Annotated in this window: 51 protein-coding genes (1 of these 51 only partly in view); 25 read left to right on the plus strand and 26 right to left on the minus strand. The window is 68.6% G+C overall.

Translation table 11 applies throughout. The features are described from left to right. Nucleotides 1-153: 153 nt before the first annotated feature. Together C693_RS0112210 and C693_RS0112215 are read right to left on the minus strand one after the other, a co-directional pair. Nucleotides 154-351, minus strand: coding sequence for a hypothetical protein (locus C693_RS0112210; protein ID WP_017462562.1), 198 nt, complete (start codon nt 349-351; stop codon nt 154-156). A 110-nt stretch (nt 352-461) separates the two neighbouring features. After that, entirely contained in the window at nt 462-653 is a 192-nt protein-coding gene (locus C693_RS0112215; protein ID WP_017462563.1) for a rubredoxin, read from the minus strand. Nucleotides 654-751: 98 nt separating this feature from the next. Between C693_RS0112215 and thiE the strand changes: the two genes are divergently transcribed. From thiE to C693_RS21740, 3 genes are read left to right on the plus strand one after another with little or no spacing between them, the layout of a single operon-like run. Next, complete coding sequence (thiE, locus tag C693_RS0112220; RefSeq protein ID WP_017462564.1) at nt 752-1372, plus strand: thiamine phosphate synthase; 621 nt, start codon at nt 752-754, stop codon at nt 1370-1372. 12 nt (nt 1373-1384) lie between these two features. Next, the gene (gene hemL, locus C693_RS0112225) at nt 1385-2668 is read left to right on the plus strand and encodes a glutamate-1-semialdehyde 2,1-aminomutase (protein WP_017462565.1); all 1284 of its coding nucleotides are present in this window, start codon (nt 1385-1387) and stop codon (nt 2666-2668) included. Between the two features lie 16 nt (nt 2669-2684). Beyond that, nucleotides 2685-3590 carry an ion transporter gene (locus C693_RS21740; RefSeq protein ID WP_017462566.1) on the plus strand — a complete coding sequence of 302 codons (906 nt, stop codon included), beginning with the start codon at nt 2685-2687 and terminating at the stop codon, nt 3588-3590. Here C693_RS21740 and C693_RS0112235 read toward each other — a convergent pair. From C693_RS0112235 to C693_RS0112255, 5 genes are all read right to left on the minus strand, one after another. Continuing rightward, entirely contained in the window at nt 3561-3983 is a 423-nt protein-coding gene (locus tag C693_RS0112235; protein ID WP_017462567.1) for a VOC family protein, read from the minus strand. The two genes, C693_RS21740 and C693_RS0112235, sit on opposite strands and share 30 nt — an antisense overlap. Beyond that, complete coding sequence (locus C693_RS0112240) at nt 3980-5221, minus strand: acetylornithine transaminase (RefSeq protein ID WP_017462568.1); 1242 nt, start codon at nt 5219-5221, stop codon at nt 3980-3982. Before C693_RS0112240 ends, C693_RS0112235 begins: the two co-directional genes overlap by 4 nt. Before the next feature lie 329 nt (nt 5222-5550). Further along, nucleotides 5551-6891, minus strand: a complete 1341-nt coding sequence (locus C693_RS0112245; protein ID WP_017462569.1) for a sigma-54 dependent transcriptional regulator — start codon at nt 6889-6891, stop codon at nt 5551-5553. A 223-nt stretch (nt 6892-7114) separates the two neighbouring features. After that, nucleotides 7115-7930, minus strand: a complete 816-nt coding sequence (locus tag C693_RS0112250) for an SDR family oxidoreductase (protein WP_017462570.1) — start codon at nt 7928-7930, stop codon at nt 7115-7117. 48 nt (nt 7931-7978) lie between these two features. Then, the gene (locus tag C693_RS0112255) at nt 7979-8581 is read right to left on the minus strand and encodes an LON peptidase substrate-binding domain-containing protein (RefSeq protein ID WP_017462571.1); all 603 of its coding nucleotides are present in this window, start codon (nt 8579-8581) and stop codon (nt 7979-7981) included. A gap of 101 nt (nt 8582-8682) precedes the next feature. Here C693_RS0112255 and C693_RS0112260 point away from each other — a divergent pair, with 101 nt between their 5' ends. Continuing rightward, on the plus strand, nt 8683-9612 hold the full coding sequence (locus C693_RS0112260; protein ID WP_017462572.1) for an ABC transporter ATP-binding protein: 930 nt from the start codon (nt 8683-8685) through the stop codon (nt 9610-9612). Continuing rightward, nucleotides 9609-11021, plus strand: coding sequence for a hypothetical protein (locus C693_RS0112265; RefSeq protein ID WP_100243708.1), 1413 nt, complete (start codon nt 9609-9611; stop codon nt 11019-11021). The genes C693_RS0112260 and C693_RS0112265 overlap by 4 nt, the downstream gene beginning before the upstream one ends. A 1-nt stretch (nt 11022) precedes the next feature. On the opposite strand, the gene mpl is transcribed toward C693_RS0112265, so the two are convergent. After that, entirely contained in the window at nt 11023-12387 is a 1365-nt protein-coding gene (mpl, locus tag C693_RS0112270) for a UDP-N-acetylmuramate:L-alanyl-gamma-D-glutamyl-meso-diaminopimelate ligase (RefSeq protein WP_017462574.1), read from the minus strand. 121 nt (nt 12388-12508) lie between these two features. Further along, nucleotides 12509-13090 (minus strand): adenylate kinase, encoded by a 582-nt coding sequence (locus C693_RS0112275; RefSeq protein ID WP_017462575.1) that lies wholly within the window; start codon nt 13088-13090, stop codon nt 12509-12511. 186 nt (nt 13091-13276) lie between these two features. Between C693_RS0112275 and C693_RS0112280 the strand changes: the two genes are divergently transcribed. The 6 genes from C693_RS0112280 to ppa all read left to right on the plus strand — a co-directional run bounded on the left by C693_RS0112280 (nt 13277) and on the right by ppa (nt 21237). Beyond that, the gene (locus C693_RS0112280; protein ID WP_017462576.1) at nt 13277-14548 is read left to right on the plus strand and encodes a 6-phosphofructokinase; all 1272 of its coding nucleotides are present in this window, start codon (nt 13277-13279) and stop codon (nt 14546-14548) included. Nucleotides 14549-14684: 136 nt separating this feature from the next. Next, the gene (locus C693_RS0112285) at nt 14685-15131 is read left to right on the plus strand and encodes an RcnB family protein (protein WP_017462577.1); all 447 of its coding nucleotides are present in this window, start codon (nt 14685-14687) and stop codon (nt 15129-15131) included. A gap of 207 nt (nt 15132-15338) precedes the next feature. Beyond that, nucleotides 15339-17408, plus strand: coding sequence for a sodium-translocating pyrophosphatase (locus C693_RS0112290; protein WP_026107383.1), 2070 nt, complete (start codon nt 15339-15341; stop codon nt 17406-17408). 194 nt (nt 17409-17602) lie between these two features. Continuing rightward, the gene (locus C693_RS0112295; RefSeq protein ID WP_017462579.1) at nt 17603-19714 is read left to right on the plus strand and encodes a prolyl oligopeptidase family serine peptidase; all 2112 of its coding nucleotides are present in this window, start codon (nt 17603-17605) and stop codon (nt 19712-19714) included. A 75-nt stretch (nt 19715-19789) separates the two neighbouring features. After that, entirely contained in the window at nt 19790-20623 is an 834-nt protein-coding gene (locus C693_RS0112300) for a 2OG-Fe(II) oxygenase (RefSeq protein ID WP_017462580.1), read from the plus strand. A 77-nt stretch (nt 20624-20700) separates the two neighbouring features. Then, nucleotides 20701-21237: an inorganic diphosphatase gene (gene ppa / locus C693_RS0112305; RefSeq protein WP_017462581.1), complete on the plus strand. Its 537-nt coding sequence runs from the start codon at nt 20701-20703 to the stop codon at nt 21235-21237. Nucleotides 21238-21307: 70 nt separating this feature from the next. Here the strand turns inward: ppa and C693_RS0112310 are convergent, their stop codons facing one another. From C693_RS0112310 to C693_RS0112320, 3 genes are all read right to left on the minus strand, one after another. Further along, a complete protein-coding gene (locus C693_RS0112310; protein WP_017462582.1) occupies nt 21308-21688 on the minus strand; it encodes a hypothetical protein in 381 nt (126 codons plus the stop codon). A 36-nt stretch (nt 21689-21724) separates the two neighbouring features. Beyond that, nucleotides 21725-22300 (minus strand): ferritin-like domain-containing protein, encoded by a 576-nt coding sequence (locus C693_RS0112315; RefSeq protein ID WP_017462583.1) that lies wholly within the window; start codon nt 22298-22300, stop codon nt 21725-21727. A 131-nt stretch (nt 22301-22431) separates the two neighbouring features. Beyond that, on the minus strand, nt 22432-23082 hold the full coding sequence (locus tag C693_RS0112320; protein ID WP_026107384.1) for a TetR/AcrR family transcriptional regulator: 651 nt from the start codon (nt 23080-23082) through the stop codon (nt 22432-22434). An 80-nt stretch (nt 23083-23162) separates the two neighbouring features. Between C693_RS0112320 and C693_RS0112325 the strand changes: the two genes are divergently transcribed. The 3 genes from C693_RS0112325 to C693_RS0112335 all read left to right on the plus strand — a co-directional run bounded on the left by C693_RS0112325 (nt 23163) and on the right by C693_RS0112335 (nt 25767). Continuing rightward, complete coding sequence (locus tag C693_RS0112325) at nt 23163-23546, plus strand: hypothetical protein (protein WP_017462585.1); 384 nt, start codon at nt 23163-23165, stop codon at nt 23544-23546. 111 nt (nt 23547-23657) lie between these two features. Further along, nucleotides 23658-24317 (plus strand): protein-L-isoaspartate O-methyltransferase family protein, encoded by a 660-nt coding sequence (locus C693_RS0112330; protein WP_026107385.1) that lies wholly within the window; start codon nt 23658-23660, stop codon nt 24315-24317. 28 nt (nt 24318-24345) lie between these two features. Then, on the plus strand, nt 24346-25767 hold the full coding sequence (locus tag C693_RS0112335; protein ID WP_017462587.1) for a TolC family outer membrane protein: 1422 nt from the start codon (nt 24346-24348) through the stop codon (nt 25765-25767). Between the two features lie 79 nt (nt 25768-25846). On the opposite strand, the gene waaA is transcribed toward C693_RS0112335, so the two are convergent. Next, on the minus strand, nt 25847-27121 hold the full coding sequence (waaA, locus tag C693_RS0112340; protein WP_017462588.1) for a lipid IV(A) 3-deoxy-D-manno-octulosonic acid transferase: 1275 nt from the start codon (nt 27119-27121) through the stop codon (nt 25847-25849). 71 nt (nt 27122-27192) lie between these two features. Between waaA and lpxL the strand changes: the two genes are divergently transcribed. After that, nucleotides 27193-28125 (plus strand): LpxL/LpxP family Kdo(2)-lipid IV(A) lauroyl/palmitoleoyl acyltransferase, encoded by a 933-nt coding sequence (gene lpxL / locus C693_RS0112345; protein ID WP_026107387.1) that lies wholly within the window; start codon nt 27193-27195, stop codon nt 28123-28125. Here the strand turns inward: lpxL and C693_RS0112350 are convergent. The 6 genes from C693_RS0112350 to C693_RS0112375 form a co-directional block, all read right to left on the minus strand. Next, complete coding sequence (locus C693_RS0112350; protein WP_017462590.1) at nt 28122-28892, minus strand: glycosyltransferase family 2 protein; 771 nt, start codon at nt 28890-28892, stop codon at nt 28122-28124. The two genes, lpxL and C693_RS0112350, sit on opposite strands and share 4 nt — an antisense overlap. Then, nucleotides 28882-30150, minus strand: a complete 1269-nt coding sequence (locus C693_RS0112355; RefSeq protein WP_043598714.1) for an O-antigen ligase family protein — start codon at nt 30148-30150, stop codon at nt 28882-28884. The genes C693_RS0112350 and C693_RS0112355 overlap by 11 nt, the downstream gene beginning before the upstream one ends. A gap of 78 nt (nt 30151-30228) precedes the next feature. After that, nucleotides 30229-31380 carry a glycosyltransferase gene (locus C693_RS0112360; protein WP_241762668.1) on the minus strand — a complete coding sequence of 384 codons (1152 nt, stop codon included), beginning with the start codon at nt 31378-31380 and terminating at the stop codon, nt 30229-30231. Nucleotides 31381-31455: 75 nt separating this feature from the next. After that, nucleotides 31456-31662 carry a zinc-finger domain-containing protein gene (locus tag C693_RS0112365; protein WP_017462593.1) on the minus strand — a complete coding sequence of 69 codons (207 nt, stop codon included), beginning with the start codon at nt 31660-31662 and terminating at the stop codon, nt 31456-31458. A 168-nt stretch (nt 31663-31830) separates the two neighbouring features. After that, complete coding sequence (locus C693_RS0112370; RefSeq protein ID WP_017462594.1) at nt 31831-32415, minus strand: YceI family protein; 585 nt, start codon at nt 32413-32415, stop codon at nt 31831-31833. Between the two features lie 61 nt (nt 32416-32476). Next, the gene (locus C693_RS0112375) at nt 32477-33070 is read right to left on the minus strand and encodes a malonic semialdehyde reductase (protein WP_017462595.1); all 594 of its coding nucleotides are present in this window, start codon (nt 33068-33070) and stop codon (nt 32477-32479) included. A 138-nt stretch (nt 33071-33208) separates the two neighbouring features. Between C693_RS0112375 and C693_RS0112380 the strand changes: the two genes are divergently transcribed. After that, nucleotides 33209-34183, plus strand: a complete 975-nt coding sequence (locus tag C693_RS0112380) for a mitochondrial fission ELM1 family protein (RefSeq protein WP_017462596.1) — start codon at nt 33209-33211, stop codon at nt 34181-34183. On the opposite strand, the gene glnE is transcribed toward C693_RS0112380, so the two are convergent. Beyond that, nucleotides 34180-37035 (minus strand): bifunctional [glutamate--ammonia ligase]-adenylyl-L-tyrosine phosphorylase/[glutamate--ammonia-ligase] adenylyltransferase, encoded by a 2856-nt coding sequence (gene glnE / locus C693_RS0112385; protein ID WP_017462597.1) that lies wholly within the window; start codon nt 37033-37035, stop codon nt 34180-34182. The two genes, C693_RS0112380 and glnE, sit on opposite strands and share 4 nt — an antisense overlap. Before the next feature lie 125 nt (nt 37036-37160). Here glnE and C693_RS21745 point away from each other — a divergent pair, with 125 nt between their 5' ends. Next, a complete protein-coding gene (locus C693_RS21745; RefSeq protein ID WP_017462598.1) occupies nt 37161-39050 on the plus strand; it encodes an LTA synthase family protein in 1890 nt (629 codons plus the stop codon). A gap of 45 nt (nt 39051-39095) precedes the next feature. Here the strand turns inward: C693_RS21745 and C693_RS0112395 are convergent, their stop codons facing one another. The 6 genes from C693_RS0112395 to groES all read right to left on the minus strand — a co-directional run bounded on the left by C693_RS0112395 (nt 39096) and on the right by groES (nt 48707). Then, nucleotides 39096-42380, minus strand: a complete 3285-nt coding sequence (locus tag C693_RS0112395) for an autotransporter domain-containing protein (RefSeq protein ID WP_017462599.1) — start codon at nt 42378-42380, stop codon at nt 39096-39098. A gap of 134 nt (nt 42381-42514) precedes the next feature. Further along, nucleotides 42515-44875 (minus strand): TonB-dependent siderophore receptor, encoded by a 2361-nt coding sequence (locus C693_RS0112400; protein WP_017462600.1) that lies wholly within the window; start codon nt 44873-44875, stop codon nt 42515-42517. A gap of 65 nt (nt 44876-44940) precedes the next feature. Beyond that, nucleotides 44941-45912, minus strand: coding sequence for a FecR family protein (locus C693_RS0112405; RefSeq protein WP_017462601.1), 972 nt, complete (start codon nt 45910-45912; stop codon nt 44941-44943). After that, the gene (locus C693_RS0112410; RefSeq protein WP_026107388.1) at nt 45912-46466 is read right to left on the minus strand and encodes an RNA polymerase sigma factor; all 555 of its coding nucleotides are present in this window, start codon (nt 46464-46466) and stop codon (nt 45912-45914) included. The genes C693_RS0112405 and C693_RS0112410 overlap by 1 nt, the downstream gene beginning before the upstream one ends. Before the next feature lie 250 nt (nt 46467-46716). Beyond that, complete coding sequence (groL, locus tag C693_RS0112415; protein WP_017462603.1) at nt 46717-48360, minus strand: chaperonin GroEL; 1644 nt, start codon at nt 48358-48360, stop codon at nt 46717-46719. A 53-nt stretch (nt 48361-48413) separates the two neighbouring features. After that, nucleotides 48414-48707 (minus strand): co-chaperone GroES, encoded by a 294-nt coding sequence (groES, locus tag C693_RS0112420; protein WP_017462604.1) that lies wholly within the window; start codon nt 48705-48707, stop codon nt 48414-48416. Between the two features lie 218 nt (nt 48708-48925). Here groES and cutA point away from each other — a divergent pair, with 218 nt between their 5' ends. The 8 genes from cutA to C693_RS0112460 all read left to right on the plus strand — a co-directional run. Further along, entirely contained in the window at nt 48926-49282 is a 357-nt protein-coding gene (gene cutA / locus C693_RS21750) for a divalent-cation tolerance protein CutA (RefSeq protein ID WP_017462605.1), read from the plus strand. Between the two features lie 42 nt (nt 49283-49324). Further along, nucleotides 49325-51496, plus strand: coding sequence for a protein-disulfide reductase DsbD family protein (locus C693_RS0112430; RefSeq protein ID WP_017462606.1), 2172 nt, complete (start codon nt 49325-49327; stop codon nt 51494-51496). Then, nucleotides 51496-52038 carry a TlpA family protein disulfide reductase gene (locus tag C693_RS0112435; protein WP_017462607.1) on the plus strand — a complete coding sequence of 181 codons (543 nt, stop codon included), beginning with the start codon at nt 51496-51498 and terminating at the stop codon, nt 52036-52038. Before C693_RS0112430 ends, C693_RS0112435 begins: the two co-directional genes overlap by 1 nt. A gap of 147 nt (nt 52039-52185) precedes the next feature. Next, on the plus strand, nt 52186-52647 hold the full coding sequence (gene aroQ, locus C693_RS0112440; RefSeq protein ID WP_017462608.1) for a type II 3-dehydroquinate dehydratase: 462 nt from the start codon (nt 52186-52188) through the stop codon (nt 52645-52647). Nucleotides 52648-52719: 72 nt separating this feature from the next. Continuing rightward, the gene (accB, locus tag C693_RS0112445; protein WP_017462609.1) at nt 52720-53184 is read left to right on the plus strand and encodes an acetyl-CoA carboxylase biotin carboxyl carrier protein; all 465 of its coding nucleotides are present in this window, start codon (nt 52720-52722) and stop codon (nt 53182-53184) included. A gap of 19 nt (nt 53185-53203) precedes the next feature. Further along, nucleotides 53204-54571: an acetyl-CoA carboxylase biotin carboxylase subunit gene (gene accC, locus C693_RS0112450; protein WP_017462610.1), complete on the plus strand. Its 1368-nt coding sequence runs from the start codon at nt 53204-53206 to the stop codon at nt 54569-54571. Nucleotides 54572-54686: 115 nt separating this feature from the next. Then, nucleotides 54687-55583, plus strand: coding sequence for a 50S ribosomal protein L11 methyltransferase (gene prmA / locus C693_RS0112455; RefSeq protein WP_017462611.1), 897 nt, complete (start codon nt 54687-54689; stop codon nt 55581-55583). Between the two features lie 80 nt (nt 55584-55663). Continuing rightward, nucleotides 55664-56358 carry the 5' portion of a zinc-ribbon and DUF3426 domain-containing protein gene (locus C693_RS0112460; RefSeq protein ID WP_026107389.1) on the plus strand. The gene runs 109 nt beyond the window's last position, so 695 of the gene's 804 nt are visible here — the first part of the coding sequence; its start codon is at nt 55664-55666; its stop codon lies beyond the right edge, outside the window.

A 56358-nucleotide genomic window follows, 5' to 3' on the forward strand; every position in this document is an offset into this window, starting at 1 on the left:
GTTTCTCGAATCGCCCCGAAGCGTTTCGCCTCAGGTGAGCCGCTCATTCTACATCGATTTCACTGCCCGTCAACACCTCGCGAAGAACTTTTTTCGCGTCGCCGGAGGGCGTAAAACCCCTCGACAGAGCGGCTGCTCGTCGAGGGGCGAGAATCATAGCGCCGCATCGGAGAGCTGTGAAGGGGGCGCGGTGATTTTTTTCTCCCCGAGGCCCATGGCGCGATCGCGGCCAGACCGCCGCACGCCATCCTCATGTACACAGGGCATGCCGACCTGGTAGGGCACGAGGCGTTGGCCGAGGAAGGCCTCGATCAGCGTCCAGTCGTCCTCGAGCGGGATGAACTGTTTCATGGCGATGCTCCTTGGGTCGCGCGCTTGGATCAGCGCAGGAACATCACATCATCGGTAGATGCCCGCCCCAGGGCGGCAAAGGACAAAATGCGGGCAAGGAGAGGCCCGGATCAGTCCACCTCGATCATCTCGAAGTCGTCCTTGGTCGCACCGCAGTCAGGGCACGTCCAGGTGTCGGGCACGTCTTCCCAACGCGTACCGGGTGCGATGTCCTCTTCCGGCAGGCCGATCGCCTCGTCATAGATGAAGCCGCAAACCACGCACATCCACTTGCGCGCGGCGGGAGCGGTGCTGTCTGTCATTGCATGTTCCGTCGTATGGGTGGAGCGGCCATTCTCGCAACTCGCCAGCGCCCGCGAAAGGCGGGCGGGCGCCGCGGATTGCGGCATCATGGGAACTTATGAAGACTCCACTCCCTGCCCGCGGCATCTATGTCATTACGGATGACCGCCCCACCGGCCTGGTGGAACGCGTCGCCGAGGCGCTCTCCGGCGGCGCCGCGATGGTCCAGTACCGCGACCTCACCCAGGACGACGCTCGCCGTGCGAACGAAGCGCGGGCCTTGGCCCAGCTGTGCCGGCGTCACCACGTACCGCTGGTCATCGACCACGATGTCGCACTAGCCACGGCCGTCGACGCCGACGGCGTACACCTGAGCCAGGCTGACGGATCACCGGCCCGCGTCCGCGCGGCGCTCGGGCCGGACGCTATTGTCGGCGTCTCCTGCTACGCCTCGGCCGCGCTCGCGTCGACGGCGGCGGCCGCTGGAGCAAGCTACGTGTCGTTTGGCGCTTTCTATGCATCCCCGACCAAGCCCGGGGCCGGGCGCGCACCGATCGAGCTCCTGCATGAAACGCGGCACGTCGGCATTCCCCGGGTGGCGATCGGTGGAATCAGCCTCGACAATGGCGGGCTGCTGGTGGCGGCCGGGGCGGAGTTTCTCGCCACGGTATCCGCGGTGTTCGGCACCGACGATCCGCGTGCCGCGACCGCGCAGCTGGCCTCCCTCTTCCACGCCTGACCCGGAATACGCATGACGAACCACGAACTCTTCCAGCGCGCGCGCCAGTTGATGCCCGGCGGCGTGAATTCTCCCGTGCGCGCCTTCAAGTCGGTCGGCGGCGAGCCGTTCTTCACTGCGCGCGCCGACGGCGCCTACCTGTGGGACGTCGAGGGCAAACGGTATATCGACTATGTCGGCTCTTGGGGACCGATGATCGCCGGCCACAACCATCCGGCAGTGCGCGACGCCGTGGAGCGGGCGGTTCGCGACGGCCTGTCGTTCGGCACGCCCTGCCCGGCGGAAGTGACCATGGCCGAGACGATCGCGCGGCTGGTGCCCTCGATGGAGATGGTGCGGATGGTCAATTCCGGCACCGAGGCCACGATGTCGGCGATCCGCCTGGCTCGCGGGGCCACCGGCCGCAGCCGCATCGTGAAGTTCGAGGGCTGTTACCACGGCCATGGCGACAGCTTCCTGGTGAAGGCCGGCTCGGGCGCGCTTACGTTCGGTGTACCCACGTCGCCGGGCGTGCCCAAGCAGAACGCCGACCTCACACTCACCCTGCCCTACAACGACCTCGACGCGGCGCGAGCGCTGTTCGCCGAGCATGGTCAGGACATCGCCGCGCTGATCATCGAGCCGGTCGCCGGCAACATGAACTGCATCCTCCCACGCGAGGGCTACCTCGGGGGCCTGCGCACGCTGTGCGACGAGCATGGCGCCCTGCTGATCTTCGACGAGGTGATGACCGGCTTCCGCGTGGCGCTCGGCGGTGCCCAGGCGCACTACGGCGTGAAACCCGACCTGACCACCTTCGGCAAGGTGATCGGCGGGGGCATGCCGGTCGGCGCCTACGGCGGCCGCCGCGACCTGATGGAGCAGGTGGCACCGGCCGGGCCGATCTACCAGGCGGGCACGCTGAGCGGCAATCCGGTGGCGATGGCCGCCGGCCTGGCCATGCTCGGGCTGGTCCAGGCCCCGGGCTTCCACGATGCGCTGGCGGTCCGGACACGCCTGCTGTGCGATGGCCTGCAGGCGGTGGCGGACGGCGCAGGCGTGGCGTTCAGCACGAACTGCGTCGGCGGCATGTTCGGCCTGTTCTTCAGCGGCGAGAAGGTCGAGACCTTCGCCCAGGCCACCGCCGCCGACACCGCGCGGTTCAACCGCTTCTTCCACGGCATGCTCGAGCGGGGTATCTACCTGGCACCGAGCGCGTTCGAGGCGGGCTTCATGTCCTCGGCGCACAGCGATGAAGACATCGCCGCCACGCTGGAGGCGGCGCGCCAGGTCATGACCGCCCTGACCCAGGACTGATCCGGGGGTGCCGGGGATGAGCGGGGAACCGACACCACCACGCCCCGGCGAACCGCGCCCGGCCGCGGGTGCGGCCTGGCGCGAGCGCTGGTTCCACGTGATCTTCGGCCACCACGATCGTGCCGGCCGCCTGTTCGATGTGGCACTCATCGTGGCGATCGTCGCCAGCATCCTGGTGACCATGCTGGACTCGGTGCAGTCCCTGCATCAGCGCTTCGGCGAGCTGCTTTATCTCCTCGAATGGCTGTTCACCGTGGTCTTCACCGCCGAGTATCTGGTCCGGCTCTATGTGGTGCGGCGTCCCTGGCGCTATGCGCGCAGCTTCTTCGGCGTCGTCGACCTGCTGTCGGTGCTGCCGACCTACCTGAGCCTTGTGCTGACCGGCAGCCAGTATCTGCTGGTGATCCGGGCGCTGCGCATCCTGCGCATTTTCCGCGTGCTCAAGCTCACGCGTTACGTGGGCGAGGCGACCCTGCTCTGGTCGGCGCTGATCCGCAGCCGGAGGAAGATCCTGGTCTTCGTCAGCACCTTCCTGACGCTGGTGCTCATCTTCGGCGCGGCGATGTACCTGATCGAGGGCCCCGAGCACGGCTTCACCTCGATCCCGCAGTCGATGTACTGGGCGGTGGTGACGATGACGACGGTGGGATTCGGCGACATCACGCCGAAAACGCCGCTGGGCCAGATGTTCACTTCGCTGATCATCCTGGTCGGCTACAGCATCATCGTGGTGCCGACCGGCATCTTCACCGCCGAGCTGGCCAACGGCATGCGCCAGGCGCGCGAAGCGCGGCGCTGCGAAGGATGCGGGCTGGCCGGCCACGAGGCGGATGCACGGTTCTGCCGCCACTGCGGCGAGAAGCTGCCCCGGCCCGGAACGCCGGGGGCGGATTCACCAGCTGCCGGTGTTCGGCATCGATGACCACGGCTCGGCCGGCGGCAGCGCGTCGCCGGCCTGCAGCAGCTCCACCGAAATCAGGTCCGGCGAGCGGACGAAGGCCATGTGCCCGTCGCGCGGCGGACGATGGATGGTGTAGCCCATCGCCTGCAGGTGGGCGCAGGTGGCGTAGATGTCGTCCACGCGGAACGCCAGGTGGCCGAAGTTGCGGGCCGACCCGTAATCCTCGCTGGAGTCCCAGTTCCAGGTGAGCTCGATCTCCGCGTCCGGGCTCTCCGGTGCGGCCAGGAACACCAGGGTGAACTTGCCGGCCGGCACCTCGCGCCGGCGCACCTCGCGCAGGCCAAGACCCTCGCAGTAGAAGCGCAGCGAGGCGTCGAGGTCGTGCACGCGGACCATGGTGTGGAGGTACTTCACGCCGTCGCTCCCGTCGCCGCGACGAAATCCGCCAGAGCCGCGCGCAGGCGCTGCAGGCCCTCGGCGACGTCCGCGTCGGTGAGCACCAGGGGCGGCACGAAGCGCAGCACGTCCGGGCCGGCCTGCAGCAGCAGCAGGCCGTGGGCCGCGGCGTGGTCGAGCGCCTCGCCGGCCCGCCCCTTCCACGGCCCGGCCAGCACCGCGCCCAGCATCAGGCCGCGGCCGCGCACCTGCTCGAACAGCCCCAGTTCCGCGTTGATGTGCGCCAGCCCCTCGCGCAGGTCGTGCGCCTGACGCTCCACGTTCAACAACACCTCCGGTGAGCCGAGCCTGGCCAGCGCCACCCGCGCCACCGCCGCACCCATCGGATTGCCGCCGAAGGTGGTGCCGTGCGCGCCGTACTGCATCACCTGGGCCACCTTCGGTCCGGCCAGCATCGCGCCGATCGGGAAGCCGCAACCGAGCGCCTTGGCCAGGGTGACGATGTCCGGCGTGACGTGGTCCTGGACGTGGGCGAACAGGGTGCCGGTGCGGCCCATGCCGCACTGGATCTCGTCGAGCACCAGCAGCGCGCCGTGCTGGTCGCACAGCGCGCGCACGCGCTGGAGGAAGCCCGGCGCCGCCGGCAGCACGCCACCTTCGCCCTGCACTGGCTCGAGCATCACGGCGGCGACGTCGCCCGGGGCGAACGCGGCCTCCAGCGCGGCCACGTCGTTGAAATCGATGTAGCGGAAGCCGGCCGGCAGCGGCTCGTAGCCTTCCTGGTACTTCGGTTGTGCGGTCGCGGTGACGGTGGCCAGCGTGCGGCCGTGGAACGAGCCGCGGAAGGTGACGATGGTGCGACGCTCCGGCGGCCGGCCCTGTGCGGTGGCCCACTTGCGCACCAGCTTGATCGCCGCCTCGTTCGCCTCCGCGCCCGAGTTGCAGAAGAACACGCGCTCGGCGAAGCCGGACGCCTCGACCAGCTCCTCGGCCAGCCGCAGCGGCGGCTCCGTGTAGAACACGTTCGAGCTGTGCCACAGCTTGCCGGCCTGCGCGGTGAGGGCGGCGAGCAGCTCCGGATCGGCATGGCCCAGCGCGTTCACCGCGATACCCGCGCCGAAATCGATGTACTCGCGCCCCTCGGTATCCCACACCCTCGCGCCCTTGCCGTGGTCGAGCACCAGCTCGCGGGGCTTGTACACCGGCAGCCAGTAGCGTTTGCCAAGCTCTATGAGACGGCCATTCTTCGATTGCATCGCCGATCCAACGGGCGCCGGGCAACGGACGCCGCCAAGGGTGAAGGGGGCGCCATCGTAGAACCTCGCCAAAGTCTTTGCACGGAGCGCAAACGGCAGAATCAAGAGCCCCCGCGATTCGGACATCCCCTCCGCAACACCCTTCCGCTCGCTGCTCCGGAAGCGGACCGGTGGCCGCCAAATACCGTCCGAAGTGACTGCTGTCGCGCCGGGCGAGGCGAGGGTGACGTCACCGCCTGCGGTTCGCACGGGCTCAGGCGCCACGTGATGGGACGTCCGATGCCGGCGCCCACGACAGGCGCCGCCCATGCTTCCCGCGACCATCCGGCTTAGCGCAGCTGGTCGAGCGCCAGGTGGTGCTTCTTGCACAGCCGGTACACGGTGACCCGCGAGATGCTGAGGCGACGCGCGCACTCGCTGATGTTGAAGCGACTCTCGCGCAGGCAGGCGAGGATGGCTTCCCGCTCCGCCCGGACCCGGGTGGCGTCCAAAGAGGCAACACCGTCGCCCTGCCCCACGGCAGTGGACAGGTCCAGATCCGCGGCTCCGATCACCGCATCTTCCGCCACCACCGCCGCGCGCTGCACACGGTTGATCAGCTCGCGCACGTTGCCGGGCCACGCATACCTTCGCATCGCCGCACGCGCCGCCGTGCCGAAAGTCCGGGCACGGCAGGAATGGTGCTCGCGGAAGCGATCGAGCACGTGCTGGGCGATCAGCTCGACATCGCCGCCCCGCTCGCGCAGCGGCGGTACGGCCAGGCGCAGTACGTTGAGCCGGTAGAAAAGGTCCTCGCGAAACCGACCGGCCTCGACCGCGCGCTCCAGGTCCACGTGGGTCGCCGCCACCACGCGTGCATCGGCGCGGATTGGCTGGCTGCTGCCGAGCCGCTCGATCGTGCCCTCCTGCAGGAAGCGCAGCAGGCTGGTCTGCGCATCAAGCGGAAGGTCGCCGATCTCGTCGAGGAATATCGTGCCTCCCGCCGCACTCTCGATGTGACCGATCCGCCTCGCCGTGGCACCGGTGAATGCGCCTCGCTCATGCCCGAACAGTTCGGACTGCACCAGATGTACCGGCAAGGCGCCGCAGTTGATTGGAACGAAGGGGCGGTCTCGCCGCCGCGACAACCGATGCAGGGCCTGTGCGGCCCCCTCCTTGCCAGTGCCGGTCTCGCCGGTGATCAGCACCGGTAGGTCCACCGGGGCGAACTTGCGCAGGTGCGAGCACATGCTGAGGACGATATCGCTCTGCCCGACGATATCCGGGAAGTCCTCCCCCTCCGCTGCCGGCGTGCCCTGTGCGATCGAGGACAACACCCTGGCCAGCCGCGCGACATCCAACGGCACGGTGAAGTACTCGGCGCTGTCCCTGAGAATACGCTGCACCGCCTGGGATCCTGTCGTGGTGCCGGCCCCCAGCAAGGCCAGCCAGGTCAGGTTGGGGGATCCCTCTAGCTGGCGGGCAATCGCCGACTGCATCTGCGCATCGCAGCCGCGCAGGTCAGCCAGTGCGACCATCGGGTCGCCCTCGCGCTGCTGCAGCCTGCCGACATCGACTGCATCGACCACCCTGATCGACCAGCCCTCGCTCGCCAGCGCCCGAACCTCCTCGCCGGTGGGCCTGCCGAGCCAAATCACGCAGCGTTGCGCTGCGACCACATCCAACTGCATGGCCATCTCCCCAGCCGATGGTCCCCCTGTGGCCCCTCACGTGGTGCTGTCTCGCGGTCGAACGCCCTTACCGCGACACAACAGCGCAACATGCTACGCCTCGTCCATGACAGAAGCACGTAAACAGGGCAGGATCCAGCTGCGGAATTTCGTAAATATTTATCTAATATTCATGGACTTAGCATTCATGAATCGCCAGTCCCGTCCGCCAGCGCCCAGCTGCCTAGAGGAACAGGTCCGGCAGTAGCGATGCACCGGGATGTACGGCATATCGATCGAAATCGGTCACGCCGGTCCCGGCCAGCACTTCGTCATCGATGGCGAATCGCCCGGTCATTTCCCGCGACGATCGCACCAGCATCGCGTGTGCGGCGTCGGCAACGATTGCCGGGGTGCGGCAGTTTTCCGGCCTCACGCCATCGATCATCGCGATCGCCGCCGTGGCAATCACCGTGCGCGGCCACAGCGCATTGACGGCGATGCCGAGCGGTCGGAACTCTTCGGCCATGCCGAGCACGCACAGGCTCATGCCCATCTTGGCGATCGTGTAGGCGGTATGCGGCGCGAACCACTTCGGGTCGAGCGTGGGCGGCGGCGACAGCATCAGTACGTGCGGATTGGCGGCGCGCTTGAGGTAGGGAAGACAGGCCTGGGTGGTCACGAATGTACCGCGGGTGTTGACCTGGCTCATCAGGTCGAAACGCTTCATCGGCGTGCCTTCGACACCCGCCAGCCAGATCGCGCTCGCGTTGTTGACCAGGATGTCGATGCCTCCGAAGTGCTCGGCCGCCTGTGCGGCGGCGTCGACCACCTGAGTCTCGTCACGGATGTCGACCTTGAGCGCCAGCGCGCGGCCACCGGCCTCCTCGACTGCAGCTGCCGCGGTATGGATCGTTCCGGGCAGCTTGGGATTGGCCACGCCACTCTTCGCCGCGATCACCACGTTGGCTCCATCACGCGCCGCGCGCAGCGCGATCGCCAGGCCGATGCCGCGCGATGCGCCAGTGATGAACAAGGTCTTGCCGGCCAGGGTGGTCATGCTCGTGCTCCACGCGTCGTCTCGGAAGCGGGAGTGTAGCGCCCGTCGTCAGGGCTTCTGGAAGCGAGGCAGGATGTCGCGCAGCTCGGCCAGGCGTTCCACCGGATCGGTCAGCTCGAGCAGTTGCTGGCGCTCCGGATTGGCCAGCGGCAGCAACTCGGCCAAACGGAAACCGAGCCAGCTGGCATCGTCGTAGTCGGTCTGGGGAGCGTCGCGCCAATGTGGGCCGAGCGTCTCCACCAGCCGCTCCAGAATGACCTGCAGCAACGCGAATTCCACCGGGACCTGCACCCGGGGCTCGTCCGGCCACAACGCCACGTCGCCGCGCAGCAGGCCATCGCCGCCGGCCCGCGTTCGCTCGACGCGGAAACGCGCACCGCCGCGCGCCACGATGCCCAGCAGGCCCTCGGCGGTGGTATGGAAATCGGTGATGGTCGCTACCGTGCCGACCGCCGCGGGCAGGGCCGGCTCACCGACCTCGTAGCCGTCCATGATCAGGCAGACGCCGAATCCTCCACCGGTCCGCGCGCACTCGCGCACCATGTCCAGGTAACGCGGCTCGAGGATGCGCAGCTGCAACGGTGCCCCGGGGTAAAGCACCGTCGCGAGCGGAAACAGCGGCAGATCGACCAGAGGTGTCGGGGCGTCCATGTCCCGAAGTGTACCGGCCGATGGTTGCCGCAGCCCGCCGCTCCGATGGACGATGCTCGGATCGTCGTCCTCGACGGATGCACCAGCCCCCAGGAGCACGGATGTCCCTCTTCGACCTCTCGCCAACGGCCAACCCCCCGCCAAATCCGCCGGCCCCGTCGCCTGCGGTGGTGACGGTGCAGCGACTGGAGAAATCCTTCGCCAAGCGCGAGGTGCTGCGCGCACTGGACTGGAGTGTGCCGGCCGGTCGGGTGATCGGCCTGCTTGGACGCAACGGTGCCGGCAAGACCACCCTGCTGCGCTGCCTGCTCGGGCTGTCGCCGATCGACAGCGGCGAGATCTCGCTGTTCGGCGCACCGATGACCGAGCCGGGCGGCGAGCGCATGCACCGCATTGGCTTCGTTCCGCAGACCTTCGACCTTTTCCCCTGGATGAAGGTACGTGCCTACCTCGACTTCACCGCCGCGTTCTACGCACGCTGGAACACCTCGCTGGCCGACCGCCTGCTCGGCGACTGGCAACTGGATCCGAAGCAGAAGATCGGCCAGCTATCGCAGGGTCAGCGGCAGAAGCTGGCGATCGTCCGTGCCATTGCACCGGAACCGGATTTGCTGGTGCTCGACGAGCCGGTCGCCAGCCTCGATCCGCAGGCCCGCCGCGCCTTCATGGCCGAGCTGCTGGAGCTGATGCGGGGGCCGGACAAGACGGTGATCTTCTCCACCCACATCACCGCTGACCTGGAGCGCGCCGAGGCGGATATCGCGCTGCTGCGCGACGGCAGGATCCAGTTCACCCGGCCGTTGGCCGAACTACGCGCCCGTTTGCGCCGCGTGGTGTTCACGCGGGAAAGCGGCTGGCCGCAGGCGCCGGTGGTGGCTGGCCTGCTCAAGGCCACCGTCAAGGACGCGCGCGCCGAGTTGCTGGTGGAAGATCCGGTGCAACCGAGCCTGGAGGCGCTGGCCGTGCGCGAAGGCGCGACCGTGCAGGTCGAGACACCGACGCTGGAAGACCTGTTCGTGGAGCTCGCGTGAGGGCGGTGTGGCAACTGTCGCTGCTGCTGTGGCGGCAGATGGCGGTCCTGGTGGTGCTGGCCGGGGCAATCTGGCTGGTAGGGGTGGCCTTGCTGGTGGCGTCCCTGCGCGAGGGCGCCCACCTGGCGGGCATGGGATTGAACGCCATGGCGTTCGGCAGCTGGTTCTGGCACCTCGGCCAGGGGCAGATGTTGCGCGGCCTGTGCCGGCCGGAGAGTCTCCTGCTGCCGCGGTTCCGCGCGCGGCTGGCCGGCGCCGGCGCGCTGGACCTGGTGCTGTGGATTGCGCTCCCGGCCACCATGGCCGCGTTGGCGGGCATGCCCCACGTCCTGCTCGCGGCCAGTGGACTGATGCTGGCCACCGCCCTGGGCCTGGCCAGCGGCACGGGCAAACGGGTCAGCCTGGTCATCTGGATCGGCTTCATCGCGATCGGCTGGAAGCCGCGGCTGGCCGCGCGCGTCGGCGAGATCGCCCTGCAATCGCCGTGGACGCCGGTGCTGCTGACCCTCGCCGCCGTACTCGTGTTCCGCCTGGCCCTGCAACCGCTGCTGCGCATCGAGGACGTCGAGCCGGGCACTTCGCCATTGGAGAGCACCGGGATGGGCCGGGTGCAATCCCGGGCGATGGAGGGGCGCCCGGCGCGTGGCGCGATCGGCAAACGTATTCAGGGCTGGTTCGACGGCATGGCGCAGCGGGCGATGGAGCGGGCGCTGATGGCGTATCGCCGGCACCCCGGGGCACGCCAGCGCATGACCCTGATCCGCAGCCTGCTGCTGCCGCACGACAACCCGGAAGCGATTGCGCTTCGGCTGGTGCTGGTCGCCGCCATCGTCGGGATCTACTTCTTCGCCATCCTGCACCGGCCGCACTACAACGCGGCAGTGATCGGCGCCTACGCAGTGTTGTTGTCACTGACCCGGTTTCCGCAACTGGGGCGCGGCATGCTTCGGATGCGGCCGAATCTGGCCGACCTCTACCTCACGCTGGCGCCGGAGACCCGCGCCGATTACCAGCGCACCCTCGTGCACGCGCTGCTGCTGCTGGTGCCGGTGACGGTACTGAGCGCACTGGCCTACACCGCACTGGGCATCGTGCTGGCACACGCCACCGAGCCCGGCCGGATGCTGGTGACCGCGGCAATCGTCGGCGCGGCCGCCAGCCTGGTGGCGCTGGCGGTTCACCTGATCGGGCCGGAGGGCAGCTTCGGCCGCGGCCTGGTCAATATCGTGGTGGTGCTGGGTGCGATGGGCAGCTATTGGGGCGGCTACGTGCTGCTCGGCCTGCTCGGCGTGGCGCTGGGCGGCGCGCTGCTGGCGCTGGTGGCGATCAGCTTCGGCCTGGGCGTGTGGTTCGCCGCGCAGCGCGAGTACCAGCGCCGCGCGCCCTGCTTCGACCCGCCGCCGGCCTGAATCAGCCGCCGCGCTGCCGCAGCGCCTCGGCGAAGCGCCGCGGCGCCGCCTCGAAGCCGCCGTTGGACATGAACACCACGTGGTCGCCGGGCCGGGCCGCCGCCTGCAGCGCATCGATCAGCGCATCGACGGTGGGCGCGGTGCGACCTCGGCCGCCGAGCGCGCCGGTGACGTTCTGCGCATCCCACGGCAGCTCCGGACGATGCAGGAACACGACCGTATCGGCATCGGCCAGCGAAGGGGCCAGGCCTTCGGCATGCGCGCCCAGCCGCATCGAGTTCGAACGCGGCTCCAGCGCCACGAGGATGCGCGCCTTGCCGACCTTCGCGCGCAGCCCGGCCAGCGTGGTGGCGATCGCCGTGGGGTGATGGGCGAAATCGTCGTAGACGGTGATGCCGTCGACCTCCGCCACCTGCTCCATGCGCCGCGCCGCGCTGCGGAAGTCGGCGAACGCCGGCAGCAGGGCCACCGGATCGGCGCCGGCGGCCGCCGCGGCCGCCAGTGCGGCCAGCGCGTTCATCACATTGTGCCGCCCCAGCAGCGGCCAGGCGACCTCACCCAGCCGTTCGCCGAGGTGGCTCACCGTGAAGCGCGTGCCGTCCGCCTCGACCAGCTCGGCCTGCCAGTCGCCCTCGCCGATGCCGAAGGTCTCCACCGGCGTCCAGCAGCCCATGGCCAGCACCTCGGCCAGGTAGGCGTCATGCGCGTTGACGATCAGCCGTCCGTTGCCCGGCACGGTGCGCACCAGATGGTGGAACTGGCGCTGGATTGCCGCCACGTCGGGGAAGATGTCCGCATGGTCGTACTCGAGGTTGTTGAGGATGGCGATGCGCGGCCGGTAGTGCACGAACTTCGAGCGCTTGTCGAAGAACGCGGTGTCGTACTCGTCCGCCTCGATCACGAACGGCTTGCCGCTACCCAGCCGCGCCGACACACCGAAGTTGCCCGGCACGCCGCCGACCAGGAAGCCCGGTGCCAGCCCCGCGCTCTCAAGCAGATGGGCAAGCAGGCTGCTGGTGGTGGTCTTGCCGTGGGTGCCGGCCACGGCCAGCACCTCGCGACCGGGCAGCAGCGTCTCGCCCAGCCACTGCGGGCCGGAGATGTAGCTCAGCTGCACGTCCAGCATGTACTCGATGGCCGGGTTGCCGCGGGTCATCGCATTGCCGACCACCACCCGATCCGGCGCCGGCTGCAGGTGCCCGGCGGCATAGCCTTCCATCAGGCGGATGCCGAGCGCCTCGAGCTGGGTGCTCATCGGGGGGTAGACGTTGGCATCGCTGCCTTCCACGGTATGGCCGAGCTCGCGCGCGAGCGCCGCCACGCCGCCCATGAAGGTGCCGCAGATACCGAGGATATGCAGACGCATGGAGAGTCCTTCTGGAGATCATCGCGCCGGGCGCGCCGGGGGAAGTATCCCGCCGAAAACGACAACGGCAGCGCACCGGGCGCTGCCGCTGGGATGCCACGCGGGCGGAACGCGCGCCGGATCAGTTCACCGTGGCCGAGTCGCCGGCCAGCGCCCGCTTCACCCGGGCGGTGACCTCGTCCAGGTCACCCACGCCGTCGACCACCTGCAGCTTGCCGCGACGGGAATAGAAATCGGCCACCGGAGCCGTCTGTTCGGCATACACGCCGAGACGGCGACGCACGGTGTCGGGGTTGTCGTCGGCCCGGCCCTCGGCCGCGAAGCGCAGCTCACAGCGCTCGATGATCGCCTGGTTGGGCACCTCCAGCTTGACCACCGCATCCAGCGGCTGGCCGATCTTGGCCAGCAGCTCGTCCAGCGCAGCAGCCTGGGCGAGATTGCGCGGGTAACCATCGAGGATGAAGCCTGCGCGGGCGTCGTCCTGGGCGAGGCGCTCTTCCAGCATGCCGAGCAGGATGTCGTCGGACACCAGGTGCCCGGCATCCATGACCGCCTTGGCCTTCATGCCCAGGGCTGTACCGGCCGCGACGGCGGCGCGCAGCATGTCGCCAGTGGAGATGTGCGGAACGCCGAGTTCGGCCTTGAGCCGGCCAGCCTGGGTTCCCTTGCCCGAACCGGGCGCGCCGAGTAGCACGAGTCGCATAATGCTCCACACCATCCGCGTCGGGCCGCACGCTGCGGCGCTTCGCCGGATTCATCAAAATGACGCTCAAAGTACCGTCTGGCCCCGGGGTCGTCAAACCAATCTGGCGCCCGCGATGCGGCAAGTGTCTGTCTGTCCTGCCAAAGTCGAATTGACGCGGCGCAACGAGTGAATCGAGGAGTCCGCATGACCCGTGCCAACCGTAGTTCCCAAGGCCGTCTGCTGTATGCGCAATCCGGCGGCGTCACTTCGGTGATCAACGCCACCGCGGCGGGTGTGATCGAGGCAGCGCGCGCGAAGGGCGTGCCGGTCTACGCCGCGCGCAACGGCATCCTAGGCGCCCTTCGCGAGGATCTGATCGATACCACCAGGGAGACCAGAGCGGCCATCACCGCCCTGCGTCACACGCCGGGCGGCGCGTTCGGCAGTTGCCGCTACAAGCTCAAGTCGCTGGAGGCGAACCGGGCCGAGTACGAGCGGCTGATCGAGGTGTTCCGTGCCCATGACATCCGCTGGTTTCTCTACAACGGCGGCAACGACTCGGCCGACACCGCGCTGAAGGTCTCGCAGCTGGGCAAGGCGATGGGCTATGACATCCATTGCATCGGCGTGCCGAAGACGGTGGACAACGACCTGGCGATCACCGACTGCTGCCCTGGCTTCGGCTCGGTGGCCAAGTACACGGCGGTCTCCACACTGGAGGCGAGCCTGGACGTCGCCTCGATGGCCGAGACCTCGACCAAGGTGTTCATCCTCGAGGTGATGGGACGCCACGCGGGCTGGATCGCCGCGGCGGCCGGCCTGGCTGGCGATGGGGTGGACGGCGCGCCACACGTCATCCTGTTTCCGGAAGTGCCCTTCGACGAGGCCGCCTTCCTGGCGAAAGTGAAGGCTACGGTGGAGCGCGTCGGCTGGTGCACCGTGGTCGCCTCCGAGGGCGTGCGCAATGCGCAGGGCCAGTTCCTTGCCGAGGCCGGCACGCGCGACGCGTTCGGCCACACCCAGCTCGGCGGCGTCGCGCCGGTGCTGGCGCGGCTGGTCAAGGAGAAGCTCGGCTACAAGTACCACTGGGCGCTGCCGGACTACCTGCAGCGCTCGGCGCGCCATGCCGCGTCGAAGGTGGATGCCGAGCAGGCCTACGCGGTCGGCAAGGCCGCGGTCGACTACGCGCTGGCCGGCATGAACGCGGTGATGCCAGTGATCGTGCGCACGTCCGACGCGCCCTACCGCTGGAAGGTGGAGCCGGCGCCGCTGGCGAAGATCGCCAACAAGGAAAAGAAGATGCCGAAGGGGTTCATCCGTCGCGACGGCTTCGGCATCACGGCGGCCGCCCGCCGCTACCTGTCGCCATTGATCGCCGGCGAGGCGCCGCTGCCATGGAGGCGTGACGGACTTCCTGCTTACGGCCATCTGCGCCTCGCATCTGTAACCAGGCGGCTTCCCCCGAAGCAAGAATGAACGACTCGCTCAGCTTGATGACCCCTGTCTGAAAGCTGCCGGACACGACAGGTATTCGATTCAGGCTCGACTCCCTAGCCTCACAGCCGCAACACCGCAAAGGCCAATTCCGGCCGACGTCCAGAAGGAGGACGCCATGAAACTGCTCACTTCCATGCTGCTTGCGACTGCGCTGGTGACCTGCAGCGGGCTGGCCATGGCACAGCCAGACCACGGTGATCGCGGTGACCACGGCTGGCACGGTCAGGGTCAGGATCACGACCGTGGTCATGGCCACGGTCATGACCGTGGCGACGATCGCGACCACGACCGCTATGACGACAGGCGCCGGTACGAGGGCCGCCGGGGCGATGACTACCGGGACCACGGCCGCGGCCACGGTCATGACCGGGACTGGGTGCCCCCGGGTCACCGCTGGGAGCGCGGTCATCGCTATGAAGGACCGGTCTACGTGGTCCACGACTATCGCGAGTACCGGCTGCGCAGGCCGCCGCGCGGCTACCACTGGGTGCGCGCCGACGGCGGCGACTACCTGCTGGTCGGCATTGCCACCGGCATCATCCTGGACATGGCGCTGCACTGATTCTGCGGCGAAGGAATTAAGTGTCCGGCAAGGCGGCGCTTCAGCGCCGCCTTTCTTTTGCGGCACGCCCCCATGCATTGCAGCGCACAACGGCGAGCGTCACACGCTCTGCCTATACTCGCCGGGACCGCCTGATCTCTAGACGGCCATCTCGGGCGCGTTCCCGAACCGCCCGGCACCACGGTGACTACTCATGGGGAGGTTCCGATGCTGCAGCAGTATGGCGTGTGGTTGGTATTGGCTTGTGCGGTGATAGCGATTCTTTACGGGGGATTGTCGGTGCGCTGGGTCCTGGCGCAGTCGGCCGGCAACGAGCGGATGCGGGAAATCGCTGCAGCCGTGCAGGAAGGCGCCCGCGCCTACCTGAACCGCCAGTACTCCACGATCGCGATTGCCGGCGTGGTGCTGTTCGTGGTCATCGGTTTCGGTCTCAACTGGCTTACCGCGGTGGGCTTTCTCGTGGGCGCGGTGCTATCCGGCGCCGCCGGCTACATCGGCATGAATGTCTCGGTGCGCGCCAACGTGCGTACTGCCGAGGCGGCACGCCATGGCATGCGGCAGGCGATGGACGTGGCGTTCCGCGGCGGCGCGATCACCGGCATGCTGGTGGTCGGCCTGGGCCTGTTGGGCGTGGCCGGATATTACCTGGTGCTCGGCCACCTGGGGGCCAGCGGGGAGTCCGCGCTGCACGCGCTGGTCGGGCTGGCCTTCGGTTCGTCGCTGATCTCGATCTTCGCCCGCCTGGGCGGCGGCATCTTCACCAAGGGCGCCGACGTCGGCGCCGACCTGGTCGGCAAGGTGGAGGCCGGCATTCCCGAGGACGATCCGCGCAATCCGGCGGTGATCGCCGACAACGTGGGCGACAACGTGGGCGACTGCGCCGGCATGGCGGCCGACCTGTTCGAGACCTACGCGGTGACCATCATCGCCACGATGTTGCTGGCCGGCCTGAGCTTCGCCGGCAACGTGGATGCGGTGATGTATCCGCTGCTGCTGGGCGGCGTGTCGATCATCGCGTCCATCATCGCCACGTTCTTCGTGCGGGTGAAGGACGGCGGCTCGATCATGGGAGCGCTTTACAAGGGCGTGATCGTCTCGGCGGTGCTCTCGGCGATCGCCTTCTGGTTCGTCACCGCGGGCCTGCTGCCGCAGGGACTGACCGATGCCGAGGGCATGGTCATCTCCAGCCACGCGATCTTCTACTGCTCGTTGATCGGCCTGGTGCTGACCGGCCTGATCGTGTGGATCACCGAGTACTACACCGGCACCCAGTTCAAGCCGGTGCAGCACATCGCGCAGGCCTCGACCACCGGTCACGGCACCAACATCATCGCCGGCCTGGGCATCTCGATGAAGGCCACCGCGCTGCCGGTGATCGTGATCTGCGCGGCGATCTGGAGCGCCTATGCGTTCGCCGGGCTGTATGGCATCGCCATCGCCGCCACGGCCATGCTGTCGATGGCCGGCATGATCGTGGCGCTCGACGCCTACGGCCCGATCACCGACAACGCCGGCGGCATTGCCGAAATGGCCGAGCTGCCGCCGGAGGTCCGCGCGATCACCGACCCGCTCGACGCGGTGGGCAACACCACCAAGGCGGTCACCAAGGGCTATGCGATCGGTTCGGCGGCACTGGCCGCGCTGGTGCTGTTCGCAGACTACACGCACAACCTCGCCGCCCATTTCGGGGGTCACGCGCCGTCGTTCGACCTGTCCAACCGCTACGTGATCATCGGCCTGCTGATTGGCGGCCTGATCCCGTACCTGTTCGGCGCGATGGCGATGGAAGCGGTCGGCCGCGCGGCCGGTGCGGTGGTCGAGGAGGTGCGCCGGCAGTTCCGCAGCATTCCCGGGATCATGGAAGGCACTGCCAAACCGCAGTACGACAAGGCGGTGGACATGCTGACCCGCGCGGCGATCAAGGAGATGATCGTGCCGTCGCTGCTGCCGGTGCTGGTGCCGGTCGTCGTGGTGCTGGGCTTCAAGTGGCTGGGTGGCTCGGAAGCCGGCGCGCAGGCGCTGGGCGGCGTGCTGATCGGCACCATCGTCACCGGTCTGTTCGTGGCGATCTCGATGACCACCGGCGGCGGCGCCTGGGACAACGCCAAGAAGTACATCGAGGATGGGCACCACGGCGGCAAGGGTTCGGAGGCGCACAAGGCCGCCGTCACCGGCGACACCGTGGGCGACCCCTACAAGGACACCGCCGGCCCGGCGGTGAACCCGCTGATCAAGATCATCAACATTGTGGCGCTGCTGCTGATCCCGCTGCTGTAGAGGCACTGCGCCCGGCCGCATCATCGCTAGCCGGGCGCATCACCCCCATCGCCCACCTGCCACGGTGGTGCTCGCAGCCCATGGGTCCGGCGCGCCATCCCGGGCGACGCATCTTCGGTCACCGGCCGGGGGACACAAGGCACTACCGCCCCCCCTCATCCCTGCACGACACGCCTTTGGCAAGGATCTCCCACATGACTTCGAGGCCCTCGATCTGGCTCGCACTGGCCGCCAGTGTCACTCTTGCCGGCATGAGCCACGCACAAGCACCCGCCGTACCGACAGGCGACGGCAATGACCCCTATCTCTGGCTGGAGAACATCCACGGACAGAAGCCGCTGGCCTGGGTAAAGCAGCAGAACGAGGCCACCGCCAAGCGGTTCGCCGACGACGCCGCGTTCGAGAAGACGCGCAAGCAGATTCTCGAGGTGCTCGACTCGGACGAACACATCCCCTACGTCAGCCGGATGGGGGACTACCTGTACAACTTCTGGCGCGACAAGGCGCACCCGCGCGGCTTGTGGCGTCGCACGACGCTGGCGGAGTTCCGCAAGGAGAAGCCGCACTGGGACGTGCTGCTGGACGTCGACGCACTGAACAAGGCCGAGAACAAGCGCTGGGTATTCAAAGGCGTTCAGTGCCTGAAGCCCGATTACACCCGCTGCCTGGTTTCGCTGTCACCGGACGGCGGCGACGCGGTGGCGGTGCGAGAGTTCGACGTGCCATCGCGCTCCTTCGTCGAGGGCGGCTTCGCGCTGCCCGTCGCCAAGAGCGAGGTGGACTGGATCGATCGCGACACCATCTTCGTCGGCACCGATTTCGGCCCGGGCTCGATGACCGAGTCCAGCTATCCCCGCATCGTCAAGGAGTGGCGCCGCGGCACGCCGCTGGACCAGGCGAAGGTCGTGTACGAAGGCACGCCCAAGGATCTGGCGGTGGGCGCCAGCCACGACGATACGCCCGGATTCGAGCGGGACTTCGTCTCGGTGGCCAAGGATTTCTTCCACAGCCAGCTGTTCCTGCGCAAGGACGGCAAGCTCCAGCGGGTCGAGGTGCCCGAGGACGCCACCGCCGACGCCCATCGCGAGTGGCTGCTGGTCGAAACCCGATCGCCGTGGACCGTGGGAGACACCACCTATCCCTCCGGCGCGCTGCTGGTCACCCGCTTCGACGATTTCATGGCAGGCAAGCGGCAATTCGAGGTCCTGTTCAAGCCTGATGCGCACACCTCGCTGGCGTCCTACAGCTGGACGCGCCACCACCTGATTCTCGACGTGCTGGACGACGTGAAGAGCCGGTTGGAAGTGCTCTCCCCGGAAGCCGGCGGCTGGAAGCAGGCCCCGATGGAGGGCGCGCCCGCGCTCAGCACGGTCAGCGTGGTGGACACCGACCCGGACCACAGTGACGAATACTGGCTGGGCGTCACCGGCTTCCTCACCCCGTCCTCGCTGCAATACGGCGTCATTGGCGGCGCGGCCCCGGAAACGCTCAAGCGCGAACCGGCGTTCTTCGACGCGTCGAAGTTCGTCGTCAGCCAGCACTTCGTCGCCTCGAAGGACGGCACCCGCGTGCCTTATTTCGAGATCGCACCGAAGACGATGAAGCTCGACGGCAGCAACCGGACGCTGCTCTACGGCTACGGTGGCTTCGAGGTTTCGCTGTTGCCCACCTACAGCGGCAGCATCGGGCGCGCATGGCTCGACCGCGGCGGCGTCTACGTCATCGCCAACATCCGTGGCGGCGGCGAGTACGGCCCGGCCTGGCACCAGGCGGCGCTCAAGGCCAAGCGGCTGCGCGCCTACGAGGACTTCGCCGCGGTGGCGCAAGACCTGGTGCACCGCGGGATCACTTCGCCGGAACACCTCGGCGCCGAGGGCGGCAGCAACGGCGGCCTGCTGATGGGCAACATGCTCACGCTGTACCCGCAACTGTTCGGGGCGATCGCCTGCGAGGTGCCGCTGCTGGACATGAAGCGGTACAGCCACCTGTCCGCCGGTGCTTCGTGGATGGCCGAATACGGCAACCCGGATACCTCGGACTGGAACTTCATCCGGACTTTTTCGCCATACCAGAACGTTAAGGCGGGCATGCACTATCCGCCGGTGCTCTTCTACACCGCCACCAGCGACGACCGCGTCGGCCCGGTGCAGGCACGCAAGATGGCCGCGAAGATGCAAGGTATGGGCTACCGCAACGTCTGGTTCTACGAGAACACCGAGGGCGGTCACGGCGCGGGGGCGGACAACCGCCAGTCGGCTTACATGCACGCCCTCGCCTACTCGTTCCTCTGGAATGAGTTGCGGTGATCGCGATGCCCCGCTGCCGACACAGGCCGCGGGGCTGGCTTATGATCGTGCTCTCCCCCCCCGTTACCTGCCGGTATGAAGCGAACAGCCAGCATCCGTCCCGAACTGCGCCAGTGGATCCTCGACTCCACCCGCAACGGCCTGAGCGTCGACCAGATCCTGCTTCAACTGAAAGAAGCCGGCTACGACCCCAGGGAGAGCCGCAGCGTCGTGGCCACGGTGCTGAAGATGCCGCTCGCGGCGCTGACCGGTGTGGCGCGTCCCCATACCCTGCGCCCGCGTCACCCGGAAGCACCGACAGTCCATGCCGGTGACCGCGACGTGCGCGTGCTGGCTTCGCTCGACGAGCCGGTGGTGCGCGTGCTCGACCAGCTGCTCGATGCCGGCGAATGCGACGAGCTGATCGAGCTCGCTCGCCCCCGCCTCGACCGGGCACGAACCGTCGACGCGCAGGGAGGACAGCAGGTCGACCAGCGCCGCACCAGCGAGGGCATGTTTTTCCGACTCGGCGAATCGCCACTGATCGAGCGTATCGAGTCACGCATTGCCGCCTTGCTGGAGATCCCGGTCAGCCATGGCGAGGGCCTGCAGGTGCTGCACTACGGAACGGGCCAGGAATATGAGCCGCACTACGACTGGTTCGACCCGACGCAGCCGGGATTCGAGGCAGTCACGGCGCACGGCGGTCAGCGCATCGCGAGCGTGGTGATATACCTCAATACGCCCGAAGCCGGCGGCGGCACCGGCTTCCCCAACGCGGGGTTCACCGTGACAGCGCTGAAAGGATCGGCCGTCTACTTCGCGTACGAGACGAACGACACGTCCTCGCTGCACGCCGGACTGCCGGTCGAGCGCGGCGAGAAATGGATCGCCACCAAATGGTTGCGTGAACGCCCATTCGTCCGCTGATGGCGGGAGTGCTGCGTCGCAGCAGCAGTTGCCTTATCCTATCCGGCCCTACTTTCTCCTAGTGCAGGATCACCTTCATGGGTCTGGATCTGGTCAGTGCCGGCCGCAACGTGCCGGACGAAATCAACGTCATCATCGAAATCCCCAAGGACGCCGAGCCGGTCAAGTACGAGGTGGACAAGGCCTCGGGCGCGATCTTCGTCGACCGCATCCTGTCCACCCCGATGCGCTATCCGTGCAACTACGGCTACGTGCCTGGCACGCTGGGCGACGACGGCGACCCGCTGGACGCGCTGGTGATCCTGCCGCTGCCGCTGATCCCGGGCTCGGTGATCCGTTGCCATCCGGTCGGCATGCTGCGCATGACCGACGAGGCCGGTGGTGACGAAAAGCTGGTGGTCGTGCCGGTGGAGAAGATCTTCGCCGGCTACGCGCACATCCACGACATCGACGGCGTGTCCGGCCACTGGCTCGAGCGCATCGGCCACTTCTTCGAGCACTACAAGGACCTGGAGAAGGGCAAGTGGGTCAAGCTCGATGGCTGGGCCAAGGCGGCCGAGGCCAAGGCGGAAGTGCTCAAGGGTATCGAGCGCTACGTGCAGGACAAGGGCTGATCCATCCCTCCGCAGGAATAAAAAGGCGCGCCCCGGGGCGCGCCTTTTTTGCTTCCGGTCGTCGATACGACTATCCGGCAGGGGCCGGCGCGACGCTGATCAGCGGAACCCGTGGCGGAGGCCGCACGTGCGAGCGTGAGCCGATCGCCCCCTCGTCATCCAGCAGGCTCGCATCCAGATCCACGAGGCTTCCGCCGGGCGTCCATGTGGCCAGCGTGCTGCCGCAGACACCGCAGACCGCACGCACGCCCCTGCCCTCGTCCTCGTAGAGCACCGGCGCCTGACCGTGCCAGCTCAGACCGCCACGCGGCACGACCATCACGCCCACCACTACACGGTGGTCGAGCAATCCGAGACACAACGGGCATTCGCAAAAGCGGCGATCGAGGTAATCCACTCGCGCCTCGTAGCCGATCGTTCCGCAGGCACAACGTCCATGCAGGATGCTCATGGGGTGGTTCCTCGGTGTTGCCCGGCGCGCGCCGGATCAGTGCGTCTTCCGGGCAGCCTTGGCGGGCTCGCCTTTCTTGCCGAGCTCTTCCAGCAGGGTGGACATGTCCTCGGCGTGCTCTTCCTCCATGGCGAGGATCTCTTCCATCATCCGGCGGGTGGTCGGATCGTCATTGCCCAGGAAGCGGATGATGGCCCGATAGCTGTCGATCGCGATGCGCTCGGCAACCAGGTCCTCCTTGATCATGTCGACGAGGTCGTCGCCTTCCACGTAGTCGGCATGGGCGCGGGTGAGCAGTCCGTCCGGATTGAAATTGGGCGCGCCGTCGAGCTGGGTGATGCGTTCGGCGATGCGATCGGCATGCGACTGCTCCTCGTTGGCATGTTCGAGGAACTCGGCCGCGACACTCTTGGCATGGATGCCGGAGGCCATGAAGTAGTGCCGCTTGTAGCGCAGCACGCAGACGATCTCGGTCGCGAGGGCCTCGTTGAGCAGATTGACCACAGTATCGCGGTCGGCGCCGTAGCCGGCGGTCACGGCGCCGCGCTCGATATGCTCGCGGGCGCGCTTGCGGATCGTCTCGATATCGCTGACGAAAGGTTTGCTGGACATACCGCAACTCCTTGGCTTGATCAGGGGCTTGCCTGCCTTTGGCGGCAGGCACCCGTACCATCCTAGGAATTCGGTGCGAAGCGCCGGTGAAGCCGACGCGAGGATTTCGCGAGTGGAGGCCTGGGGCCAGCTCAGTGCTGCTGGTAAGCCCGCAGGAATGTCGACACGCCTGCCCTGGCGGTCGCCTCGATCTCCTCCGCGTAGGCCTGCTGGCAATCGTCACAGCCGAACATGCGGCGCAACACCAGATCACCCTTGATCAGCGAAAGGAACTGCACGGCGGCGCGCGGGATGTCTTCTATGCAGAGCAGGCCTGCGTCAACGGCACGCTGCAGCAGGCGTTCCATCAGGCCGTGAGTGCGCATCGGCCCCTCCTCCCACAGCAGGCGTCCATAGCGCGGGTTGCCCTGGCGGCAGTCGCTGAGGATGGCGCGGAAAGTGCCGACTGTCTCGCGATCGCAATCCAGCCGCGCGTGGGTCAGCGCGATCCTGAGCAGGGTCTGGCCAATGTCGACGGAGGGATCGAAGTCGTAAGTGTTGTCCGGAATGAGATCCTGCACGCGGGCACGGATGACCTCGCGAAACAGGTTGTCCTTGTCGCCGAAATGGCTGTACACGGTCAGCTTGGAGACGCCAGCCTCGGAGGCCACCGCATCCATGCTGGTGCCGGCGAAGGCATTTCGGACAAACAGCGCCTTGGCCGCTTCCAGGATAGCGGCGCGTTTTTCCATGTCTTTCGGGCGGCCCGGGCCTTGGCATTTCACGGGCGAGGCAGAACTCATCGACATACCTTCACAATGCTCGGCAGCAAAATTATTATACGGGTCGGTCCAATTATTTCCAGCTCAGGGAAATCCCGCCAGTGCAGACGACGTTCATGGAACTGACCCTCTCGCCAGTGTATCGCCACGCGCAGCGCGTACTTTCGCAGTGGATCGATGCCCGGCATGCGGCCGCCCGACGCGAGGCGTTCAGGACGCGGACCGCCGTCGCCCAGCTGGGCCTGGTCGATCGCCACCGGCTCGCCCGCTGGCTGGCCTGGATCGTCAGCGCCGAGCGCTGCCGGGGCAGCCGGCGCCTGGATGAACGCCTGCGACAACTGGACGCATCCCTGCACGCATTGATGCGGACCACTCTGGCGACATTGCCATCCATGTACACCGTGGAGGCCGTGCGCCTGACCGCCGAACGGCCGGTGTCCGCGGACACCGCGCCACACATGACTTCCGTCAGCGCCACGCGGTGACTTCCGGCACTTCGGCCGCGCGTGCGCAGCCCGCACGCTAGCGATTGTCGGAAATGGCCTAAGCGCTTATCCTTTTTGACCTTTTTCGATCCGTACGGGACGTGGCAGAACATGGCGATGAACTTCGAACAGGCGCGGCAGAACATGGTGGAAAACCAGGTGCGCCCCTGGGAGGTGCTTGACGCGCGGGTGCTGGACGTCCTTGGACGGGTGCGGCGCGAAGATTTCGTGGCCCCCGAACATCGCCAGCTGGCCTTCGCCGACGTGTGCCTGCCGCTGGGCCACGGCGAAGTGATGATGAAGCCGGTGCTCGAGGGTCGCCTGCTGCAGGCGCTGGAGCTCAATCCGGATGACCGGGTGCTGGAGGTCGGCACCGGTTCGGGCTTTTTCACGGCCTGCCTGGCGGGCCTTGCCGGACAGGTGGTCAGCGTGGATATCCATGCCGACTTCACCCACACCGCCGCGCAGCGGCTGACTGCCGCCGGCGTGGGCAACGTCACGCTGGATACCGGCGACGCCGTGATCGGCTGGTCGCCCACCGGCCAGTTCGACGTGGTCGTGCTGACCGGCGCCGTGGCCCACCTGCCCGAACGCATGCTCGCCTGGCTCAAGCCCGGCGGTCGTCTGCTGGCGATCCGTGGCATGTCTCCGGCGCAGCAGGTCGTGCTGATGACCCAGGAAGGCCCCGGACGCTATCGCGAAGAGGTACTGCTGGAAACCGACCTCCCCTACCTGGTGCACGCCGAACCACCGCGCCAGTTCGTTTTCTGACCCCCTTTCGAGACCTGCGAGGCACCTCATGCGTTTGAAGCTTCTGACTCTTGCCCTGGCTCTGTCGGCAATTTCGCTGCCCAGCCACGGCGAGGATTTGCTGGATGCTTATCGGGAAGCGCGCGCCAATGACCCGGTGCTTTCCCAGGCGGATGCCCAGCGCCTTTCGGTCGGCGAGGGAGTAACCCAGGCGCGTGCGCTGCTGCTGCCGCAGATCTCGGCCGGGCTGACGCTGAGCCAGACCAATGGCAACAGCAGCAGCAACACCGGCACTAGCTCGCAAAATTACGGCGCTGACAGCTACCTCTGCAGCGGCATCGCGGCAGGGAGCGGCAACTACAACTGCACGGGCCCGTTGCAGTCGGGTGCGGCCAGCGGCAATGTCGGCCACTCCCGCTCACGGGATATTTCGGCCACTCTCAACCAGAGTGTCCTCGACCTGAGCAAGATTGCCGATCTCAAGGCCGCGCATTCCCAGGCGAGCGCACAGGATGCGCTGTACCAGGCGGCTCTGCAGGATCTGTTCGTACGCGTGGCCACCGCCTACTTCAACGTGCTCACCAGCCAGGACTCGCTGACCTTCGCCAAGGCCAATGAAGAAGCCTACCGGCAGCAGTACGAGCAGTCGGACCAGCGCTACAAGGTCGGCCTGTCGGCGATCACCGACGTCTACCAGGCCAAGTCGTTCTACGAATCGGCCAAGGCGCAGACCATCGCCGCGCAGAATGCGTTGGACGACGCGCGCGAGGCGCTCGCGCAGATCACCGGCAAGCCCACCGGCGAGCTGAAGCAACTCCGCGACGACCTGCCGATGGATCCGCCGCAGCCGAACGACCAGAAGGCCTGGGTGCAGCAGGCGCTGCAGAACAACCCCAACCTGCTGTCCGACAAGTACAGCGTGGACGCGGCCGAGCACAGCATTTCCGCAGCGCGCGCCGGTCACCTGCCGACGATCAGCGCAACGGTGAACTACGGCAAGGGCGCAACCTGGTACCAGAACTCGACGGACCATTTCCGCCGCCCCAGCTCCACCACGGTCGGCCTGACGCTGTCGGTGCCGCTGTTCTCCGGTGGCGCCACCCAGTCGCGGGTACGCCAGTCGATCTATCAGCGTGATGCCGCCCAGGACTCGCTGGAAGCCGACCGCCGCCAGGTCCAGCGCAACACGCTGAACTACTATCGCTCGGTGATTGCCGGGATCAGCCAGGTGGAGGCGGCCAAGTCCGCGGTCGAGGCCGGACAGAAGGCACTGGACGCCACGCGTGCCGGCTTCAGCGTCGGTACCAAGACCATCCTCGACGTGCTGACCGCCATCCAGACCCTGACGTCCTCCGAAAGCCAGTACTCGCAGGCGCGCCACCAGTTCATCCTCGACAAGCTGCTGCTGAAGCAGGCCGCCGGCGCGGCGGACTTCAAGGACATGGAATCGATCAACACCCTGCTCGAGTGACGTTGTTGCCGGACCATCCCCGGCAAGCCCATCAAGGAAGGCCGCCTCCGGGCGGCCTTTCTGTTTCCGTTGCCGCGCGTCACTCCTGCAGCATGCGGTCGATCAGGGTCATCACACGCTGGACCGCGCCCTGCTCGCTGGCGAAGACATCGTGCGCGCACCGCCCCATCTGCCCCAGTGTCGGAGCATCCCGCAGCAACTGCTGAACGGCGGCACCGAGCCGGTCGCCGCTCTCGATCCGGGCCGCCCCTCCCTCGCGGACGAGCGTCTGCGTGATGTCGTCGAAATTGAAAGTGTGCGGCCCCACCAGCACCGGCCGCGACAGCGACGCCGGCTCGAGCACGTTGTGGCCGCCGATCGGCACCAGGCTGCCACCGACAAACGCAAGATCCGACGCGGCGAAAAACGGCATCAGCTCGCCCATCGCGTCGATCACGAACACTTGGTGCACCGCTGCGGGAACCCGATCGGCGCTGCGTGTCCCCGCGGTGAAGCCGAGATTCCGCACCAGATGTTCGACCAGCCGGAAACGATCGGGATGGCGCGGCGCCAGCAGCAGCAGGGCGTCGGGCAGGCGTTGCAGCACTTCCAGGTGAGCCTCCAGCACGGCCAGCTCTTCACCCTCATGGGTGCTTGCCGCCATCCAGACGGGGCGCAGGCGTCCCCAGCGATCGCGCATCGCCTCGCCGTCCACCTTCGCCTGCCCGGGCACCGGCATGTCGAACTTGAGGTTGCCGCTGACTACCACCCGCTCGGCCGGCGCGCCAAGCACCCGGTAGCGCGCGGCATCGGTGCGCGACTGCGCCGCCACGAGACTCACGCAACGCAGCGCGGCCCGCACCAGTCCGCGTGCGGGTCGGTAGCCGCGCATCGAGCGCTCCGAGAGCCGCGCGTTGACGATCATCAGCGGAATCCCGCGCCGGCGGCACGCGAAGTAGAGGTTCGGCCAGATCTCCGTCTCGACGATCACCGCCAGCCGCGGACGCACCCGCAGCAGAAAGCGCCGCACCGCGAACGGCAGGTCGTAGGGGAGATACACATGGAACACGCTGTCGCCGAACAGCTGGCGCACGCGCTCGGAACCGGTCGGCGTCACCGTGGTGACCACCAGTGGCGCGTGGGGGTACGCCAGCCGGAGCGCCTTGATCAACGGCTCGGCCGCATTGACCTCGCCGACGGATACCGCGTGCACCCACAACGAACCGTTCAGCCCGGGCGCGGGGAACAGTCCGAACCGCTCCGGCCAGCGCTGGTGGTAACTGCCATAGCGGATCCCGCGCGTGAGCAGGCGCAACACGATCACCGGTGTCGCCAGGTACATCAGCAAGGTGTAGAGATAACGCAACGGCAGCATCCCCTGTGCGGTTCGCAAGTATAAAGCGCGCACCCCGCGGCTCGGCGCGGCGCCTTGGCTACAATGTCCGGATGCCCGGCATGCCCCGCCCCCCTTTTCGTGCGTCCCTGCTGTCTCCCCGCCACTGGCCTGCCTGGCTGGGCGTGGGATGCATCTGGTTGATCGCCCGCCTGCCGTATCCCGCGCTGATGCGCGTGGGGCGCTGGCTGGGTGCGCTCGCCATGCGCATCGACTCGGCCCGCCGCCCGGTCGCCGAGGCGAACATCGCGCTTTGCTTTCCCGAGCTCGACGCAGGCCAGCAGGCTGCGCTGGTCGACGCCCACCTGCGCGACATCGGCCTGATGCTGGTCGAATTCGCCCTCGGCTGGATGGGGCGGGACCAGGCGATCGCCCGCCTGCCGCTGAGCATCGAGGGACTGGAGCATCTGGAGCAAGCGCGCGCTGCGGGCAAGGGGGTGCTGCTGGTCGGCGGTCATTTTTCTCACCTGGAACTGTGCGCCCGGCTGGTCTCCCAGCGCATCCGCATTGCCGGCATGTACCGCCGCATGGACTCGACCGTGTTCGAGTGGGTGGTACTGCGCTCGCGCCTGCACTATGCCGACGCGATGTTCGAGAAGGACGATATCCGTGGCACCGTCAAATACCTGCGCGGCGGCGGCACGCTGTGGTACGCCCCGGACCAGGACATGCGCAGCAAGGACAGCGTGTTCGTGCCGTTTTTCGGCGTACCTGCGGCCACCATCACCGCCACCCATCACCTGGCGCGCATGGGCAACGCCGTGGTGATTCCGTTCTTCCACCGTCGCCTGCCGGACAACGGTGGTTATGCGCTGCGCCTGGGGGCGCCGCTTCAGGGCATTCCAAGCGACGACGTGCTGGAGGACACCGCCCGGGTCAACGCCTGCATCGAGCAGATGGCGCGCGAGGCGCCCGAGCAGTACCTGTGGGTACACAAGCGCTTCAAGACCCGCCCGGAGGGCATGCTCCCGGTGTATCGGCGCTAGGGTTGGCGGTCACGGCGCCGCTGCTCACGGGCTTCGTGCAGCTTGGCGTATTTGAGAAACGCGTAGAACGCCCCGGTGACGCTGGCGATGAAGCCGGCCCAGCCGTTGAGGAAATAGCGCTTGCCGATGTACTGGCGCAGGAAGAACAGCGGCGGGTAAAGCACCATGCGCAGGCCGGTGAAGCGCTGACGCCTGCGCAGCTTGTACGCCACCATGCCGGTCGTGTAACGGTTGATCTTGTCCACACGGGTGGCAATGTCGCGGTCACCGTCGTTGACGAAATCCGCGCCACGCAATGTCTTCACCGGCCCGTCCACTTCCACCGCCGCGTGCACCTCGACGTCGTTCATGCGGCCGCGCCGGCGGTCGAACAGGCGCAGGTGGCCGTTGCGCCAGGTTCGCCGGTGCTGCACGGTCCAGAACATGCGCTCGCGGCGGGGCAGGCGGAAGCCGGCGTAGCGCGGGTGTTCCAACGCCCGCTCGATCGCTTCGCGCGTGCCCGGCGAAAGGATCTCGTCGGCGTCGAGGTTGAGCACCCAGTCGTGGCGCGCCATGTCGATCGCACGCTGCTTCTGCGGGCCGTAGTCATCGAACGGATGCACCGCCACGCGCGCGCGATGGCGCTCCGCGATGGCGACGGTGTCGTCGGTGGAGCCGGAATCGAGCACCACGATTTCGTCGGCCCAGTCCACCTCGCGCAGGCAGGCGTCGAGGGTGTCGGCGTTGTTGTAGGTGATCACCACCACCGACAGCGGTTCACGCGGCATCGGCACGCTCCTCCGGCAGGGCGCCGAGCGACGCGCACCACAGGCCGAGCAGCCAGGCGAACAGCAACCCCCACCAGGCCGAGTAGAACGCCAGGTGCGTGTTCAGCGGAAACAGCATCGCGCCCAGCGCCACCGTGGCCGGAAAGGCCAGCGCGCGCGCCTCGCCCCCGACCCGCCGCCAGTAGCGCAGCGCCCAGGCCAGCGCGGCGAGCCATAGCAGCAGCCCGATCGCGCCGGTCTCGGTGAGCACCTCCAGCACGACCTGGTGGGCGTGGCAGGCGCCCTCGCCCACACCGCAGGCCTCCGCCGTGACGAAATGGTCGTTGGCCGGTGCGAACTCCGGGTAGGCATAGCGGTAGCCGCGCACGCCGACGCCGTTGATCGGATGCGCCGCAATCATGCGCAGGCTGGTACCCCAGATGTCGAGCCGCCCGGTCAGCGCCTGGTCCACCGCGTGCTCGCTGCCGCTGAAGACCTCCAGCGTGCGCTCCATGCGTGCATGGAAGCGGGTCGAGGTCTTCCACGCCAGCGCGCCGGCCAGCGCTAGCACCACGGCAGCAACCAGCCCGAACGCCAGGAACCGGCGCAACGAGCCCAGTTCCCGCCAGGCGAACGCCAGCACCACCACCGCATAGCAGACCCACGCCGCGCGCGAACCGGCCAGCAATACCGGCCCGAGCAGTACCAGCGCGGCCAGCCACAAAGCCCAGCGCCCCCACCGTGCGTGCGCAGCCCACAGCACGAACGGCGAGAGTACGGCGAGGGTCGGCCCCAGCTTGAGATTGTCGGCGCCGAAGATGCCGGACAGCCGTACGGCGTCGGCATGTCCGCCCAGGCTCCAACCGGTCAGTGCCTGTACCCAGGCGTCGAGTACCCAGAGCACGACTACCGCGGCTACCGCGACGTAGAGCGTACGCACGCGGTCGGCCCGCCGCAGGGCGAAGCAGGCGTAGATACCCAGCGGCGCGAAACGCAGCAGGCCCGCGACCGTCTCCCAGCTCTTGCCCGGCGCCACCGAATCCAGCGAGGAGACCAGCGCCGCACCCACGTAGCCGGCCAGGATCACCAGCAGGCAGCGCGCGCCCTCGTGCTGTGACAGCGCATGCGGGAAGCGCAGGAACAGCATGACCGTGCCGAACAGGCACAGCGCGGTTCCCAGCTCGGCGCTGCGTCCGAACGGCAGCAGCGCCACCACCAGCCAGAACGGCAGCAGCGGCGAGCGCAGTGCGGCGACAAGGGACGAGGCAAACGGAGGCATGCTGCGACCGGCGTGGAGGAAGCCGGCATTGTAGGGGGAGCGCTCGAATGCGGAGCGATGGCTCACGCAGGGAGTGGGTCAGCGCTTGTCTGCGCCCGCCACTTCCTCATAAAGCTCCAGCGTGGCCTGCTGCATGTCGGCCAGCCGGTAGCTCTGCAGCATCGGGATCGGGGGCGCGACACGCAGCAGTTCCGCCGCCCGCTCGACCAGCTTTTCACGGTCACCCAGCGGCACCCGGCCAGCCGGGTAGAGCTCGGCCAGCAACTCGCCAACCCCGCCGTGCGCATAACCGAGCACCGGACGACACAGCGAGAGCGCCTCCACCACGGTGCGCCCGAAGGCCTCCGGCTTGTTAGACAGCTGCAGCACCAGCGCGGATATCGCGTAGATGTCGCGAATATCGTCGCGCGGCGGCGTCATCACCACCTCTGCCTGCAGTCCGCGCGCGCGGACCAGTTCGCGCAATTCGTCGGCATAGGCCTCGCGCCCGGGTTCGAGCACGCCCAGCAGAAGCAGCCGCGCCGCCACGCCGCGGTCGCGCAGGTCGGCGAGCAGTTCGATGGCGTCGTGGTGACCCTTCAAGCGGGTGCCGCGCCCGGGCAGGGTAAGCAGGGGGGCACCGTCGAGCTGCGGGAATTCGGCGAAGAACGCCTTCTGCCAGGCATCGTCGGGGCGGTGGCCGTAAGGGAAGGCCTCGGGATCGATGCCGCGGGGTATCACCCGCACCCGCGCCGGCTCCAGCCAGCGGTAGTGACCCAATACGTAGGCGCGCACGGTCTGCGACACGGCAATCACGCGCTCGCCGCGGAGCATCACCGCGCTGTATCGACCCGGCGAGTTGAGGCCGTGCACGGTGGTGATGAAGTGCGGCTTGCGCTCCATGCCACGGATCGCCAGACGACCGATCCAGGCCGGCATCCGCGAGCGGGCGTGAACGATGTCGGCATCCAGCGACTTCAGCACCCGGCGCACCGCACCCACCCGGGTGAGCGTGCCAAGCGACTTGCGACCGATATCCAGCGTGACGTGCTCGCTGCCCTCGGCCAGCAGACGCTCGACCAACCGTCCCCCGGCCGACACCACCACCGAACGGTGCCCGGCCGCCACCAGCGCGCGGGCGATCTCCAGCGCGGACCGTTCGGCCCCGCCGGAATGGAGCGCCGGGATCAGCTGGACCACGGTCAGGACCCTGGCGGGATGACTGGCGGCTGCAGGCATGGTGTCTTGCATCAAGGCCTTCATCCCTTCAGGCAAGCAGCGATCGTGCCTAAAGCCGCGATCCGGCCGAAGTTTCCGGCCTCATGATCAGTCGCGCAGGACGTAATGCGCGCCGCAGTAGGGACAGGTGGACTCGCCGCCGTCGTCGACGATCGGCAGGTAGACCTTCGGATGGGAGTTCCACAGGGCCATGCCGGGCATCGGACAGGACAACGGAAGGTCGCTGAGCGTCACTTCGTAACGATTTTGGGCATTCGCCGGGATCGGCGTCACCGCGCCGGAAGGGGTCGACATGGGGAACTCCGGAGGGATCGGACTCAACCCCGAATCATAGCAGCCCGTCGGCGCCGATCAGGCCATCGCGGCGCCACGGCGGCGGCCTGGTTCAGGCAGCCGTAAAGACAGCAAAAAGGGCCGCGTCCGGAAGGACGCGACCCTGCGGGTGGCGGAACGGATCGGGAGTTACTTGGCCTTGGCGGCCTCGGCCTCGGTGGTGATGCGGATCTGGATCTCGTCGCTGACCGCCGGCACATAGGCGCCGACGCCGAAATCCGAACGCTTGATCGTCGCGGTGGCGTCGAAGCCGATCGCCGGCACCTTCAGCATCGGGTGCATGCCGGCCTTGTTGAGCGTGGCATCCAGCACCACCGGCCTGGTCACGCCATGCACGGTGAGGTCGCCGGTAACCTTGAACTTGTCGCCGCCCATCGGCTCGACCCTGGTGCTCTTGAAAGTCACCACCGGGTACTTGTCGGCGTTGAAGAAGTCCGGCTTCTTCAGGTGCTCGTCAAGCGCAGCCACGTGGGTGTCCAGCTTGGACAGCGGCATCGTCACGTCCACGCTCGACCTGGCCGGATCGGCGGCATCGAACACCAGCGTGCCCCGGGCGATGCCGAGGTCGGCGGTCGGGTTGGAGAAACCGAAATGGTTCCAGCTGAACAGCACCATGGTGTGGGTCGGATCCAGCTTGTAGGTGACTGGAGCGGCCTGGGCGGCCAGGGTGGCGCCGAGCAGGCCGGCAAAAGCGAGGATCTTGATCGCGCGCATGGGTGAACTCCTGTAGCAGGTGGGTCGGCGGTGCGCCGGCGGGTGGCGGAAAAGGGATCGGTCAGGCGATCGTGCAGGCTTCGTCGAACGACAGGCGCGGGCTGCGCGGGAACAGGTCGCGGCTGGGGTCGCCGTAACCCAGGTTGACCAGGAAGTTGGACTTGACCGAGGTACCGGCGAAGAACGCCCCATCCACCCCGGCGTTGTCGAACCCGGACATCGGGCCGCAATCCAGGCCCACGGCGCGCGCGGCCAGGATCAGATAGGCGCCCTGCAGCGTGGCGTTGCGGAACGCGGTGGTGTCGATCAGCGGCTGGTTGCCCTCGAACCAGCTCTTCGCGTCGGCGTGCGGAAACAGCTGCGGCAGCTTCTCGTGGAAGGCGTGGTCGTTGGCGACGATCGCGGTGACCGGAGCGGCCATGGTCTTGGCGCGGTTGCCCTCGGACAGGAACGGCGACAGTTTCGCCTTCGCCTCGGCCGACTTCACGAACACCAGCCGCATCGGCGAACTGTTCGCACTGGTCGGACCGAACTTCAGCAGGTCGTAAAGCTGGTGCAGCTGCGCGTCGGTGACCTCCCGGTCCTGCCACGCGTTGAACGTGCGGGCTTCGCGGAAGAGCTGGTCGAGGGCGGTATCGGAAAGCATCTCGCTCATGGGTATCCTTGTTCCGGCGTGACGCGCCGATGCTGGCGCAGGAAGCCGCCAGTGTACGTGGGCGGCCCAGCCCACAGGACCCCGCCGCGTGGAACGAACTGTGCTCGATCCGGAAACAATCGTCGTGGCGACGCGCGCATGCTGAGGTCCGCCGGCGAGTGCTGGGCGATCACCGACGGCGCCGCCGGCAACCAGCGGCAGGCGCTGGCGCTGGCCGAGCGGCTCGCCATGCCCGTCCGTCACCTGGTGCTGGAGCCGCGCGCGCCCTGGTCGTGGTTCGCGCCGCGCCTGCTCTCCGGCGGCCGGCTCGCCCTGCCCGCGGCACAGCGCGAACTGTTCGCCCCACCGTGGCCAGTGGCCGCGATCGGCTGCGGCCGCGCCGCGGCGCTGTTCACGCGGATGCTGCGCAGACTCTCCGATGGTGACTGCTTCACCGTGCAGATTCTCGATCCGCGCATCGATCCGGGCGAATGGGACATGGTCATCGCGCCACGGCACGACGAGCTCGCCGGACCCAACGTGCTGCATCCGGTCGGCTCGCTGAATCCGGTCGACGACGCCTGGCTGGACGACGCCCGCGAGGCGTTTGCCGCCCTCGGCGGGCTGCCGGGGCCACGCCTCGGCGTGCTGCTCGGCGGTCCGCGGCGTGGCATCCCGATGGACGCGGGCTACGCCCGCGCGCTGGGTGACGCGGTACGCCGACAGGTCGCCGGGAGCGGCGGCAGCGCCATGGTGGTCGCATCGCGACGGACGCCATCGTCACTCTCCGATGCGGTGGGTCATGCCGTGCGCGACCTGCCCGGCCTGTTCTGGCGCGACCCATCGGACGGTCCCAACCCCTACCCGGGCGTGCTCGGTTGGGCGGACCGGCTGCTGGTGACGCCGGACTCGGTCAACATGCTGAGCGAGGCCTGCGCGGTCGGCTGCCCGGTTGAAACACTGGCACCCGCTCCACTGCCGCCGCGCATCGCGAGCTTCCACCGCGCCCTGCGCGACGGCGGCTGGCTCGGCGATGGTGGCGCAGCCGCCGGACCGTTACGCGAAACCGCGACGCTCGCTGCCCAGGTGGGCCTGGCGATCCGCGCCAGGCACGCGGACATCGACCTCTCCTAGGACTCGAAGGCGAACCCCAGCGCACGCGTCACCGCCTGCACCGTGGCGACCAGTTGCATCAGCTCCGGCTCGCGTTCGCCGATGCGCGAGCGCAGGTCGAGCGTGCAGGTCAGCGCACGCTGCAGCAGCTCGGCGTGGGCGTGCAGGAAGACCTCGGCCTGACCGGCGTCGAGCAGGGCCGCATCACGGCAGGCTTCGATCAGGGCCGCGTTGCTGGTCATCTCGAGCAGGCTCGGATGGCGCACCGCGTGGGCGAGGACCAACCCCTGCAGGGCAAACTCGATGTCCAGCAGGCCACCCGGTCCCTGCTTCAGGTCGAAGCGCGACGGGTCTGAGCGATCGCGCTCGGCGCGCCAGCGGCGACGCATGCTCGACACCTCGTCGTACACCACGTCCACATCGCGCGCGATCGCCAGGATCTCCCGCCGAAGCGCCGCCAGGTCGGCATGCAACGCGACGTCGCCGACCACCGGCCGCGCACGCAGCAGGGCCTGGTGCTCCCAGGTCCAGGCACGCCCCCGCTGGTAGGCGGCGAACGCATCGAAGCTGGATACCAGCAGGCCCTTGGAGCCATCCGGGCGCAGCCGGGTATCGACCTCGTACAGGCGGCCGGCGCGGGTCATCATGGTGAGCCAGTTCATCACCCGCTGCGCCAGCCGCTGGTACCAGCGGGAACCTTCCAGCGGGCGCGGGCCATCGCTCATCGCCTGCGCGCGGCGGCCGTCGTAGACGAACACCAGGTCCAGGTCCGAGGCGAAACCCAGCTCTTCGCCGCCAAGGCTGCCATAGCCCAGCACGGCGAAGCCCGAGCCCTCGCCCGGCAATCGTCCGTGCTGGGCGGCGAGTTCGCGCTCGGCCAGCGCGGTTATCGCCACCACCACCGATTCGGCCAGTGCGGCCAGCCGTCGCGCGGTGGACACCGCGTCGGCGCGGCCATCGCTGAAGGCCAGACCCAGCCGGAATGCCACGCTGGCCTTGAACTCGTTGATGCGGTCCAGCTCGGCCTCGGCCTCGCGCTCGTCGAGCGTCGACAGCACACGGGCGATCTCCGCGCTGATGTCGGCGCGCTTGAGCGGCAACTGATCGATCCGCGGATCGAGCACGTCGTCCAGCAGCAGCGGCTGTGCGATCACCCGCTCGGCGAGGAAGGCCCGGTCGGCGAACAGCCGCGCCAGCCTTCGCCGCGCCGCCGGCTGCTCCTCCAGCAGGGCCAGGTAGGACGAGCGCCGTGCCACCGCCTGCACCAATTGCACCAGGCGCAGCAGGCAGGCCACCGGCGCGGCGGTCTGCCGCGCGGCGATCAGCAGCTGCGGCATCACCCGGTCCAGCCGCTCGCGCGAACCGGGCGACATGGCGCGCACGTTCGAGCCCTGCGGCAGTTTCACCAGCGCCTCGGCCGCGGCATCGCCGGGCACAAAGCCCGAGCCCTCCATCGCCGCCGGCTCCAGCGTGCCGGCGCAGGCGTCGTGCCACAGCCGGGTGTCGGCGACCGGGGCGCTGGCGGCACGTCCGCCCTGCGGCATCAGCACGGCAGCGAACTCCTCGCTGACCACGGCGCGGTGTCGCGCCAGCTCGGCGGCCAGCGCCGGCCAGTCGTCATGGCCCAGGCCACGGGCGATCCGCTCGCGGCTGAGCGCGTCCTCGGGGATGTCGTGGGTCTGCGCGTCGCGCAGCATCTGCACCCGGTTCTCCACCCGGCGCAGGCAAAGGTAGGCCTCGCGCAGCGCACGCGCGCGCACCGCCGGAATGTGGCCGCGCGCCTCGCAGGCGGTGAGCGCCGGCAGCAGGCCGCGCACGCGCAGGGTCGGCTCGCGGCCGCCGCGGATCAGCTGGGTGAGCTGCACGATGAACTCGATCTCGCGGATGCCGCCCGGGCCGAGCTTGAGGTTGTCGGCCAGGTCCTTGCGGGCGACTTCGGCGTCGATCAGCGCCTTCATCTCGCGCAGCCCGGCGAACGCCGTGTAGTCGAGGTACTTGCGGTAGACGAACGGTCGCAGCAGCTCCTGCAGCTGCTTGCCGGCCACCCGGTCGCCGGCGACCGGGCGCGCCTTGATCCAGGCGTAGCGCTCCCAGTCGCGCCCCTCGCTCTGGTAGTACTGCTCCATCGCGGCGAACGGCAGCGCCAGCCGCCCGGCCGTGCCGAACGGCCGCAGGCGCAGATCGACCCGGGCACAGATGCCGTCGACGGTCGGCTCGTTCAGCAGGCGCACCAGCTGGCGCACCAGCCGGACGAAGTACTCGCTGTTGTCCAGGCCCCGCGCACCGTCGCTCTGGCCGCCCTGCGGGTAGGCCATCACCAGGTCGATGTCCGAGGAGAAGTTCAGCTCGCCGCCGCCGAGCTTGCCGAAACCCACCACCACCAGCCGCTGCAGGCTGCCGTCGGCGGCGCGCGGCTGGCCATAGCGGCCGGCCAGCATCTGCTCGGACCAGGCCAGCGCCCGATCGAGCAGCACCTCGTAGAGCACGCTGGTGTCGGCCAGCGTGGTCGGCACGTCATCCAGGTCGTTGACGTCGCGGAACACCAGCCGCAGCGACTCGGCCCGGCGGAACCGACGCAGCAGCGACAGCGTTTCGGCCTCGTCCACCGGCAGACGCAAGGCCTCGCCGCGCGACGCCGCGTCGGAAGAGGAGCGCAGGCGTTCCAGTCCCGCCGGAGCGAGCAGTTGCGGCTGGCTGCGCCAGACTTCGAACGCAAAGTCGCTGGCCAGCAGGGTGCGCCGGATGCGCTCGGCGACGCCGGCATCGTCCTGCACGGCCACGCCCGCGCCGCGGCAGGCCGCCACCAGCTGGGCGTAGCGATCGTCGATCAGCGCCTGCAGCGCAGTGGATTCGGGAGCATTCATGGCGGTCATTGTGCCGCAGCCGCCAATACAGACCGGCGACCCGACCCCGGAAAGTCGTGTTCCGGCCCATGCCGGCTGTTCATCTGGACGGCGTTACATTCGTGCGTCCAGATCGTGACATTTTACGGACAGCCATGAACCCCTCTCCCGATCGCCCGGTTCGCCTGCGCCCTGCCTGGCAGAAAGCCCTGGCGCTGGCGGTCATGGTGCTGGCGTTCACCCTGCTCACCGGCACCATCGATGGCGGCGTCGGCGTGGTGCCGGGGCGACTGCTGGACCAGCCGACCTACGTGTTCGCCAATGCGTTGCCCGGGCTGCTGCTGGCCTTCACCCTGCTGGCACTGACCCGCCGCGCGCTGCTGTCTTTCGGCCTGGCACTGGCCGCCGAGGGACTGGTGTATGCGGTGAACAGGCTCAAGGTGGACAACCTGGGGACGCCGCTGATCCCGGCGGACTTCCACATGCTTGGCCAGCTCGACAAGGGCGGCATGCACGTGCTCGGCGCCTATCTGCCGCACAGCCCGTGGCCTTACCTGGCTATCGTCGCCGCCATCGCGCTGGTGGTGGCACTCTGGCGGCTCGAGCCCCCCTTCCTGGCCAGGCGGCCGCGCCCTCCCAGGATCACTGCGGGTGCCGTTTGCTTCGTCCTGCTGGCGACCCTGCTGGCCGGCACCCCGGCCTGGGCGAAGCTCTACAACGGACGCATGCTGTGGCTGGAGCCGTGGTCGGCCAGCTCGACCGCCACCCACTCGGGCCTGGTCAGCTCGCTGATGATCTACCACCTGCAATACGGCAAGCACGACCGCAAGCCCGACCCCTCCGCCGCGCGCGAGCTGATCGGCCGCAACGACGACGCGCTGCGGCAGGAGCTCCAGACGCCGGCTACCGAGGGCGCGCAGCCGGACATCGTGGTGGTGCAGAGCGAATCGTTCTTCGACCCGCGCATCCTCAAGGGATACCAGCACGCCGATCTGACCCCGAACCTGGATCGCCTGGCCCGCCACGGCATCAGCGGGGCGCTGCACGTGCCGACCTTCGGCGGCGGCACCATCCGCACCGAGTTCGAGGTGCTCACCGGACTGTCGCTACGCTACTTCCGCAACCTGCAGTTCCCCTACCTGCAGCTCAACGCCAAGGTCGTGCCCAGCCTGGTGCGCACGCTGCGTGCGCACGGCTACGAGACGGTGGCGATCCACGGCAACGACCCGTCGTTCTGGAACCGCACCAGCGCATTCAAGGCGATCGGCTTCGACCGGTTCGTCTCGCAGTCGTCGTTCCCTCCCAGCGCCACCAACGACGGCCAGTACATGGCCGACCGCGGCATGACCGACGAGATCCTGACCCAGCTGAAAGACAGTGGCCCGCCGCAGTTCCTGTTCGCGATCAGCATCGAGGCGCACGGCCCGTACGACACGGTGCCTGCCGATCCGGCCGCGCGCGACGCGATCCCGGTGCCGGCCGGCATCACCGGCAAGGACAAGCTGGAACTGCAGAATTACCTCTACCACATCGGCCACGCCGACCAGGAACTGGGACGCCTGGCCGCTGCCCTGGCCCGGCGCGACCGGCCGACCCTGCTGATGTTCTACGGCGACCACCTGCCTGCGCTCAGCGGCGTGTTCCAGACCGACGGCTTCGTCGACGGCGGCGACATGCTGGGCGAGCCCGGCACCTGGCTGCTGGTCGACCCGCGCAAGGCGATGAAACCGCAGCACGTGGACACCGCCTCGTGGATGCTGCCCGGCCGGCTGCTGCAGGCGGCGGGCATCCACGATGCCTACTTCGCGCTGACCCAGGTGGTCGGTCCGGACCTGGCCGCGCTGACCCGCGCGCCCGATGCACCGCCGCCGCCGGAAGACGCTCAGGAGCGCCAGACCGACCACGAGATGTCCGACGTCGCCCTGCTGCGACTGGACGGCAAGCTGGAAGCACTGCTTCCGCAGCAGCAGCTCGCCACCTCACCGGCCACCAACGCACCGCCGCCGCATGGACCGTCCGACGGCAGCGTCGGCGCAACGCAGTAAAGGCGGCCGTCCGGGCGGCGACACGCCGCCCGGACGGCCCATGGCTCAGAACTTCCAGACGATCCCGCCCCGGACAGCACCGTCCACGCTGCGATGGCCAAGCAGGCCGTCGTACGCGAGGGTGAGCGTGGTGCTGCGCGACAGCGGCAGGGCCAGGTCCGCGTCCAGCACCATCGCATCGCGCGCCATCGGCACGCCGTCGACGACGAAGCTCGAGCTGCCGTCGAACGTCATCGCCGCGTCCGGCCGAAGCCGACCGAAGCCGTGGCGCCAGCCCAGCTGCACGTGCGCGTCGAGCACGCTGTGGCGGAAGGCGAAACGGGTGCCCGCGCGCGCGCCCAGCGTGCCATAGGCCACCACATCGTCCTGCCCCTGCACGGCCAGGGCGGACGCACCGCCGCGCTCGGCAAAGGCTGGGCTGGCCAGGCGCACGCAGGCCGCGCGGGCAAACGGCTCCAGCGCCACGCCGTGCCAGGACATCAGGCGCCCGATCTCGGCGAAAGCCTGCGCGGTGCTCGCATGGCCATGCGCGAACAGGCGCTCGGAGAAGCCGCCGAACGCCGCGGTGCGCGCCGCATCGAACCGATGCCAGCTGTACGCGAGGGCGCCGCGCAGGCGCCAGTTGCCACGCTGCTCTCCGGCGTAGACGCCCAGGTGTGTGTCGTCGCTGCGGTCGGTGCCGGCGCGGGTGGGCACGCGCAGCGAGGTGCGGGTATAGCCCGCCATCGCACCGATGCGGGATGCCTCGCCCACCGGCAGGTCGCCACCGACCATCGCGCCACCCAGCGAGCGGGCTGCGCCGGCCGCGTTGCCGTCGCCAGCACGGTGACCCCAGGCGCCGAGCACCTGGCCCCACGCGGTGAAGCCGTGGCTGCCCGGCGTACCGGTCGCGGGGCCGGCGGCAAGGTCATCGCCACTGGCCTGCACCAACCGGCCATCGGCCGCGTCCCGGATGAAGCGACTGTCGTCGAGCAGGGTGCCCCGAAAACTCGGATGGATGTCGCCGGAAAGCGTATCGCCCGCGTTGCGGATCGCGGCATCGGTCGGCTGGTTGGCGACCGCGGTGAACACCGGGTTGGCAACGGCAAGCGTCTGCACGCCACCGAGCGCGGCCCGCTGGTTCCGGGTCCCGTCGATGCTGGCGAGGCTGCGCTGCTGGACCACGTCGAGATAGACGTGATCGGCATCGTAGGCAGGTGCCACACCGAGCACTGCGCTGACCGCACCGTGGCCGGCCAGGGTATACCGCCCCTGCACGCCCCGCCCCGCGCTCAGCACGATGTAGCGCGAGCCGGCCTGGTAGAACCGGCCTGGCACGGATGGCGCAGCTCCGAGCAGGGCCCCGGCGGCCAGGGTGGCCGAACCGTTGACGACGATGCCGGCGGCGGCGTCCGGCTGGCTGGCCAGCGGCTGCACGCGGAGGGTCGCTCCGGCGGACTGGCGGTAGTCGCCTGCGGCGAGCAGGCCCCTTCCATCCGGTGCGATGCCGCCGGCGCTGGCCAGCAGATCGCCGCCGATCCGGCCCTGCCCGGCAAGGATGCCGCTGCTGTCCAGGCCACCGCCGATGTCGCCGCTGTCGTTCAACAGGCCCTGGTTCACCACCGATCCGCCGATACGGCCCTGGTTGTCCAGCACGCCGAGATTGAGGACTCCGCTGGCCAGCGAGCCGGTCAGCAGCAGTTCGCCGCGGGCCGCCACTCCGGTGGTCCCGGTGTAGGTATTGCTGCCGCTGAGCTGCTGGCGTCCTCCCGCGACCACCAGGGCACCGCCGCCCGTCCCGCTCAGGCCACCATCGGCGAGACGGCCGGCGAAATCGCCCGAGGCCCCGGTCAGCATCAGCACGTTGCTGCCAAGCAGCACCTCGCCGCTACCGGAAAGCGAGGCCAGCTCGGTGGCTTGCGCGGTACGCGAGATGTCCAGCGCCCCATCGACCTGCGCACCGGAGGACTGCGCGATGCTGCCCGGCCCGGCCAGGCCCAGCCAGCCGCCATGCTCGATCACCGTCGCGCCGGTGTAGGTGTTGCTGCCGCTGAGGTTGGCCACGCCGCCGGTCATCACCGTGAATGGCCCGTTCCCGGAGATGGTGCCGGCCAGGCCCAGCGGCCCCATCGCCGCGGTCGCAGTGAAGCCGGTAGTGATCGGCGCGTCGGTGACGTAGAAGGGCGTGTAGCCGGTCGACTGGTTGGCCAGGTCGTACATCACCGCGTTGTGCATGAAGAAGCTGATGCCGTAGATCGCGCTGCTCGGGAAGCCGCCGTACGGGCCCAGCGTGACCACGTTGCTGTAGTCGCCACTGGCATCGTTGCCTGTGGTGATCGATGCGGGCAAGGCACCGTGCGCCGCCCCGGTCACCGTGAGGGTGATGCCAGGGTTCTCGTCGCCATACGGATTGAGATGGCCCGCGGTGGTCTCGCCGTCGACCAGGCCCACGCCGTTGTCGATCAGCATGATGTTCGGCGTGCCGGTATCGAACAGCGTGGGCAACACCGCCGAGGAGGTGTGCCTGCCATCGCTCAGCGCATACACGAACTGGGTGTCGAACTGGCTGGCCGAGGGCGCGCCGGACAGCGCGAACTGGCCCTGCGCGCCACCGCTCCAGGACACCACGCTGAGGAACTGCGCCCGCAACGCCGGCGTCAGGCCGAGGATCATGCAACCCTGGCCGCACTGGCCCGGCACGCCGGCACCGCCGTTGGCCTCGACGATGTAGCCGCTCTTGGTGAGCATGCCCGGCACGCCGTTGCCGAAGTCGCCGGCACCGAAGGTGCCATAGAACGCCCCCTCTTCCGGAGCCTTGCCGTCGGCGAGGTTTTTCTGGAAGTCGGTGTCGATCTTGAGCGTCACGTTGCCGACGGTGCCGACCGGATCGCCGGTGGCAGTGGAGCTCACCCAGGCGTAGTTGACGGCGACCGGCGCGCCGGCGGCGGTGCCGAAACTTCCCACCCGCGCACCGGAGCCACTGTTGTAGAACTGCATGCTGGACACGGTCGTGGAGGACTGCAGGTAGCCGTAGCTACCGTCGCCGTACAGATAGAACTGCAGCGGCCCGGTGCTGGCGCCAGCCTCGTTGGGAAACCAGTCGGGCGAGCTGCCCTGCAGGGCGCCCAGGCCCACGTCGATGTTGAAGGAGTCCGAGCCGGTGTCGAACAGGTACTCCTTCGGGGCAGCGCCGTTGACGCCCACGTTGATGCCGAGGCGGTAGCCGTACTGGCCGTTGCCGTAGTCCTGCCTGATCACGTCCAGTGGCACGTCGGTGGTCTGTGCCCAGGCATGGGACGCGAACGCGTACGCCAGTGCGATGGCCAATGGCCGGTATGCAATCTTGCTCACCCCTGTCTCCCCGGTTTTTTCTTGACGGTCTCGTCGGCCCCGACGGGACCGGCCAAAGGGACCGGCAGCCACGCGGGCGACCGGCCCTTTCGCTCACAGGACGTGCGAGCACGGGAAAACGGAAATGACGGGCGTCAGAAGTAGACGCTGCCGCTGAGACGCAGCCGGGTGCGGGTGCGCACGGGCACGAAGGTCTCGTCGAAATCGGCGGCGTAGAGCCTTCGACCGAGCAGGTTGGCGGCGCCCAGGGCGACCCGCCAGCGCGGGGTGCGATAGGACAGGGCGAGATCGAACTCGGCCTGCCCGGGTACGCGATACCGGGTGCTGAAGTCCGAACTCTGTCCCAGCGAGCGGCTGCGTGCGTGGACCCCGCCACCGATACCCCAGCCTCGCAGCCATGCTTCCTGGAACCGGTACTCCAGCCACAGGTCCAGGCGCTGTCGCGGCGCGCCGGGGGCCGCGGTGCCGTCACGGTTGGCGATGTGCGCGCGGGTGTAGCCCAGGCTGGCGTCCAGTCCGCTGGCGAGGCGCCCAACCAGCTCCACCTCCGCGCCACGATTGGTCTGACCCGGCCCGAGCGAGGCGAAGCCCGGTTGCTGCACGGACACCAGCAGGTAACTGTGATCGAGCCGGATGCGATAGGCCGCAACAGTCAACCGCGCCCGGTGGTCGAACAGCTCGAATTTGGCCCCGGCCTCGACCTGGCGGGACAGCGCCGGCGGCAACAGGCGGCCGTCGCTACCCAGGTAGGAAAGTGACTGGAATCCACTGGCCATGCTGGCGTAGAGCGTCGTTCCCGGCACGGGCTCGAAGGCCACGCCGGCATCCGGCACCCAACGCGCGCGGCGCAGTCGTACGGTCCGCCCCTGCCCGTCCACGGCGAACACCTCGTAGGCAGATCGCCGGGCGGTGGCGACCAGATTCCAGCGCTCGCCGATCGCCCACTGGTCCTGCACGAACAGGCCGGTGTCGGTCTGCCAGGGCGAACCCGGCTGTGGCTGATCGTCGGCGGGCGTGAGGACGGCCGCGGCCGGGGGCAGCGTGGTGCTCCCGTTGAAGTCGAAGAACGGGTTGCCGCCCAGGCCGATGCGGTCCTCGATGTGGCCGACGTGGGCGCGCGCATAGTCCAGTCCCAGCGTCAACGTGTGCTCGGTCGCTGCGGTGGTGAACGTGCCGATCAGGTCGTTCTGCAACGAAGCGTAGGCGTCGCCGTAGCGGTACTGCTGGGCGATCGCCAGCACCTGACCGCCGGGCTGCGGGTCGGTCAGCGTCCACGCCGATGAAGCGTTGCGTTGCCGCACGTATTGGCCGCGGCTGCGCCAGCTCCAGCGCGCGTCGAGCTGGCGGTCGAACAGGTAGTAGAGACGGCTGGTGCGATAGCTGGCGTAGTCCCCGGGGTAACCCGGAAGCACGCCGTACGGCGAGGCCTGCGACAGGCTCCCGCCAAGCAGCACCAGATGATCCGGCACCGGCAGGCGGTTGGCGATGCGCTGGTAGCCCACCACCAACCGGGTGCGTTCGTCCTGCCAGGCGATCGAGGGAGCGAGGTAGCCGTTGCGGCGGTTGCGATACCCCTGGACCGAATGGTCGGCATAGCCGCCGTACGCGATCAGGCGATAGTCGAATCCGGGATGTCCACGCAGCGGCCCGGTCAGGTCCACGCCGAGGCTGGTCCGGCCGCCGCCGTCGAGCGCGTACTGCAGCATGCGTGCCGGCCGGTCCTGCGGTTGTTTCAGGGTGACGTTGAGCAGACCACCGAAGGTGTTGCCGGTGCTGTCGCCAAGGATCGACTGCGGTCCCTTGAACACCTCCACCCGATCCAGCCCGATCAGCGGCGGCAAGTCACCCGAGCCGGCGATGCTGCTGGGCATGCCGTCGATCAGCCCGTTACCGGTATCGAAACCGCGGATCCGGAACGACGGCAAGCCACCGGCGCCGGCGATCGCCTGCACCCCGGCGACGTTGCGCACCACGTCGGCCACGCTCTGCGCCTGCTGCGCGTCCATCAGGTCGCGGGTGATCACGCTGACCGACTGCGGCACGTCGATCAGCGCCGCGTCGTCACGCGCCGCCGTGCTGGTCAGCATGGCCAGGAAGCCACGATCCCTGGCCACCATTGCGTCGGCCTCCACCGGCGCCAGCTCACGGGTTGGCGGCGATGCGGGCCGCGAAGCGGCGCGAGCGGCCAATGGCGTCACCGCCACGGTGTCCGCACCGCTGAACGAGAAGCCGAGCCCGGTACCCTGCAGCAGATCCGCCAGCGCGACCTCCGACCCGAGGCAACCGCGGACACCCGGCGAGCGCACCCGCGCCACGGCGGCACCGTCGGTGAGCACCTGCAGGTTGGCCTGCCGGCCGAATGCGATGAGCGCCGTGGCCAACGGCTGCGCGGGCACGTCGAAGTGACGGCATGCGGTGGAAGGGACCGCCGCGCAAAGCCGGGGCAGCCCGATCAGCAGGCTGCCCAGCAGCCAGCATGCCCTTGCCCTCCCCATGTGCCCCCGCGCTCCCCGGCGAAAGCCGGCAGTGTGGCATGGGCTGACCGCCCCGGCGACAGATGTCAGCGTGGCCCGCGGTCGCCCCCGGCGCGTTCGAGCACGGTCGAGCCGGCCTGCTGGCGCACTACCACCGGCAACACCTGCGGCAGCGTGCGCAGCCACTCGTCGATGGCATCGATGCGCACGGTGCCGGTGAAGGTCAATGCCTTCAACCGGGCATCGTCGATGCGCAGCGGGGACGGCCGATAACGATTGATGTTGGCCACCACCACCGGCAACGGCTCGTTGTCGAAATCCAGCCGGCCGTCGCGCCAGGTGGCCACCTGGGCCGCATCGATCGCGACCACCCGCATCGCCGGATGCACGGGATCGAAGCGGATGGCCTGGCCGGCGCCGGCCTCCAGGCTGCCCCCATGCCCGTCGGCCACGCGGACCCGACCTTCGGCCACCGCGATGGTCACCCGCTCACCGGTGCGGCGCACGTCGAACGCGGTGCCGATGTCCTGGATCGTCACCGCGCCCGCCCGCACCAGGAACGGTCGATGGGGGTCGTGCACGACGCGGAAGAGTGCCTCGCCGCGCTCCAGCTCGACTGCGCGCCGTCCGTCGTCCAGCCGGGTACGGAGCGCCGTGGCTGCGCCGAGGACGATCTGCGAGCCGTCGGCCAGGCGGATTTCCCGGCGATCGCCGATCCCGCTGGCATAGCGCTGCATGGTGGTGTTGTGGTTCGGCCAGGCGATATAGGCGAGCCCCACCGCCAGCAGGGCGGCCGCGGCAGCCGCCAACGGCAGCCAGCGCGAGCGCACGCGCGCGGGAGCGAACTCAGCCACCAGGCGGGACCGGGTCACTTCGTCGGCTTGCCCGAGTCGCTCGGCCATGTCGCCGATCTGTTCGAAGGCCGGCAGGTGGCGGGCATCCTGGTCGATCCAGGCCAGCCACTCCTCGGTCGTGCGCTCGCCGGCATCGGAGGCGCGCAGGCGCATCCACCAGTCGGCGGCCATGCGCAGGGTCGGTTCGTCGATGGGACGGGGCATCAGGGGTTCTCCGGTTCGTCCATCCGCGCCCGGCAATGGGCGAGGGCACGGGTGACGTGGTAGCGCACCATGCGCTCGGTGATCCGCATGTCGCGGGCGATCGCGCCGACATCGCGGCCGTCGATCATGTGGGCGACAAACGCCCGGGCGGTCTTGGCGGGCAGTTCGCGCAATGCTGCAGCCAGCCGGTGCAGGCGCTCGACGGCATCGGCCGTGCGCTCCGGCACCGGCGCAAGATGCAGTTCCGGCCCCTCCGGCTCGGGCGCATGGCTGGTGCGCACCTGGCGCATCCGCAGCCGGTCCACCGCGAGATTCGAAGCGATCCGGAACAGATACGCCCGCAGCGAATCCACCGCCTCCGGATGTTCCAGGGTGACCAGTCGCACATAGGCTTCCTGCGCCACCTCCTGTGCGTCGGCGAGCGAGTCCAGCCGGGAGCGAAGGAACGCCACGAGGGTGCGGTTGTGCTCGCGGAACAGCTCGGCCACGCGCAGCGCATGCGCCGGATCGGGCGATTCCCGCGTGGTGCCGCGATCGTGATCTGGCGTGTGCATGGGCGGTGTCCGGCGTTGGCCCGGGTGGAGCAGGGGCGTGCCGATGGTAGCCATGGCCGGATCCGGCGGCATGGTTTCCGCCGTTCCGGCATCAGCGAAGGACAGGGCGCTCTCCCGAGGCATGCATGGAGCATCCGTGTGGTGACTGCCTGCATGACGTTCGAGCCGGGCCAAACGGAAATCGACCCTCTGCAAAAGGAAAACCCCGCCTTGCGGCGGGGTTTCCGGGTACTGCGATGGCGAAGCGGACTTAGAAGTCCATGCCGCCCATGCCGCCCATGCCGCCGGCCGGGCCGTGGGCGTGGGCTTCTTCCTTCTTCGGCACTTCGGTCACGGCCGCTTCGGTCGTGATGATCGAGCCGGCCACCGAGGCGGCGAACTGCAGCGCCGAACGGGTCACCTTGGTCGGATCCAGGATGCCGAAGGCGATCATGTCGCCGAACTCGCCAGAGGCGGCGTTGTAGCCGAAGTTGCCCTGGCCTTCCTTCACCTTGTTGAGCACCACGCTCGGCTCTTCGCCGGCGTTGGCCACGATGGCGCGCAGCGGGGCTTCCAGCGCGCGACGGGTGATCGCGATGCCCAGGTCCTGGTCGGCGTTGGCGCCCTTCAGGCCCTCGACCGCCTTCAGCGAGCGGATCAGCGCCACGCCGCCGCCCGGCACCACGCCCTCTTCCACCGCCGCACGGGTCGCGTGCAGGGCGTCTTCGACGCGGGCCTTCTTCTCCTTCATCTCGACCTCGGTGGCGGCACCGACCTTGATGACGGCCACGCCGCCGGCCAGCTTCGCCACGCGCTCCTGCAGCTTCTCGCGGTCGTAGTCGGAGGAGGTCTCCTCGATCTGCGCCTTGATCTGCGCGATGCGCGCCTGGATCTTGTCGGCCTCACCGGCGCCGTCGATGATGGTCGAGTTCTCCTTGGTGATCACGACCTTCTTGGCGCGGCCGAGGTCGGCGATGGTCGCCTTCTCGAGCGACAGGCCGACTTCCTCGGAGATCACCTGGCCGTTGGTCAGGATCGCCATGTCTTCCAGCATCGCCTTGCGACGGTCGCCGAAGCCCGGCGCCTTCACGGCGGCCACCTTCACGATGCCGCGGATGGTGTTGACCACCAGGGTCGCCAGCGCCTCGCCTTCCACTTCCTCGGCGACGATCAGCAGCGGCTTGCCGGCCTTGGCCACGCCCTCGAGGATCGGCAGCAGCTCGCGAACGTTCGAGACCTTCTTGTCGTGCAGCAGGATGAACGGGTCATCCAGCTCGACCTGCTGGCTCTGCTGGTTGTTGATGAAGTACGGCGACAGGTAGCCGCGGTCGAACTGCATGCCCTCGACCACGTCCAGCTCGTTCTCCAGGCCCGAGCCTTCCTCGACGGTGATCACGCCTTCCTTGCCGACCTTCTTCATCGCGGTGGCGATGATCTCGCCGATGGCCGCGTCGGAGTTGGCCGAGATGGTGCCGACCTGGGCGATCGCCTTGTCGTCGGTGGTCGGGTTGGAGAGCTTCTTCAGCTCGCCGACCGCGGCGACCACGGCCTGGTCGATGCCGCGCTTGAGGTCCATCGGGTTCATGCCGGCGGCAACGGCCTTGAGGCCTTCCTGGATGAACGCCTGCGCCAGCACGGTGGCGGTGGTGGTGCCGTCACCGGCCACGTCGGAGGTCTTGGAAGCGGCTTCCTTGACGATCTGCGCGCCGATGTTCTCGTACTTGTCGGCCAGCTCGATCTCCTTGGCCACGGACACGCCGTCCTTGGTCACGGTCGGAGCGCCGAAGCTCTTCTCGAGCACGACGTTGCGGCCCTTCGGGCCGAGGGTGACCTTGACCGCGTTGGCCAGGGTGTTGACACCCTTGAGCATGCGGGCGCGGACGTCTTCGCTGAAGCGGACTTCTTTGGCTGCCATGTGTGTATTCCTCGAAATTCAGTGGGTGTGGCGAGAGATGCGGGAGAGGCCGATCAGCCTTCGATCACCGCGACGATGTCGTCTTCCTTGAGGAAGACCAGCTCTTCGCCGTCGATCTTGATTTCCTGGCCGGCGTACTTGCCGAACAGGACGATGTCGCCTTCCTTCAGGCTCATCGGGCGGACGTTGCCGTCCTCGAGGATGCGGCCGGTACCGGCGGCGATCACCTTGCCGCGGGTCGGCTTCTCGGTGGCGCTATCGGGGATCACGATACCGCCGGCGGAGACGCGCTCCTCTTCCAGGCGCTTGACGATGACGCGATCGTGCAGCGGACGCAGTTTGCTCATGGGTGGCTCCAGCTCACTTGGATGGTTGAGGAAAAAGGCCCGGTCCGACGCTGTTGTTAGCACTCGGTACCGATGAGTGCCAATTCTAGCGATGCATGAACCCCATGCAAGGCCCGGGCGGCTCGCTGCCAAGTTGGGACGTAACCCCGCCATCTCAAGGGGCGAACACGCCAGTGACGCCTGCTAGGCTCCATTTTCCGTTTTCGCCCCCACCTGCCATGCCTGACGATGTCCTGGTCTGCCTGAGCACCTGTCCCGCCGCCGAAGCCGCCCGGGCGCTGGCCGAGACGCTGGTGGCCGAGGGTCTGGCGGCCTGCGTGAACCAGCTGCCCGGGGTGATCTCCACCTATGCCTGGCAGGGCCGCCTGCACTCCGATCCGGAGGTGCTGCTGGTCATCAAGACCACCGCCGGCCGGTTCGAAGCACTGCGGGAACGACTGGTCGCCCTGCATCCGTACGAGGTACCCGAACTGGTCGCCCTGCCGGTGGTCGACGGACACGCGCCCTATCTGGACTGGGTGCGCGCCCACGCCGCGGTCGAGGGCGACGGCCACGCCACCTCCCCTGCCCCATAATCCCCGTTCGCTCTCCCCGCGAACCGAAACGCTGGAAACGTGATGCGATTGATCAACCCGGGGCGGCTCGTCGCCCGCCTCCTTCTCGCTGCGCTGTCACTGTCGGCCGGCCCCGCGATGGCCCAGGACACCTCCAGCCTGCTGCCGGTCACCGAGGCCTACAAGCTCAGCGCCGACGCCAGCCAGCCCGGCGTACTCAAGCTGCACTGGGACATTGCCCAGGACTACTACCTCTATCGCGGGCGGATGAAGTTCACCGCCGGCGAAGGCATCACCCTCGGCACCGCGCAGTTGCCCGATGGCGACAAGCACCACGACGAATACCTCGGCGACGTCGAGACCTATCACCACGGCATCGATGCCCGCCTGCCCTACACCGCCGCCGCGGGCGCCACGAGGCTGCAGGTGGCGGTGCAGTTCCAGGGCTGCCATGAGGTCGACCCGAAGATCTGCTACCCGCCGCATACCGAGAAGCTCGACCTGCCGCTGCCGGCGGCAGCCGCCGGCGCCACCAGCCCGACTGGCTTCGGCGCCACCCTCGGCAAGCTGGGCGCGGCCGGTGCCCTGGGTGCGCCGGGCACGCCGCTGCCACCGGAGCAGGCCTTTCGCCTCGATGCCGTGGCGACGGCCCCGGACCGGCTGCTGCTGCGCTGGTCCATGCCGCACGGCTATTACCTGTATCGCGACAAGACCGAACTCTCCACACCCGGTGCCAGCGGCCTGAAGCTGCAGCCCGTCTGGCCGGCCGGCACGCACCACCAGGACGATTACCAGGGCGAGACGGTCATCTACTACGACGAGGTGGAAGTCCCGGTCGGCATCGCCGGCGACCTCGGCGGCCGCCATCAACTCAGCGTGCAGGCGCGCTTCCAGGGCTGCCAGGACGGTGGCATCTGCTACCCGGTCATGACCCGCACACTGCAGGTGTCGCTGCCCGCCGCCGGCGCCGGCCAGGCATCGGCATCTACCGAAGCGACTGGCGGCGATACCGCCTCCTCCGCCCCGCACGATGGGCTGCTGCTCGCCCTGCTGCTCGCCCTAGGCGGCGGCCTGGTGCTGAACCTGATGCCGTGCGTGCTGCCGGTACTGTCGATCAAGGCGGTGAGCCTGCTGGAGAGCGGCGAAAGCCCCGCCCGCGCCCGCCGCCACGCGCTGACCTACACCGCCGGCGTGATGAGCAGCTTCGCCGTGCTCGGCGTGGCGATCGTCGGCCTGCGCGCCGCCGGCCACGCGCTGGGCTGGGGCGCCCAGCTGCAGCAGCCGCTGGTGGTGGCCCTGCTGGCCTGCGTGATGTTCGCGGTCGGCCTGTCGATGTCCGGCGTGGTGCAGTTCGGCGCTTCGCTGGGCAACACCGGCGCCGGACTGGCCAGCCGCTCCGGCCCGGCCGGCGACTTCTTCACCGGCGTGCTCGCCGTGGTGGTCGCCAGCCCGTGCACCGCGCCGTTCATGGGCAGCGCGCTGGCGTACGCCTTCGCCGCACCGATCGCTGCCGCGCTGGCGGTGTTCCTGATGCTCGGCGTGGGCCTGGCGCTGCCGTTCCTGCTGGTGGGTTTCGTGCCGTCGCTGGCTCGCCGCCTGCCGCGCCCGGGCCGCTGGATGGAGACGCTCAAGCAGGTGCTGGCGTTCCCGATGTACCTCACCGCGGCGTGGCTGGCCTGGGTGCTGGCGCACCAGCGCGGGGCCGACGCGATCGGCCTGTTGCTGGTGGCGATGGTGTTGCTGGCCATGGCGCTTTGGTGGTTCGAGCGCAGCCGTGGCGGCCGCCCGGCCAGCCGCCTGTGGGTGCTGGCTCTGCTCGCGCTGACCGTGGTGCCGCTTTATTACCTCACCCGCGTGCCGCCGCCGTCGGTCAGACCCGCGGCCGCCGAGGGCGTGGTCGCCTACTCGCCGGCGAAGCTGGCCGAACTGCGTGCCGCCGGCACCCCGGTGTTCGTCGACATGACCGCCGACTGGTGCGTCACCTGCAAGGCGAACGAACACACCGTGCTCGACACCGACCGTTTCCGTGCCCTGCTCGAGCGTACCGGCGCGGTCTACATGAAGGGCGACTGGACCGACGTGAACCCGACCATCGCCGCCTTCCTGCGGCGCTACCACTCGCCCGGCGTGCCGCTGTACGTGGTGTTTCCGAAGGGCGGCGGCGAGGGCAAGGTGCTGCCCACCGTGCTCACCCGCGGACTGGTCGAGCAGGCCCTGACCGAGGCCAGCCGCTGATGTTCAATCGCCAGACCTGGACGGTGCTGTTGATCGCCACGCTGTTCGCCGCCGCTGGCGGCTGGCTGCAGCACCGCAGCCAGCTGGCCCGCGTGCCGGCCGGCGTGCACGTGACGACCATCGGCAACATCGCTCCCGACCTTGCCCTGATGGGCAGCGACGGCCGCCAGCACCGGTTGTCGGACTACCGTGGCAAGCGCGTGCTGCTGAACTTCTGGGCGAGCTGGTGCGGCCCCTGCCTGGAAGAGATGCCGGCGCTGGCGCGGGCTGCCCGGCAACATGCCGGCACCGCGACGGTGGTCGGCATTGCCATGGACGACCCGGCCCGAGCCCGCGCCTTCCTCGCCGCTCACCCGGTGGATTACCCGGTCCTGCTGGGCGAGCTGGCCTCGCCCAGCACCTCGCTGCGTTTCGGCGACACGGCACAGGTGCTGCCGTACAGCGCCCTGCTGGACGCGGACGGGCGCCTGCTCGCCATACGCCGCGGTCCGCTCGACGCCGCCACGCTGGCGCGCTGGCTCGGCGGCGGTCCGGTGGACTGAACTCGACTGGCCACATACGTCCGCGCACGGTTTAACGCGGACTTCTCCGTCAAACATCGCCGATCTGCGCCGAACTGGACAACTCGGATCGGTGCGATCACACTGCGGCGCTTCCGGACCCGTTCCGACCTTGGCGAAGGCAGCCGCATGGCGAAGATCCTGGCCCTGCACGGCCCCAACCTGAACCTGCTGGGTGTGCGCGAGCCGGACATCTACGGCCGCGAGACGCTGGCGGACATCAACGCCAGCCTGGCCGAGCAGGCACAGGCGGCCGGCCACGAGCTGAGCTGGTACCAGTCCAACGCCGAGCACGAGCTGATCGGCCGCGTCCACCAGGCACGCGACGACCAGACCGCGCTGATCCTTTGCAACGCCGGCGCATTCACCCATACCAGCATCGCCCTGCGCGACGCGTTCGCTGCCGTGGCGATCCCCTTCATCGAGGTGCACCTGTCCAACGTGCACGCCCGCGAACCGTTCCGCCATCACTCCTACCTGGCGGACATCGCCGTCGGCGTGGTCAGCGGCTTCGGCAGCGACAGCTACCGGCTGGCGCTGGATGCCGCGGTACGCCGGCTGGCCCGACCCGAGGCCGACACGCCGCGCTGAGCGCGGCGGTTCGGATTCCGATTTTCCTTTCCAGCCGCCCGCGGGCGGTAACCCTGCAAAAAGGTTTGCCTTATGGACCTGCGCAAGATCAAGAAGCTCATCGACCTGCTCGAGGAGTCCAACCTCGCCGAACTGGAAATCAAGGAGGGCGAGGAAGTCGTCCGCCTGTCGCGCGTGCCCAAGGGCGGCATCACCGTGGCCGCCCCGGCACCGGCGGCAATGCCGGTCGCGGCGCCTGCTCCGGCGGCCCCGGTCGCCGCCCCGGCGGCCGACGCGGCGCCTGCCGCCGACGCGCTGCCGGCCGGCCATGTGGTCAAGGCCCCGATGGTCGGCACCTTCTACGCCTCCTCCACCCCGGGCGCCCCGGCATTCGTGAAGGTCGGCCAGCAGGTCAAGCAGGGCGAGACGATCGGCATCATCGAGGCGATGAAGATGTTCAACCAGATCGAAGCCGACGTCGGCGGCACGGTGCAGGCCATCCTGGTCGAGAACGGCCAGCCGGTGGAATTCGACCAGCCGATGTTCGTCATCGCCTGATCCGGCAGGACATATTCCGATGCTAGAAAAAGTCGTCATTGCCAACCGCGGCGAGATCGCGCTGCGCGTGCTGCGCGCCTGCCACAGCCTTGGCATCAAGACGGTCGCGGTGCACTCCACCGCCGACCGAAACCTCAAGCACGTGGGCCTGGCCGACGAGGCGATCTGCATCGGTCCGGCGCCATCGACCGACAGCTACCTCAACATCCCGCGCATCATCGCCGCGGCGGAGATCACCGACGCCCAGGCGATCCATCCGGGCTACGGCTTCCTCTCCGAGCGCGCCGACTTCGCCGAGCAGGTGGAGCAGTCCGGCTTCATCTTCATTGGCCCGACCGCCGACGTGATCCGCCTGATGGGCGACAAGGTCGAGGCGATCAAGGCGATGAAGGCGGCCGGCGTGCCCTGCGTGCCGGGCTCCGGCGGCCCGCTGGGCGAAGACAATGAAGAGAACATGCGCATCGCGCGCGAGATCGGCTACCCGGTGATCATCAAGGCCGCCGGCGGCGGCGGCGGTCGCGGCATGCGCGTGGTGCGCACCGAGGCGCACCTGGGCAATGCCATCACCATGACCAAGCAGGAGGCCAAGGCGGCCTTCGGCAACGACATGGTGTACATGGAGAAATTCCTGGAGAACCCGCGCCACGTGGAGATCCAGGTGCTGGCCGACGGCCAGGGCAACGCGATCCACCTGGGCGAGCGCGACTGCTCGATGCAGCGCCGCCACCAGAAGGTGGTGGAAGAAGCCCCGGCGCCGGGCATCACCCCGGAACTGCGCGCCCAGATCGGCAAGGTCTGCGTCGATGCCTGCATCCGCATCGGCTACCGCGGCGCCGGCACGTTCGAGTTCCTGTTCGAGAACGGCCGCTTCTACTTCATCGAGATGAACACCCGCATCCAGGTCGAGCATCCGGTGACCGAGCTGATCACCGGCGTCGACCTGGTGCGCGAGCAGCTGCTGATCGCCGGCGGCGAGAAGCTGTCGATCCGGCAGGAAGACATCAAGATCACCGGCCACGCGATCGAGTGCCGCATCAACGCCGAGGACCCGGACAACTTCATGCCCTCGCCCGGCACGGTGAAGCGCTTCGAGGCTCCGGGCGGTCCGGGCGTGCGCGTGGATACCCACCTGTACGACGGCTACCGCATCCCGCCGAACTACGACTCGATGATCGGCAAGCTGATCGTGCACGGGCGTGATCGCGCCACCGCCATCGCGCGCATGCGCCTGGCGCTGGCCGAGACGGTGATCGAAGGGGTGAAGTGCAACATCCCGCTGCAGCAGCGCATCATGGCCGACGTCGGCTTCCAGCAGGGCGGGCAGAACATCCACTACCTGGAAAAGCGCATGGCCGAGCAGAAGGGCCATCCGTCCGGCGACCACTGACCCCGCTGCGGATATCGAAAGCCCTTGAGGCAGGTGCGATCGCCCTGCCTCTTTTTCTTCCCAGCCGACGCGCACCTCTCTCACTACTCACTTCTCTTCGCTCACTTCCCTCCTCATGCCCTTCCTCGAACTCTCCCTCACCGTCCGCGCCGAACAGCAGCCCCAGGCCGAGGAGGCACTGGAGGAACTCGGCGCGCTGTCCATCACCCTGCGCGATGCCGACGCGGAAACCCCGGACGAGCAGGCGATCTTCGAACCGGGCGTGGGCGAGCTGCCGCTGTGGCCGACGATCACCCTCAACGCCCTGTTCGAGGCCGATACCGACCGCCGCGGCCTGGGCGAAGCGGTGGCCGAACTGCTGCCCTGGGTCGAGCCGGACCAGCTTGCCTTCACCGACGTCGAAGACCAGGACTGGGAGCGCGCGTGGATGGATCAGTTCCAGCCGATGGCCTTCGGCCGGCGACTGTGGATCTATCCGTGGAACATCGAACCGCCGACCGACGACGCCCTCGTGGTGGTCCGGCTCGACCCGGGCCTGGCGTTCGGCAGCGGCACCCACCCCACCACGGCGCTGTGCCTGGAGTGGCTGGACTCGCTCGACCTCGCCGGCAGGACGGTGACCGACTACGGCTGCGGCTCGGGCATCCTCGCCATCGCCGCGCTCAAGCTCGGGGCGGCCAGCGCGGTGGGCGTGGACAACGACCCGCAGGCGCTGACCGCCTCGCTCGACAACGCCGAGCGCAACGGCGTGGCGGATCGCCTCAGCGTATGCCTGCCGGAGGATTTCCACGCGCCGCCGGCCGACGTGTTCGTCGCCAACATCCTGGCCGGCCCGCTGGGGGAGCTGGCACCGACCTTCGCCGCGGCGGCGAAGCCGGGCGCGCCGTTCGCGATCTCCGGCATCCTGGACGGCCAGCAGGACGAACTGCTCGCGCGCTACGCCGAATGGTTCGACGAACTGCGCGTGGACCGGCGCGAGGACTGGGTCCGCATCAGCGGACGCCGCCGCTGAGCCGCGCGTTCTGCGCAATGCCCCGATGATTTGTCGCCGCCGCTGCACTAGGCTGGCGGCACTTCGCCGCGCCGGTCCGCATGTACACCCAGTGCCCTGACTGCCTCACCGTCTTTTCGCTCGACGCCGATGCCCTGATGCCGGCGGGTGGGCACGTGCAATGCGGACATTGCCAGACGGTGTTCGATGCGCTCGCCTGCATCGCCAGCCAGCTGCCGCCCGAACCCTTCCAGCACCTGGCGCCGCCGGCCGTGTCCGGTCCTCCGCCGCAGCTGGAGCTGGCCGTGTATCGGCCGCGCCCCGAGCCGGAAGCCGTGGTGGGGGCGAACGGACTGCCCGTCGCCTGGCAGGACCAGGACATCGCCCCGCGTTTCGCCCGGCGGCGTCGGCGCAGCGGATCGGACGACGGCCTGGGCGAGCGTCGCTGGCCCTGGGTAACAGTATGTCTGTTGCTGACGCTGCTGCTCGGCGCCCAGGTCGCATGGGCCCAGCGCAACACCCTGTTGTCGGACCCGGTGACCGGTCCCTGGCTGCGGCAGGCATGCACCGTCCTCGGTTGCCGGCTGCCGCTGGTACGCAGCGTGCGGCAGATGCATCTGGTCGCCCGTGACGTGGAGGCGCATCCCAGCGTGAAGGGCGCGCTGATGATCAGCGCCACGTTCCGCAACGATGCCCCGTTCGCCCAACCCTATCCGATCATCACCCTTGTGCTGTCCGACCCGCAGGGGCACCACGTGGCGATGCGCCGCCTGCGCCCGTCCGAGTACCTGGACGA

Source organism: Dyella ginsengisoli LA-4, from assembly GCF_000334915.1.
Taxonomy (GTDB): domain Bacteria; phylum Pseudomonadota; class Gammaproteobacteria; order Xanthomonadales; family Rhodanobacteraceae; genus Dyella_A; species Dyella_A ginsengisoli_A.

What these genes read in the sequence shown, in the direction of transcription:
- C693_RS0112210 (WP_017462562.1), bottom strand. Translation starts at nt 351, where the DNA reads ATGAAACAGTTCATCCCGCTCGAGGACGACTGGACGCTGATCGAGGCC.
- C693_RS0112215 (WP_017462563.1), bottom strand. Translation starts at nt 653, where the DNA reads ATGACAGACAGCACCGCTCCCGCCGCGCGCAAGTGGATGTGCGTGGTT.
- thiE (WP_017462564.1), top strand. Translation starts at nt 752, where the DNA reads ATGAAGACTCCACTCCCTGCCCGCGGCATCTATGTCATTACGGATGAC.
- hemL (WP_017462565.1), top strand. Translation starts at nt 1,385, where the DNA reads ATGACGAACCACGAACTCTTCCAGCGCGCGCGCCAGTTGATGCCCGGC.
- C693_RS21740 (WP_017462566.1), top strand. Translation starts at nt 2,685, where the DNA reads ATGAGCGGGGAACCGACACCACCACGCCCCGGCGAACCGCGCCCGGCC.
- C693_RS0112240 (WP_017462568.1), bottom strand. Translation starts at nt 5,221, where the DNA reads ATGCAATCGAAGAATGGCCGTCTCATAGAGCTTGGCAAACGCTACTGG.
- C693_RS0112245 (WP_017462569.1), bottom strand. Translation starts at nt 6,891, where the DNA reads ATGCAGTTGGATGTGGTCGCAGCGCAACGCTGCGTGATTTGGCTCGGC.
- C693_RS0112250 (WP_017462570.1), bottom strand. Translation starts at nt 7,930, where the DNA reads ATGACCACCCTGGCCGGCAAGACCTTGTTCATCACTGGCGCATCGCGC.
- C693_RS0112255 (WP_017462571.1), bottom strand. Translation starts at nt 8,581, where the DNA reads ATGGACGCCCCGACACCTCTGGTCGATCTGCCGCTGTTTCCGCTCGCG.
- C693_RS0112260 (WP_017462572.1), top strand. Translation starts at nt 8,683, where the DNA reads ATGTCCCTCTTCGACCTCTCGCCAACGGCCAACCCCCCGCCAAATCCG.
- mpl (WP_017462574.1), bottom strand. Translation starts at nt 12,387, where the DNA reads ATGCGTCTGCATATCCTCGGTATCTGCGGCACCTTCATGGGCGGCGTG.
- C693_RS0112275 (WP_017462575.1), bottom strand. Translation starts at nt 13,090, where the DNA reads ATGCGACTCGTGCTACTCGGCGCGCCCGGTTCGGGCAAGGGAACCCAG.
- C693_RS0112280 (WP_017462576.1), top strand. Translation starts at nt 13,277, where the DNA reads ATGACCCGTGCCAACCGTAGTTCCCAAGGCCGTCTGCTGTATGCGCAA.
- C693_RS0112285 (WP_017462577.1), top strand. Translation starts at nt 14,685, where the DNA reads ATGAAACTGCTCACTTCCATGCTGCTTGCGACTGCGCTGGTGACCTGC.
- C693_RS0112290 (WP_026107383.1), top strand. Translation starts at nt 15,339, where the DNA reads ATGCTGCAGCAGTATGGCGTGTGGTTGGTATTGGCTTGTGCGGTGATA.
- C693_RS0112295 (WP_017462579.1), top strand. Translation starts at nt 17,603, where the DNA reads ATGACTTCGAGGCCCTCGATCTGGCTCGCACTGGCCGCCAGTGTCACT.
- C693_RS0112300 (WP_017462580.1), top strand. Translation starts at nt 19,790, where the DNA reads ATGAAGCGAACAGCCAGCATCCGTCCCGAACTGCGCCAGTGGATCCTC.
- ppa (WP_017462581.1), top strand. Translation starts at nt 20,701, where the DNA reads ATGGGTCTGGATCTGGTCAGTGCCGGCCGCAACGTGCCGGACGAAATC.
- C693_RS0112310 (WP_017462582.1), bottom strand. Translation starts at nt 21,688, where the DNA reads ATGAGCATCCTGCATGGACGTTGTGCCTGCGGAACGATCGGCTACGAG.
- C693_RS0112315 (WP_017462583.1), bottom strand. Translation starts at nt 22,300, where the DNA reads ATGTCCAGCAAACCTTTCGTCAGCGATATCGAGACGATCCGCAAGCGC.
- C693_RS0112320 (WP_026107384.1), bottom strand. Translation starts at nt 23,082, where the DNA reads ATGAGTTCTGCCTCGCCCGTGAAATGCCAAGGCCCGGGCCGCCCGAAA.
- C693_RS0112330 (WP_026107385.1), top strand. Translation starts at nt 23,658, where the DNA reads ATGGCGATGAACTTCGAACAGGCGCGGCAGAACATGGTGGAAAACCAG.
- C693_RS0112335 (WP_017462587.1), top strand. Translation starts at nt 24,346, where the DNA reads ATGCGTTTGAAGCTTCTGACTCTTGCCCTGGCTCTGTCGGCAATTTCG.
- waaA (WP_017462588.1), bottom strand. Translation starts at nt 27,121, where the DNA reads ATGCTGCCGTTGCGTTATCTCTACACCTTGCTGATGTACCTGGCGACA.
- lpxL (WP_026107387.1), top strand. Translation starts at nt 27,193, where the DNA reads ATGCCCGGCATGCCCCGCCCCCCTTTTCGTGCGTCCCTGCTGTCTCCC.
- C693_RS0112350 (WP_017462590.1), bottom strand. Translation starts at nt 28,892, where the DNA reads ATGCCGCGTGAACCGCTGTCGGTGGTGGTGATCACCTACAACAACGCC.
- C693_RS0112355 (WP_043598714.1), bottom strand. Translation starts at nt 30,150, where the DNA reads ATGCCTCCGTTTGCCTCGTCCCTTGTCGCCGCACTGCGCTCGCCGCTG.
- C693_RS0112360 (WP_241762668.1), bottom strand. Translation starts at nt 31,380, where the DNA reads ATGCAAGACACCATGCCTGCAGCCGCCAGTCATCCCGCCAGGGTCCTG.
- C693_RS0112365 (WP_017462593.1), bottom strand. Translation starts at nt 31,662, where the DNA reads ATGTCGACCCCTTCCGGCGCGGTGACGCCGATCCCGGCGAATGCCCAA.
- C693_RS0112370 (WP_017462594.1), bottom strand. Translation starts at nt 32,415, where the DNA reads ATGCGCGCGATCAAGATCCTCGCTTTTGCCGGCCTGCTCGGCGCCACC.
- C693_RS0112375 (WP_017462595.1), bottom strand. Translation starts at nt 33,070, where the DNA reads ATGAGCGAGATGCTTTCCGATACCGCCCTCGACCAGCTCTTCCGCGAA.
- C693_RS0112380 (WP_017462596.1), top strand. Translation starts at nt 33,209, where the DNA reads ATGCTGAGGTCCGCCGGCGAGTGCTGGGCGATCACCGACGGCGCCGCC.
- glnE (WP_017462597.1), bottom strand. Translation starts at nt 37,035, where the DNA reads ATGACCGCCATGAATGCTCCCGAATCCACTGCGCTGCAGGCGCTGATC.
- C693_RS21745 (WP_017462598.1), top strand. Translation starts at nt 37,161, where the DNA reads ATGAACCCCTCTCCCGATCGCCCGGTTCGCCTGCGCCCTGCCTGGCAG.
- C693_RS0112400 (WP_017462600.1), bottom strand. Translation starts at nt 44,875, where the DNA reads ATGGGGAGGGCAAGGGCATGCTGGCTGCTGGGCAGCCTGCTGATCGGG.
- C693_RS0112405 (WP_017462601.1), bottom strand. Translation starts at nt 45,912, where the DNA reads ATGCCCCGTCCCATCGACGAACCGACCCTGCGCATGGCCGCCGACTGG.
- C693_RS0112410 (WP_026107388.1), bottom strand. Translation starts at nt 46,466, where the DNA reads ATGCACACGCCAGATCACGATCGCGGCACCACGCGGGAATCGCCCGAT.
- groL (WP_017462603.1), bottom strand. Translation starts at nt 48,360, where the DNA reads ATGGCAGCCAAAGAAGTCCGCTTCAGCGAAGACGTCCGCGCCCGCATG.
- groES (WP_017462604.1), bottom strand. Translation starts at nt 48,707, where the DNA reads ATGAGCAAACTGCGTCCGCTGCACGATCGCGTCATCGTCAAGCGCCTG.
- cutA (WP_017462605.1), top strand. Translation starts at nt 48,926, where the DNA reads ATGCCTGACGATGTCCTGGTCTGCCTGAGCACCTGTCCCGCCGCCGAA.
- C693_RS0112430 (WP_017462606.1), top strand. Translation starts at nt 49,325, where the DNA reads ATGCGATTGATCAACCCGGGGCGGCTCGTCGCCCGCCTCCTTCTCGCT.
- C693_RS0112435 (WP_017462607.1), top strand. Translation starts at nt 51,496, where the DNA reads ATGTTCAATCGCCAGACCTGGACGGTGCTGTTGATCGCCACGCTGTTC.
- aroQ (WP_017462608.1), top strand. Translation starts at nt 52,186, where the DNA reads ATGGCGAAGATCCTGGCCCTGCACGGCCCCAACCTGAACCTGCTGGGT.
- accB (WP_017462609.1), top strand. Translation starts at nt 52,720, where the DNA reads ATGGACCTGCGCAAGATCAAGAAGCTCATCGACCTGCTCGAGGAGTCC.
- accC (WP_017462610.1), top strand. Translation starts at nt 53,204, where the DNA reads ATGCTAGAAAAAGTCGTCATTGCCAACCGCGGCGAGATCGCGCTGCGC.
- prmA (WP_017462611.1), top strand. Translation starts at nt 54,687, where the DNA reads ATGCCCTTCCTCGAACTCTCCCTCACCGTCCGCGCCGAACAGCAGCCC.